Source organism: Saccharopolyspora sp. ID03-671 (genome assembly GCF_045278815.1).
GTDB classification, from domain to species: Bacteria; Actinomycetota; Actinomycetes; order Mycobacteriales; family Pseudonocardiaceae; genus Saccharopolyspora; species Saccharopolyspora ipomoeae.
The window spans coordinates 112,272-169,782 of record NZ_CP134054.1 but is presented as its reverse complement, the minus strand read 5'-3'; the positions used below and the strand labels follow the sequence as shown (position 1 = coordinate 169,782).

At 70.7% G+C, this 57,511-nt stretch carries 54 protein-coding genes (2 of these 54 only partly in view); 36 read left to right on the top strand and 18 right to left on the bottom strand.

Annotated elements, in window-relative coordinates; all coding sequences use genetic code 11:
- From REH65_RS00845 to REH65_RS00815, 7 genes are all read left to right on the top strand, one after another.
- Positions 1–587, top strand: the 3' portion of a protein-coding gene (locus REH65_RS00845; RefSeq protein ID WP_406690814.1) for an alpha-hydroxy acid oxidase. 700 nt of this gene lie to the left of the window's left edge; 587 of the gene's 1,287 nt are visible here — the last part of the coding sequence; its start codon lies beyond the left edge, outside the window; the stop codon is at positions 585–587.
- A gap of 118 nt (positions 588–705) precedes the next feature.
- A complete protein-coding gene (locus tag REH65_RS00840) occupies positions 706–1,476 on the top strand; it encodes a FadR/GntR family transcriptional regulator (protein WP_406690813.1) in 771 nt (256 codons plus the stop codon).
- A 334-nt stretch (positions 1,477–1,810) separates the two neighbouring features.
- Positions 1,811–3,205 (top strand): MFS transporter, encoded by a 1,395-nt coding sequence (locus tag REH65_RS00835; protein ID WP_406690812.1) that lies wholly within the window; start codon positions 1,811–1,813, stop codon positions 3,203–3,205.
- A 56-nt stretch (positions 3,206–3,261) separates the two neighbouring features.
- Positions 3,262–3,900 carry a TetR/AcrR family transcriptional regulator gene (locus tag REH65_RS00830; RefSeq protein ID WP_406690811.1) on the top strand — a complete coding sequence of 213 codons (639 nt, stop codon included), beginning with the start codon at positions 3,262–3,264 and terminating at the stop codon, positions 3,898–3,900.
- A gap of 10 nt (positions 3,901–3,910) precedes the next feature.
- Positions 3,911–5,605, top strand: coding sequence for an AMP-binding protein (locus REH65_RS00825; RefSeq protein WP_406690810.1), 1,695 nt, complete (start codon positions 3,911–3,913; stop codon positions 5,603–5,605).
- 28 nt (positions 5,606–5,633) lie between these two features.
- On the top strand, positions 5,634–6,797 hold the full coding sequence (locus tag REH65_RS00820; RefSeq protein WP_406690809.1) for a biotin carboxylase N-terminal domain-containing protein: 1,164 nt from the start codon (positions 5,634–5,636) through the stop codon (positions 6,795–6,797).
- Positions 6,794–8,866, top strand: a complete 2,073-nt coding sequence (locus REH65_RS00815) for a carboxyl transferase domain-containing protein (protein WP_406690808.1) — start codon at positions 6,794–6,796, stop codon at positions 8,864–8,866. The genes REH65_RS00820 and REH65_RS00815 overlap by 4 nt, the downstream gene beginning before the upstream one ends.
- Positions 8,867–9,176: 310 nt before the next feature.
- On the opposite strand, the gene REH65_RS00810 is transcribed toward REH65_RS00815, so the two are convergent.
- From REH65_RS00810 to REH65_RS00795, 4 genes are all read right to left on the bottom strand, one after another.
- Positions 9,177–10,115 carry a terpene synthase family protein gene (locus REH65_RS00810; RefSeq protein WP_406690807.1) on the bottom strand — a complete coding sequence of 313 codons (939 nt, stop codon included), beginning with the start codon at positions 10,113–10,115 and terminating at the stop codon, positions 9,177–9,179.
- Positions 10,112–11,134 (bottom strand): hypothetical protein, encoded by a 1,023-nt coding sequence (locus tag REH65_RS00805; RefSeq protein ID WP_406690806.1) that lies wholly within the window; start codon positions 11,132–11,134, stop codon positions 10,112–10,114. The genes REH65_RS00810 and REH65_RS00805 overlap by 4 nt, the downstream gene beginning before the upstream one ends.
- Positions 11,135–11,217: 83 nt before the next feature.
- Positions 11,218–11,673 (bottom strand): (2Fe-2S)-binding protein, encoded by a 456-nt coding sequence (locus REH65_RS00800; RefSeq protein ID WP_406690805.1) that lies wholly within the window; start codon positions 11,671–11,673, stop codon positions 11,218–11,220.
- Between the two features lie 15 nt (positions 11,674–11,688).
- Entirely contained in the window at positions 11,689–13,911 is a 2,223-nt protein-coding gene (locus REH65_RS00795) for a molybdopterin cofactor-binding domain-containing protein (RefSeq protein WP_406690804.1), read from the bottom strand.
- Positions 13,912–14,819: 908 nt separating this feature from the next.
- Here REH65_RS00795 and REH65_RS00790 point away from each other — a divergent pair.
- Positions 14,820–15,767, top strand: coding sequence for a polyprenyl synthetase family protein (locus tag REH65_RS00790; protein WP_406690803.1), 948 nt, complete (start codon positions 14,820–14,822; stop codon positions 15,765–15,767).
- Positions 15,768–15,771: 4 nt separating this feature from the next.
- On the opposite strand, the gene REH65_RS00785 is transcribed toward REH65_RS00790, so the two are convergent.
- The 3 genes from REH65_RS00785 to REH65_RS00775 form a co-directional block, all read right to left on the bottom strand.
- On the bottom strand, positions 15,772–16,281 hold the full coding sequence (locus REH65_RS00785) for a TetR/AcrR family transcriptional regulator (protein WP_406690802.1): 510 nt from the start codon (positions 16,279–16,281) through the stop codon (positions 15,772–15,774).
- On the bottom strand, positions 16,251–16,406 hold the full coding sequence (locus REH65_RS00780; protein ID WP_406690801.1) for a hypothetical protein: 156 nt from the start codon (positions 16,404–16,406) through the stop codon (positions 16,251–16,253). The genes REH65_RS00785 and REH65_RS00780 overlap by 31 nt, the downstream gene beginning before the upstream one ends.
- A gap of 73 nt (positions 16,407–16,479) precedes the next feature.
- Entirely contained in the window at positions 16,480–17,241 is a 762-nt protein-coding gene (locus REH65_RS00775; protein WP_406690800.1) for a 3-hydroxyacyl-CoA dehydrogenase, read from the bottom strand.
- Positions 17,242–17,362: 121 nt separating this feature from the next.
- Between REH65_RS00775 and REH65_RS00770 the strand changes: the two genes are divergently transcribed.
- Together REH65_RS00770 and REH65_RS00765 are read left to right on the top strand one after the other, a co-directional pair.
- Positions 17,363–18,553 (top strand): thiolase family protein, encoded by a 1,191-nt coding sequence (locus REH65_RS00770; protein WP_406690799.1) that lies wholly within the window; start codon positions 17,363–17,365, stop codon positions 18,551–18,553.
- A gap of 49 nt (positions 18,554–18,602) precedes the next feature.
- Positions 18,603–19,391 (top strand): enoyl-CoA hydratase, encoded by a 789-nt coding sequence (locus tag REH65_RS00765; protein ID WP_406690798.1) that lies wholly within the window; start codon positions 18,603–18,605, stop codon positions 19,389–19,391.
- Between the two features lie 223 nt (positions 19,392–19,614).
- Here REH65_RS00765 and REH65_RS00760 read toward each other — a convergent pair whose 3' ends face one another.
- The gene (locus tag REH65_RS00760) at positions 19,615–20,259 is read right to left on the bottom strand and encodes a TetR/AcrR family transcriptional regulator (protein ID WP_406690797.1); all 645 of its coding nucleotides are present in this window, start codon (positions 20,257–20,259) and stop codon (positions 19,615–19,617) included.
- Positions 20,260–20,362: 103 nt separating this feature from the next.
- On the opposite strand from REH65_RS00760, the gene REH65_RS00755 reads away from it, so the two are divergent.
- On the top strand, positions 20,363–21,253 hold the full coding sequence (locus tag REH65_RS00755; protein ID WP_406690796.1) for an oxygenase MpaB family protein: 891 nt from the start codon (positions 20,363–20,365) through the stop codon (positions 21,251–21,253).
- 265 nt (positions 21,254–21,518) lie between these two features.
- Positions 21,519–23,669 (top strand): acyl-CoA dehydrogenase, encoded by a 2,151-nt coding sequence (locus REH65_RS00750; RefSeq protein WP_406690795.1) that lies wholly within the window; start codon positions 21,519–21,521, stop codon positions 23,667–23,669.
- 461 nt (positions 23,670–24,130) lie between these two features.
- Here the strand turns inward: REH65_RS00750 and REH65_RS00745 are convergent, their stop codons facing one another.
- The 3 genes from REH65_RS00745 to add are packed head-to-tail and all read right to left on the bottom strand — an operon-like array spanning position 24,131 to position 27,110.
- A complete protein-coding gene (locus REH65_RS00745; RefSeq protein WP_406690794.1) occupies positions 24,131–25,273 on the bottom strand; it encodes a thiolase family protein in 1,143 nt (380 codons plus the stop codon).
- Between the two features lie 13 nt (positions 25,274–25,286).
- On the bottom strand, positions 25,287–26,051 hold the full coding sequence (locus REH65_RS00740; protein ID WP_281454095.1) for a crotonase/enoyl-CoA hydratase family protein: 765 nt from the start codon (positions 26,049–26,051) through the stop codon (positions 25,287–25,289).
- Between the two features lie 39 nt (positions 26,052–26,090).
- Positions 26,091–27,110 carry an adenosine deaminase gene (gene add / locus REH65_RS00735; RefSeq protein ID WP_406690793.1) on the bottom strand — a complete coding sequence of 340 codons (1,020 nt, stop codon included), beginning with the start codon at positions 27,108–27,110 and terminating at the stop codon, positions 26,091–26,093.
- 219 nt (positions 27,111–27,329) lie between these two features.
- Here add and REH65_RS00730 point away from each other — a divergent pair, with 219 nt between their 5' ends.
- The gene (locus REH65_RS00730) at positions 27,330–27,707 is read left to right on the top strand and encodes a pyridoxamine 5'-phosphate oxidase family protein (protein WP_406693295.1); all 378 of its coding nucleotides are present in this window, start codon (positions 27,330–27,332) and stop codon (positions 27,705–27,707) included.
- A 78-nt stretch (positions 27,708–27,785) separates the two neighbouring features.
- Here REH65_RS00730 and REH65_RS00725 read toward each other — a convergent pair whose 3' ends face one another.
- On the bottom strand, positions 27,786–28,667 hold the full coding sequence (locus REH65_RS00725) for a LysR family transcriptional regulator (RefSeq protein ID WP_406690792.1): 882 nt from the start codon (positions 28,665–28,667) through the stop codon (positions 27,786–27,788).
- 120 nt (positions 28,668–28,787) lie between these two features.
- Here REH65_RS00725 and REH65_RS00720 point away from each other — a divergent pair, with 120 nt between their 5' ends.
- The 4 genes from REH65_RS00720 (at position 28,788) to REH65_RS00705 (ending at position 33,401) form a co-directional block, all read left to right on the top strand.
- Positions 28,788–30,221, top strand: coding sequence for an NAD-dependent succinate-semialdehyde dehydrogenase (locus REH65_RS00720; RefSeq protein ID WP_406690791.1), 1,434 nt, complete (start codon positions 28,788–28,790; stop codon positions 30,219–30,221).
- A 257-nt stretch (positions 30,222–30,478) separates the two neighbouring features.
- A complete protein-coding gene (locus tag REH65_RS00715; RefSeq protein WP_406690790.1) occupies positions 30,479–30,889 on the top strand; it encodes a hypothetical protein in 411 nt (136 codons plus the stop codon).
- A gap of 30 nt (positions 30,890–30,919) precedes the next feature.
- Positions 30,920–31,555 (top strand): GAP family protein, encoded by a 636-nt coding sequence (locus tag REH65_RS00710; protein ID WP_406690789.1) that lies wholly within the window; start codon positions 30,920–30,922, stop codon positions 31,553–31,555.
- 301 nt (positions 31,556–31,856) lie between these two features.
- Positions 31,857–33,401 (top strand): BCCT family transporter, encoded by a 1,545-nt coding sequence (locus REH65_RS00705; RefSeq protein WP_406690788.1) that lies wholly within the window; start codon positions 31,857–31,859, stop codon positions 33,399–33,401.
- A 39-nt stretch (positions 33,402–33,440) separates the two neighbouring features.
- Here the strand turns inward: REH65_RS00705 and REH65_RS00700 are convergent, their stop codons facing one another.
- From REH65_RS00700 to REH65_RS00680, 5 genes are all read right to left on the bottom strand, one after another.
- Positions 33,441–34,733 carry a CitMHS family transporter gene (locus REH65_RS00700; RefSeq protein ID WP_406690787.1) on the bottom strand — a complete coding sequence of 431 codons (1,293 nt, stop codon included), beginning with the start codon at positions 34,731–34,733 and terminating at the stop codon, positions 33,441–33,443.
- Between the two features lie 100 nt (positions 34,734–34,833).
- A complete protein-coding gene (otnC, locus tag REH65_RS00695; RefSeq protein WP_406690786.1) occupies positions 34,834–35,442 on the bottom strand; it encodes a 3-oxo-tetronate 4-phosphate decarboxylase in 609 nt (202 codons plus the stop codon).
- Positions 35,439–36,644 (bottom strand): 3-oxo-tetronate kinase, encoded by a 1,206-nt coding sequence (gene otnK, locus REH65_RS00690; RefSeq protein WP_406690785.1) that lies wholly within the window; start codon positions 36,642–36,644, stop codon positions 35,439–35,441. The genes otnC and otnK overlap by 4 nt, the downstream gene beginning before the upstream one ends.
- Positions 36,641–37,282, bottom strand: coding sequence for an aspartate/glutamate racemase family protein (locus REH65_RS00685; protein ID WP_406690784.1), 642 nt, complete (start codon positions 37,280–37,282; stop codon positions 36,641–36,643). The genes otnK and REH65_RS00685 overlap by 4 nt, the downstream gene beginning before the upstream one ends.
- Positions 37,279–38,364: an isocitrate/isopropylmalate dehydrogenase family protein gene (locus tag REH65_RS00680; protein ID WP_406690783.1), complete on the bottom strand. Its 1,086-nt coding sequence runs from the start codon at positions 38,362–38,364 to the stop codon at positions 37,279–37,281. The genes REH65_RS00685 and REH65_RS00680 overlap by 4 nt, the downstream gene beginning before the upstream one ends.
- A gap of 219 nt (positions 38,365–38,583) precedes the next feature.
- Here REH65_RS00680 and REH65_RS00675 point away from each other — a divergent pair, with 219 nt between their 5' ends.
- The 18 genes from REH65_RS00675 (at position 38,584) to REH65_RS00590 (ending at position 56,598) form a co-directional block, all read left to right on the top strand.
- Positions 38,584–39,249 carry a GntR family transcriptional regulator gene (locus tag REH65_RS00675; RefSeq protein WP_406690782.1) on the top strand — a complete coding sequence of 222 codons (666 nt, stop codon included), beginning with the start codon at positions 38,584–38,586 and terminating at the stop codon, positions 39,247–39,249.
- A complete protein-coding gene (locus REH65_RS00670) occupies positions 39,246–40,409 on the top strand; it encodes an MFS transporter (protein WP_406690781.1) in 1,164 nt (387 codons plus the stop codon). Before REH65_RS00675 ends, REH65_RS00670 begins: the two co-directional genes overlap by 4 nt.
- A 96-nt stretch (positions 40,410–40,505) precedes the next feature.
- Positions 40,506–41,579, top strand: coding sequence for an isocitrate/isopropylmalate dehydrogenase family protein (locus REH65_RS00665; RefSeq protein WP_406690780.1), 1,074 nt, complete (start codon positions 40,506–40,508; stop codon positions 41,577–41,579).
- Positions 41,579–42,943 carry an NAD-dependent succinate-semialdehyde dehydrogenase gene (locus REH65_RS00660; protein WP_406693294.1) on the top strand — a complete coding sequence of 455 codons (1,365 nt, stop codon included), beginning with the start codon at positions 41,579–41,581 and terminating at the stop codon, positions 42,941–42,943. Before REH65_RS00665 ends, REH65_RS00660 begins: the two co-directional genes overlap by 1 nt.
- Positions 42,943–43,377 carry a cupin domain-containing protein gene (locus REH65_RS00655; RefSeq protein ID WP_406690779.1) on the top strand — a complete coding sequence of 145 codons (435 nt, stop codon included), beginning with the start codon at positions 42,943–42,945 and terminating at the stop codon, positions 43,375–43,377. Before REH65_RS00660 ends, REH65_RS00655 begins: the two co-directional genes overlap by 1 nt.
- A gap of 196 nt (positions 43,378–43,573) precedes the next feature.
- On the top strand, positions 43,574–44,866 hold the full coding sequence (locus REH65_RS00650) for a CitMHS family transporter (RefSeq protein ID WP_406690778.1): 1,293 nt from the start codon (positions 43,574–43,576) through the stop codon (positions 44,864–44,866).
- Positions 44,867–44,879: 13 nt separating this feature from the next.
- Positions 44,880–45,173 (top strand): antibiotic biosynthesis monooxygenase family protein, encoded by a 294-nt coding sequence (locus REH65_RS00645; RefSeq protein ID WP_406690777.1) that lies wholly within the window; start codon positions 44,880–44,882, stop codon positions 45,171–45,173.
- A gap of 57 nt (positions 45,174–45,230) precedes the next feature.
- Positions 45,231–46,100, top strand: coding sequence for a GntR family transcriptional regulator (locus REH65_RS00640; RefSeq protein ID WP_406690776.1), 870 nt, complete (start codon positions 45,231–45,233; stop codon positions 46,098–46,100).
- 317 nt (positions 46,101–46,417) lie between these two features.
- Entirely contained in the window at positions 46,418–47,203 is a 786-nt protein-coding gene (locus tag REH65_RS00635) for an MHYT domain-containing protein (protein WP_406690775.1), read from the top strand.
- A 104-nt stretch (positions 47,204–47,307) separates the two neighbouring features.
- Positions 47,308–49,668, top strand: a complete 2,361-nt coding sequence (locus tag REH65_RS00630; protein WP_406690774.1) for a nitrate- and nitrite sensing domain-containing protein — start codon at positions 47,308–47,310, stop codon at positions 49,666–49,668.
- Positions 49,669–49,683: 15 nt separating this feature from the next.
- Complete coding sequence (locus REH65_RS00625) at positions 49,684–50,088, top strand: roadblock/LC7 domain-containing protein (protein ID WP_406690773.1); 405 nt, start codon at positions 49,684–49,686, stop codon at positions 50,086–50,088.
- 15 nt (positions 50,089–50,103) lie between these two features.
- Positions 50,104–50,475, top strand: coding sequence for a DUF742 domain-containing protein (locus REH65_RS00620; protein WP_281454072.1), 372 nt, complete (start codon positions 50,104–50,106; stop codon positions 50,473–50,475).
- Positions 50,456–51,067 carry a GTP-binding protein gene (locus REH65_RS00615; protein WP_406690772.1) on the top strand — a complete coding sequence of 204 codons (612 nt, stop codon included), beginning with the start codon at positions 50,456–50,458 and terminating at the stop codon, positions 51,065–51,067. The genes REH65_RS00620 and REH65_RS00615 overlap by 20 nt, the downstream gene beginning before the upstream one ends.
- 149 nt (positions 51,068–51,216) lie before the next feature.
- Complete coding sequence (locus REH65_RS00610; RefSeq protein WP_406690771.1) at positions 51,217–52,911, top strand: hypothetical protein; 1,695 nt, start codon at positions 51,217–51,219, stop codon at positions 52,909–52,911.
- Positions 52,912–52,975: 64 nt separating this feature from the next.
- On the top strand, positions 52,976–53,662 hold the full coding sequence (locus REH65_RS00605) for a Crp/Fnr family transcriptional regulator (protein WP_281454069.1): 687 nt from the start codon (positions 52,976–52,978) through the stop codon (positions 53,660–53,662).
- A 28-nt stretch (positions 53,663–53,690) separates the two neighbouring features.
- On the top strand, positions 53,691–54,731 hold the full coding sequence (locus REH65_RS00600; RefSeq protein WP_406690770.1) for an AAA family ATPase: 1,041 nt from the start codon (positions 53,691–53,693) through the stop codon (positions 54,729–54,731).
- On the top strand, positions 54,731–55,672 hold the full coding sequence (locus REH65_RS00595) for a DUF58 domain-containing protein (protein ID WP_406690769.1): 942 nt from the start codon (positions 54,731–54,733) through the stop codon (positions 55,670–55,672). The genes REH65_RS00600 and REH65_RS00595 overlap by 1 nt, the downstream gene beginning before the upstream one ends.
- Positions 55,669–56,598, top strand: a complete 930-nt coding sequence (locus REH65_RS00590; protein WP_406690768.1) for a VWA domain-containing protein — start codon at positions 55,669–55,671, stop codon at positions 56,596–56,598. The genes REH65_RS00595 and REH65_RS00590 overlap by 4 nt, the downstream gene beginning before the upstream one ends.
- Before the next feature lie 12 nt (positions 56,599–56,610).
- Here the strand turns inward: REH65_RS00590 and REH65_RS00585 are convergent, their stop codons facing one another.
- Positions 56,611–56,919, bottom strand: a complete 309-nt coding sequence (locus REH65_RS00585; protein WP_406690767.1) for an anti-sigma factor family protein — start codon at positions 56,917–56,919, stop codon at positions 56,611–56,613.
- Positions 56,920–57,166: 247 nt separating this feature from the next.
- Here REH65_RS00585 and REH65_RS00580 point away from each other — a divergent pair, with 247 nt between their 5' ends.
- Positions 57,167–57,511, top strand: the 5' portion of a protein-coding gene (locus REH65_RS00580; protein ID WP_406690766.1) for an RNA polymerase sigma factor. The gene runs 216 nt beyond the window's last position; 345 of the gene's 561 nt are visible here — the first part of the coding sequence; its start codon is at positions 57,167–57,169; its stop codon lies off the right edge, out of view.

The window sequence follows — 57,511 nt, the reverse complement described above, 5'->3', positions numbered from 1 at the left end:
CGCGCACCCTGTTCGACATCGGCCGACACCCCTCGTGGTGGGCGAACCTGCTCACCACCGAGCCGTTGGTCTTCGCGACGATCCCGGCCGGTGAGCCGAAGGCGCACGCCCAGTTCATCGACAACGCTTTCGACCCGAGCGTGTCGTTCGACGACCTGGAGGTGCTGCGCGAGGCCTGGGACGGCCCGCTCATCGTCAAGGGGGTTCAGACGGTGACCGATGCGCGGAAGGCCGCCGAACAGGGTGCGGACGCAATCGTGCTCTCCGCCCACGGCGGTCGCCAGCTCGACCGCTGCCCGGTGCCGCTGGAAGTGCTGCCGGAGGTCGTCGCCGCGCTCGGCGACCGGCTCGACGTGCTGATCGATTCCGGTGTGCGGACCGGCGCCGACGTCGCCGCCGCGGTGGCGCTGGGCGCGAAGGCATGCCTGGTCGGGCGGCCGTACCTCTACGGACTCATGGCCGGAGGCGAAGCAGGGGTGGACAAGGCGATCGGGATCTTCACCGACGAGCTCCGCCGCACGTTGCACCTGCTCGGCGCGCCCAGCCTCGACGCCCTCGACCCGTCGATGGTCCGGCTGCGGCGCTGAGCGCGCGCCCCGGCACCGCGGCGCGCCCGAACGAGTGGGGCCCGGGCCTGCTGCAGGCGTTATCCTCGGACCCGATCGCGCGACGGAGGCGGATCGAGGTTTCTCGAAAGGCGCAGAGGTGGCCAGCCACACCAGCTCGACCAACGAACGGGTCTTCCAGCGGGTCATCGACTACGTGCAGAACGGTATCGCCGTCGGCGAGCTCAAACCCGGCGACCGGCTTCCGAGCGAGCGAGAGCTCGTCGACAAGTTCGGCATCGGCCGCGCGTCGATCCGCGAGGCCCTGCGGGTGCTGGAGAACATGGAGCTCATCCGCTCGCAGCCCCGCGACCCCCGCGGGCCCCTGATCCTGCCCATCTCGGTCGGGCCGATGCGGCGCTCGATCGCCATGCTCACCTCGACGGGCGGGCTCGGGCTCGCTGAACTGGTCCAGTTCCGGATGATCGCCGACGCCTCGGCCAACCTGCTCGCCGCTGCCCGGCGCACCGACGAGCAGCTCCTCGGCCTCGAGCGGAACATGGCCCGGATGCGGGAATGCATGAACCTGGGCTACGCGGAGTTCAGCCAAGCCGACATGGAGTTCCACGAGCTCATCGCCGAGGCCGGCGGGAACAAGCTCGTCCAGGTCTACGGCGACGTCACCCGCGAAGCGATCCTGACGCTGATCCAGCAGACCATCCTCGACGCCGACGACCAAACGGCGTTGATGCTGCAGTCCATCCGCCACCACCGCGCGGTGTTCGCCGCGATCAGCGACCAAGACGGGCTCCGCGCGTCACGGCTCGCCCGCGAGAGCCTCTACTCCTACTACGCCGACCACGTCTCACCCCCTGATCGCACGATCATGGCCGACCTGGTGCGGGAGTGCGGCGGCACCCTCCCCGAGTGAACAGCAGCGCTCGACCACTGCTCCAGGCCCCTGCCGACGGCGCGCTCGGCGCATGCCCCCTGGTACCGGACATCACGCGGCTGCCAGAGGTGACTCCGAGCTCCGCCCGCTAGTGCCGCCTGCGTCGACGCCGGTTCGACCGTTCAGAACGCCTGCCGGCAAGCGCCGTGCCCAGGTCCTGACCAGCTCCAGGACCGCCATCGGGGCTTCGTCCGCAATTCGGGTCGGAGCCGACCGCCTGGCGGAATTTCTGGGGTCGGGGTGTTGACGCCGACGTCAACGTCAATCACTGTGGTCCCCATCACGTGGCGCACGTCATTCCGAAGGGACCGCCATGACCCCCTCCACCTCAGGCCCGGCCGTCGCCGATGCCTCGGCGCGCCGGAGAGCGCACCGGAAGCTGCTCACCGCCGGGCTGATCGGCAGTTCGATCGAGTGGTACGACTTCTTCGTCTACGGCACCGCCGCCGCTCTCGTCTTCCCCACCGTCTTCTTCCCGCAGTCGAGCGCCTTCGCCGCGACGCTGCTCGCGTTCAGCACCTTCGCCGTCGGCTTCATCGCCCGCCCGCTGGGCGGCATCCTCGCCGGGCACTACGGCGACAAGATCGGGCGCAAGCCGATGGTGGTGATCTGCCTGCTGCTGATGGGCGTCGCGACCTTCGCGATCGGCTGCCTGCCCTCCGCGCACACCATCGGCGCGGCCGCCCCGATCCTGCTGGTGTCCCTGCGCTTCCTCCAAGGACTCTCCTGCGGCGGCCAGTGGGGCGGAATCGTCCTGCTGCTCACCGAATCCGCAGGACCGAAGAAGCGCGGCTTCGCGGGCACCTTCGGGCAGATGGGCGTGCCCCTGGGTCTGGTGCTGGGCAACCTGATGATGATCGCCGCGAGCACCGGAATGCCCGACGACGCCTTCGAGAGCTGGGGCTGGCGCGTCCCGTTCTGGTTCTCCATCGTCCTGTTCCCGGTCGTGCTCTACATCCACACCAAGGTCGAGGACTCCCCCGAGTTCAAGCAGCTGCAGAACGAGGTCGAGGCCAAGCGCGAGGACTCCGGGACCGTCGCGCAAGCACCGCTGGCCGAGGCCGTCCGCGGCCACTGGCGCCGCATCCTGCTGGGCGCCGGTCTGCTCGCCGCCACGAACTCGGCGTTCTACGTGGCCATCGCCGGCTTCGTCAGCTACGGCAGCCAACCCGCGGCCAAGGGCGGCCTGGGGATGGACCGCGACGTGATCCTGACCTGCATCATGGTCACCTCGGTCGTCATGCCGCTGGTGATCATGTGGGCGGGCAAGATGTCCGACCGGGTGGGCCGCCGCCCGCTGATCCTGGTCGGAGCCGGGGCGCTGATGGTCTGGGCGTTCCCGTTCTTCTGGCTGGCCGAGACGACCAACGGCCCGCTGCTGTGCGTGGCGATGATGGTGAGCAGCGTGGGCCAGGCCCTCACCTACGGACCGCTGGCCGCCTTCATGGGCGAGCTGTTCGAGCCGCGGGTCCGGTACTCGGCGGCCTCGCTGGCCTACCAGCTGGCGGCGGTCGTGGTCAGCGGCTTCACCCCGCTGATCATGACGGCGATCATCGCCGACACCCGGTCGACCTCCGGCGTTTCGCTCTTCCTGATCGTCATGGCCGCGATCACCCTGGCCAGCGCGTTCTTCCTCAGGGAGACCAACCCGCGAGAGGTGCGCGAGGACCCGGACGCGGTGCCCGGACGCCTCGCGGCGACGCGCTGATGGCCTCCACCCGGGTCCGGGCTGACCGTCAACACCGAGGTCCAGACAATGGACCGGTGACGACAAGTGATGCTCAGGAACGCGCGCGGGCCAACCGCCGGGAGACGTCCGGACCCCGGCGCGAGGAACTGCTCTCGGCGGCGGCCGCGTGCTTCGACGAACTCGGGTACACGGCCACCACCGTCGAGCTCATCGCAGCCCGGGCGCAGACCTCGCGACCCACCTTCTACGCCTACTTCCGCTCGAAGGACGAGGTGCTCCTCGCGGTCACCGAGCAGGTCTGCGCCGAACTCGAATCCACCCAGCAGCTCGAGGAGATCGAGTCCCTCCCACCGGTGACGGTGCTGCGGTCGACCACTCGTGCCTTCGCCGAGACGATCTTCGCCCACGGCTCGCTGGTCGCGCTGATCGACAGCCGGGCCGGGGTCGATCCCGACGTGGACGAGCTGTGGAGCACCCTGCGGCGTCGGCTGGAGCGGCGATTCACCCAGTACCTGTCCGGATTGGACCCGGCGACGATCGATCCCTGCGTGCAGCCCGAACGGCTCGTGTCGATGCTCAGCGATTCGATCGTCCGCGGTGCCGCCCGTCTCGGCCGCGCCACCGACGAGGTCCGCGAGCAGTTCATCAACGACCAGATCCGCTTGACCGAGCGCGCCATCGGCGTCACCGATGACGCGCTCCCCGAACCCTAGGAGGACCCGAATGCCGTCGTCCCGCCGAGACGTCGCGCTCGCCGAGATCCGCGATCTGCAGGCGGCCAACTGGCCGGACCAGGTGCCGCGCACCGTCGAGTACCCGGTCGACGTCCCCGCCCTGCCCGAGCACCTCCTGCACTGGGCCGCGACGCGACCGGACGCCGTCGCGATCTCGTTCTACGGCCGCGACATCAGCTACGCCGAGTACGACGAGCTCAGCGACCGGTTCGCCGGCTGGCTCGCCGAACGCGGTGTGGCGCCCGGAGATCGGGTCGGCGTGTTCCTGGGAAACTGCCCGCAGTTCCTCATCGCGATGGTCGGCATCCTCAAGGCGGGCGCGGTCCACGTGCCGATCAACCCCATGTTCCGCGGCCACGAGCTGCGCTACGAGCTGGCCGACGCCGGGGTGACGGTGCTGCTGGCGCAGGACTCGTTCGCCGACCTCGTGGAATCGGTGCGCGAGGACGCGGGCCTGCGGCACGTGGCCTGGACCGGGCTCGCGGACCTGCTCTCCGACGAGCCGGACGTGCCGGTGCCGTTCCAGCTCACCGCGCAGCGTTCGGACTGGGCCGAGATCGCCGCCTCGGCGCGCGCCGGAGCGCGGCCGAGCGATCCCGACGCGCTCGCGGCCCTGAACTACACCGGCGGCACCACCGGGATGCCGAAGGGCTGCGAGCACACCCAGCGGCACATGGTCTACACGGCCGCCACCGCCAGCGCCGCCGGAGGCTCGCAGATCGGCGACCCCGAGATCGTGTCGCTGAACTTCCTGCCGGTCTTCTGGATCGCCGGCGAGGACTTCGGCGTGCTCAAACCGCTGGTGAACGGCCAGCAGATCGTGCTGATGACGCGCTGGGACCCGGCCGCGGTCCTCGCCCTCGTCGAGCGGCACGGCGTGACCGACCTCGTCGCCACCGTCGACAACTACGTGGAGCTGATGGACCTGCCGGAGTTCGACGGCGCCCGGCTTTCCTCGCTGCGCAACGCGCTGGCGGTGTCGTTCGTGCTGAAGCTGACGCCGGAGGTCCGCCACCGGTGGCGGGAAGCGGTGGGCACCGTGCTGCGGGAGGCCTCCTACGGCATGACCGAGACGCACACGGCCGACACCTTCACGCTCGGGTTCCAGGACGACGACCGGGATCTGCACGCCGACCCCGTCTTCTGCGGTCTGCCGGTCCCGGGCACCGACGTGCTCATCGTCGACGACTCCGGCGAGCCCGTACCGGTCGGCACGCCCGGCGAGATCATCGTGCGGAGCCCGTCGATCCTGACCGGCTACTACCGCCGGCCCGAGGCGACCGCGGAGACGATCCGCGACGGGTGGCTGCACACCGGCGACGTGGGCCGGCTCGACGAGTGGGGCGCGCTGCACTACCTGGCGCGCGCCAAGGAGATGATCAAGACCAACGGGATGAGCGTGTTCCCGTCTGAGGTGGAGGCGCTGCTGCGGCTGCACCCGGCGATCGAATCGGTGTCGGTGGTGCCCCGGCCTGATCCCTCGAAAGGCCAAGTGGCGGTCGCCTTCGTGGTGGTGCGGGACGGCACCACGAGCGACGACCTGCGGAAGTGGTCGAACGAGAACATGGCCGGCTACAAGGTGCCCGATTTCGTCGTCGTCGACGGGCTGCCGATGACCGCCACGGGCAAGGTGCGCAAGGGCGAACTGCTCGACCGCGCCGCTGACCTACCCGCCGCCCGTTGACCGCGCGTAGCCGGAGGAACTCCCACAGATGAAGAAGCTGCTGATCGCCAACCGCGGTGAGATCGCGCTGCGCGTCGTGCGCACCGCCCGCGAGATGCGGGTGAGCACGGTCGCCCTGTACGCCGAGGACGACGCGGACACCCCGCACGTCCACGCCGCCGACGAGGCGTTGCCGCTGACCGGCGTCGGTCCGGCCGCCTACCTCGACCACGCCGCGGTGCTGGCCGCCGCCGCGCGCTCCGGCGCCGACGTCGTGCACCCCGGCTACGGATTCCTCTCGGAGAACGCGGAATTCGCCCGCGCCTGCGCGACGGCGGGCCTGGGGTTCGCCGGACCCGATCCGGCGGTGCTGGAAACCCTGGGGGACAAGGCATCCGCACGCGCGGCCGCGGTGGCGGTCGGCGTGCCCGTGCTGCCCGCGACCACCGGTGGCGCGACGGCCGACGAGGTGCGCGCGTTCTTCGCCGAGAACCCCGGCGGGATCATGATCAAGGCGCTGGCCGGAGGTGGCGGGCGCGGCATGCGGGTGGTCCGCGACCTCGCCGCGGTCGACGAGGCCCACCGGGCTTGCGCCGACGAGGCCGAGCTGGGCTTCGGGAACCGGGAAGTCTTCGCGGAGGCCCTGTTCGACGACGCCAGGCACGTCGAAGTCCAGGTGGTCGCCGACGGCGCGGCCGCGCTCGCGCTCGGCGACCGGGACTGCAGCGTGCAACGGCGGCACCAGAAGCTGCTCGAGATCGCGCCCGCCGAGCTGGCGCCCGACGTGCGTCGCGGGCTGCACGAGTCCGCGGCCCGGTTGTGCGCGAGCCTCGGCTACCGCGGGCTGGCCACGGTGGAATTCCTCGTGCGCGGGCAGGAGTTCGCGTTCCTCGAGGTCAACCCGCGGATCCAGGTCGAGCACACGATCACCGAGGAGGTCACCGGCGTGGACCTGGTGGCCGCACAGCTCGCCCTCGCCGACGGCTCCGCGCTGCGCGACCTCGCGCTGCCCGGCGGCGTGGTCGCCGAGGCGGGTGACGTCCGGGGAGAACCGGCCAGCACCGCGAGCACCGCGGTCCAGGCTCGGGTGAACCTGGAGACCATGACTCCCGACGGCGGTGCCGTGCCGACCGCGGGCACCCTCACGACCTTCACCCCGCCCACCGGGCCGGGCGTCCGCGTGGACACCTTCGGGCTGCCGGCCTGGTGGTGAGCCCGCGCTACGACTCCCTGCTGGCCAAGGTGATCGTGCGCGCGGGAACCCGCACCGCCGCCCTGGCCAAGCTGGAGACGTCACTGGGTGAGTTCGCGATCGAGGGCGCGGCCACGAACATCCCGTTCCTGCGCGCCCTGCTCGCCGACGACTCCCTGCGCGCGGGACCGGTGAGCACCGCGTTCCTGGCGGGCCGCGTGCAACGGCTGGTCGCCGAGGCGGGAGCGACCGCCCCCACGACGTCGTCGTCGGCCCCCGCGCTGGAGCTGCGGCAGGGCGAAGAGGTGGTGCGTGCCCAGATGGCGGGCACCGTCGTCGCGGTGGCCGCCGAGGGCGATGAGGTGCCGGCGGGCGGCCAGCTGATCGTGCTGGAAGCCATGAAGATGGAGCACGTCCTGGCCGTCGATCACGCGGCGCGCGTGGTGCGCGCGCTGGTCTCGCCGGGCCGCACGGTGGCGCCGGGAGATCCGCTGGTGGTGCACGCGCCGACCCGCGCGGTGGCGGCGGATTCCGCCTTCGAGCTCGACCTCGACGCGTCCCGGCCCGATCTCGACGAGCTGCGCGAGCGGCAGGCCCTCACCCGGGACTCCGCGCGTCCCGAGGCAGTGGCCAAGCGGCACCGGATCGGCCGCCGCACCGCGCGCGAGAACATCGCCGACCTCGTGGACCCCGGCAGCTTCGTCGAGTACGGGGCCTTGGCGATCGCGGCCCAGCGCAGGCGTCGGTCCGAACAGGACCTGATCACCAACACGCCCGCCGACGGCCTCGTCGGCGGCGTCGCGACCATCGGCGCCGACCGGTTCGGCCGAGGAGCGGCCGAAGTCGTGGTGATGTCCTACGACTACGCGGTGCTCGCCGGCACGCAGGGGATGCGCAACCACGCCAAGACCGACCGCATCCTCGGGGTGGCCCGGGATCGGAAGACCCCGGTGGTGCTGTTCGCCGAGGGCGGCGGCGGACGACCCGGCGACACCGACGTGGACGTCGTCGCGGGACTGGACGTCCCGACGTTCCGGCTGCTGGGTTCGCTGCGCGGTGGTGCGCCGACGGTGGCGATCGTCTCCGGGCGCTGCTTCGCGGGCAACGCCGCCCTGGCGGGTGCGTGCGACGTCGTGATCGCGACGCCCGATGCGAACATCGGCATGGGCGGACCGGCGATGATCTCCGGCGGCGGGCTGGGGGAATACCGTCCCGAGGAGATCGGCCCGATCGAGGTGCAGCGCCGCAACGGTGTCGTCGACCTCGTCGCCGCCGACGAGGAGCACGCCGTGGAGCTGGCGCGCCGCTACCTGTCGTACTTCCAGAGCCCGCTGACGCCGGGCGACGGGGTCGAGTGGGAAGCGCCGGACCCGCGCCTCGCCCGGCACGCGGTGCCCGAGAACCGGTTGCGCGCCTACGACATCCGCAGCGCGATCGACGCCATCGCCGACGTGGGCTCGGTGCTGGAGCTGCGCGCGGACCACGGCGTGGGCGTCGTGACCGCGCTGGTCCGCGTGGAGGGCGTCGCCTACGGCCTGGTGGCCAACAGCAGCCACCACCTCGGCGGCGCGATCGACGCCGAAGCAGCGGGAAAGCTCGGAGAATTCCTCGAGCTGTGCGACTCCGGCGGCTTGCCGATCGTCTCGCTGTGCGACACACCGGGTTTCATGGTCGGTCCGGATGCGGAGAAGGACGCGACGGTCAAGCGCTTCGGCGAGCTGTTCGTGATCGGCGCGCGCCTGAGCGTGCCGTTCGGCGCGGTGGTGCTCCGCAAGGGCTACGGCCTCGGGGCGATGGCGATGACAGGAGGGTCCTTCAAGGCGCCGCAGTTCACCGTCGCCTGGCCCACCGGAGAGATCGGCGGCATGGGGCTCGAAGGAGCGGTCCGCTTGGGCTACAGCAAGGAGCTCGCGGCCGCGCCCGACGAGGCAGCGCGCCGGCAGCTCTACGACCAGCTGGTCGCCGAGTCCTACGAGCGCGGCCGGGCGCTGAGCGCGGCCACCACCTTCGAACTCGACGACGTGATCGACCCGGCCGACACACGACGCTGGATCAGCACGTTGCGGCCCCGGCGGGACCCCGGTGCGTGATGTTTCGAAGACCGGGGAAGTTTTCATGAGAACTTCCCCGCCCGGGGACCCCCGATCGGAGGACTCCTCCTCCTCGGCGGATCCCCCCTGATCAGAAGCATCCCCCTGGTCAGAAGACTCCATCCCCGGGGACTCCCGGTCAGAAGATTCCTCCGGAACCGAGGACTCGTCCTGATCGGGTGACTACTGATCCGTGGCGGGGGTGGGGGAAGTTTTCATGAAAACTTCCCCGTCACCAGAAGACCCCTGCTCCGGGGAGTTCCACCCGTGCGGCCTCCCCTGCGCCGAGGAGGCCGCACGGGGGTTCCGCTCACCCGTCTTCGCGGTAGCGGGTCGAGGTGTCGAGCCAGGTGGCGTGGCCTCCCGGGATGTGGCTGATGACGGTGGTGAGGTGGCCCAGCCTGGGTTGCAGGAGGCGGGGTTGGTCGGTGATCTGGACCCGGACCTGCCTGGTGGCCTCGACCAGTTCCTTCTGGCGGTGCCGGATCCGGTCCTCGACCTCGGCCACGGCCTCCTGCTCGGAGCAGCCGTGGGCGTGGCGCAGGACCGCGACGTAGTTGGTGGGTTCCTCGTTGGCGGCCTCCTTGGCCAGCGACCGGATGTCGTTGCACCAGGCCGTGAGGTCGTTGGAGGCCTCGCAGAGCTCCTTCCACGCCTCCGAGCGGGCCATCTCGTCGGGGACCTCCGTGCCGCAGGCCGATTCGACGATGTCGAACATGAACATGCCGTTGGACTCGCGGCGCAGCACCGGGTACTCCTCCGGGGTCGGCAGCGTCCCGGCCGCGCGGTGGTCGATCTGGGCCAGGAACGCGTCCCGGTGCCGGTGCAGGTGGGCGAGGACGCGCTCGCGCCACCGGGTCGTCATGCCCGCCATCGTGCGCGGCCGCAGGTCCGTCAGCGCCGACATCAGCGGGGAGTCCACCAGCACCGGCCGACCCTGCACGAGCGCCGTGATCGCCGCGTAGAGCTCCGTGACCTGCTCCGGGGTGCGCTCGGCGTCGTCGTCCTGCTCGTCGTCGATGTGGAACAGCAGCGTGATCCACTGGGCGTAGAGCTCGACGGTGTCGGCCGAGTCGTCCGGCATGACCATCGCGCTGACCTCGTGGAACCCGGCGCCGCGCAGCCGCTGCTCGTCGGCGGCGGTGCTGATCAGCCCGACGCGGGCGGCCCACTGGCACAGCCGCGCGCCGATGTCGTCGGCGTCCGGGTGCACGCGGCCGAGGTCGAGGAGTCCGAGATCGTCGTTCACCGCACCTCCCGCAGGGCGCGCATCGCGAAGACCGTCGTCAGGTAGCGCGATCCGAAGTGGACGGCGAAGCGGCCCATCCGGTAGTAGGCGCCCGAGTCCCAGGACCCGTCGGAGTCCTGGGACTCGGCGAGCCTCGTGCGCCGCTCGTCCTGACCATCGCTCACGCCGAGGTTGTCGGCGGCCAGCGCGTGCAGCGCGATCTCCAGGGCGTTCTCGGCTTCGCCGAGCTCGGCCAGCGCCTTCCGGGCCGGGCCGAGCAGCGCGGCGGCCTCCTCGGGGTGGCGGGCGCAGACCCGCGAGAGCGCGTGCAGGAACGCCCTCGGCGACGGGTAGTAGCGGGTTCCCCCCAGCCAGCGGCCGGATTCGAGGTGGGCGACGAGGTAGCGGGTGGTGGCGTCGCGGACCGCGCGCTCCTCCATCCGCTCCGGGGTTCCCGCCAGGTGCAGGGTGTAGAGGGCGTTGGCGGACACCACCGGGTCGTGCTTGCGGCCGCGGCTGAGCGTGCCCGGCTCCGCGCCGTCCTCCCAGTACACCAGGTGGACCCACGGCCACAGGTCGTCGGAATCGGCCGGCTCGTGGGAGGCGGCGACGGTGAGTTCGCGGACCGCGGCCTGCAGGTCCGGGACCCGCAGCATGCCGAGCTCGTGCAGCGCGCCGGTGGCCATCGCCGTGCAGTCGGTGTCGGCGGGCAGCCCGCTCTCCGGCAGGAAGCGGTAGCGCCGCTTCCAGCGGCAGCGCTCCACCTGCTCGAACAGCGGCGCGATCAGCTCCCGATCGGGTCGCGCGTCGGTGGAGGCGAGCAGCATCAACGACACCATCGCCGAGAAGGCCTCGTCGGCGAGGGTGAAACCCGGGTCCGCGCCGAGCGTTTCGGTCAGCTTCTCGCGCGCCTCGCGGCCGGTGAAGCTCTCGCCGAAGGAGGGGTCGAACGACATCTCGACCGACGGCGCGCCGTCCGGCCCGATCTGCTTGCGCACGTAGTCCAGAGCGCGTTCGGCGGTCTGCTGGAACAGTGTCACGACTGGGGTGCTCCTGAAGGTTCGTGGAAGCGGTGGAACCGGCGAAAGCCCGCTTTCCGGGCGGGCTTTCGCCGCTGGAGGGATCAGGACCGCGCGGCCTGCTTGATGGCCTGGCGGATCCGGCCGTAGGTGCCGCAGCGGCAGACGTTCTCGATCCGATCGATGTCGGCGTCGGTGACGTCGTCGCCCTTCTCCTCGATGAGGGCGACCGCGGCCATGATCTGGCCGGGCTGGCAGAAACCGCACTGCGGCACGTCGCGGTCGACCCACGCCTGCTGCACCGGGTGCAGCTCGTCCCCGTCGGCCAGGCCCTCGATGGTGGTGACCTCGGCGCCGTCGGCGTCTTCGGCCTTGACCACGCAGGGCTGGATCTCCTCGTCGTCCATCAAGCAGGTGCACGCCCTGCAGACGCCGACGCCGCAGCCGTACTTGGGACCGGTGATGCGCAGCTCGTCGCGCAGCACCCACAGCAGGGGCATCTCCGCCGGGACGTCGACCTCGACGTCCTTCCCGTTGACGGTGATCGAGTACTTGGGCACGCGGGTACTCCCCTCTTAGCGGTTGTTGATCGGGAACTGGCGCGGGACGGTGCCGGTGGCCCGCCCGTAGGCGTTGGCGACCGCGGCGGCCGAGGCGGGCACGGAGATCTCGCCGACACCACCCGGCTCGCCGGTCGGCGGCATGATGAAGACCTTCGTCTCCAGCGGCGCCTGCGCCTGGCGGGCGACGCGGAAGTCGGCGAAGCTGCCCTCGCGGACCGCCCCGCCGTCGATGTGCAGGCCCGCGTAGAGGACGGTGTTGATGCCGTCCATCAGCCCGCCCTGCATCTGCGCCTCGACGCCGCGCGGGTTGATCGCCCGGCCCGGGTCGATGGCCACGAACGCCTTGGTGACGCGCGGCTCCTCCGGATCCGTCGCGTCGATCTCCACCAGGGTCGCGGTCATCGACTTGTACTCCTGGTGGATGCCGATGCCCTGCGCGTGCCCCTTCGGCATCGACCGGCCCCAGTCCCCTTCCTGGGCCACCTTGCGCAGCACCGCCTTGGTGCGGTCGTCCTTGAGCGCCTCCAGCCGGAAGTCCACCGGGTCCTCGCCCAGGTGCTTCGCGATCTGGTCGACGGTGATCTCCTCGGCGACCCGGTACGCCACCGAGTGCACCCCGCGCATCACGCCGGTGTTGGGCAGGTCCACATCGGTCTCGGTTCCCGACACCGTGGCCAGGCCGAACTCGTAGGGCACCGTCTGGGTCACGCCGATGACGACGTCGGCCACCGCCTCCTTGGCGGGCTTGCCCAGCTCCATCAGCGCGGTGAACACGATGTCGCCGAGACCGTGGGTGAGGTCGGTCCAGGCACCGGAGACGCGGTGGTGGAACGAGCGCACCTTGCCCGCCCGCACCGAGGCCTGCACCCGCTGGTGGGTGGCGGCGCGCATCCGGCCGTGCCGGGTGTCGTCGTTGCGGGTCCAGAACAGCTTGACGACCTTGCCGGTCGCCTTCGACACCTGCGCGGCCTCGATCGGGGCGTCCATGTGGCAGTTGCGGCCGAACGACCCGCCCGCGCGCTTGACGTGCACGGTCACGTCCGCCGTGGTCAGCCCGAGCTCGTTGGCGACGGCCTTCTGCACCTCGATCGGCACGTGGGAGGAGCACCACACCTCGGCCCTGCCGTCCTGCACGTCGGCGACGGCGAAGCCGGTCTCCATCGGAGCGTGGCTGGTGAAGGCGAAGTCGAAGCGCTCGTCGAACTCGCCGCCGTCCGGGCTGACGACGTCGCCGAGGCTGCCGGCCTTCTCCTTGAGCACCTGGGCGATGTCGGCGCCGGACCGCGACGCCGAAGCACCGCTCTCCCAGGTGACCTCGACCTTCTTCGCGGCCTCCATCGCCTGCCAGGTGTTCTCCGCGCACACCGCGATTCCGGTGGGGATCTGGGTGATCGCCACGACGCCGGGCATCCTCCGGGCCGCCGAGTCGTCGAAGGAGGCGACGGTGCCGCCGATCGTCGGTGGCCGCACTACCACCGCCACCACCGAGCCCGGGATCTTGGTGTCGGAGATGTAGGAGGCCTTGCCCGTGACGATGTCGCGCGAGTCCAAGCGGTTCAGCGGTTTGCCGACGATGTGGTAGCGCTCCGGCGGCTTCGGTTTCGCCGGCACCGCGGGGATCGCGACCTTCGCGGCGTCCTTGGACAGCTCGCCGAAGGTGAGCTTGCGCCCGTCCGGCGCGTACACGCACGTGTCCTTCGTGGACAGTCGGTTCGCCGGGATGTTCCACCGCTTCGACGCGGCGGTGACCAGCCGGGTGCGACCCGCCGCGGCCATCGACGCCAGCGGTTTGCGCAGCACGCGCACCGACGTCGAGAAGGCGGTGACCTGCGAGTACGACAGCTCCGGGCGTGCGTCGGAGTGCGTGATGGCGATGTCGTCCGGCTTGGCGTCGAACTCCTCGGCCAGGATCATCGCGACCGTGGTGTTGATGCCCTGGCCCACCTCGGTCTTGGGCAGCTCGAACCAGATCTCGTTGTTCTCGCTGATGCCCAGGCGCAGTTCCCCGAAGGTGGGGGTGGCCAGCAGGTTGATCGCGTCACCCATGTCGAAGAGGTCCGCGATCGGCGGGACCGGCAGCTGGCCGGGCGCAGCGGTGGCCGCGGCGGCCTCGCCCTCGGCCAGCACCTTGCCGACGACCGTCAGCGTCGGGGCCGCCGCCAGGTAGGTGAGGAAGCGCCGTCGGCGCAGGCCCGGCTTCTCCTCGTTGTCCGCCGCGGTGGCAGGGCTTTCCATCCCATGACTCCTCTCGAATCGGCACACCTCACCTGCGGCGGAAACCCCTGCACGCGGGCAGCATCGATCCACCCGGCCATGCGATGTCGTTCTCGGAGCGCGACGGACCGCGCGAACATCCGCACGCCGTTTCACAGCACGCGCGTGCCGAGGACATTCGCGGATGCGCTCCGCGTGGAGGAGTTACTTCGCCGTAGAGCTGAGGCCCTGTGCCAACTTCTTTCCGTGAAACCCGAAACTTCCCAGGCGCGAGGGAGTTTTCGCGAACTCCACCCGGCCTGTTGCTGCGCGGACCATACCGGTGTGAATTCCGGGCCATGAATCGCCCGGCCGACGGGAGCGGATTAGTCCGAACAGTGGCAGATCGATGCCACCCGAGCGCGGACGGATCGCAAAAGCGCTGATCGGGAACGATGCGGAACGAATGTGTCTGCAAATTCACCGAGAACCCGCGTCTACGAACCCGGCAGATCGAATGACATTGCGTCTTCACGGAGATTCGAACGAGTCCTGTTCGTGATGAACTGACGCGGTTAGTTTTCACCGTCAATAACTGGTATATGCCATTGCCAATCCTGCGACCTGCACCTACCGCCCGATCAGCGAGTCAGACTTTTATTTCAGCACGGCGCGATTCCGAAACTCGGACGTACCAAACAGCGCCTCTCGCTGAAAATCCCAAAATGCGCCATAACCAGCCCGTGCGAACGTAAGCGTTTGCTTGCTTTCGTGCGGGACAAATCGCACGTGCTCTCAATGTCGCAACCGCCATCGGTGTCCGGCGTAAAAATGCGCCGAATGAGTGGCCACCTGTTTCGGTGGTCGTGACGCCGCTGCCAAGATCATCTCGTGATGGCGACATCGGTAGTGGATCGTTGCAGTGGTCCCGCGACCTCTTCGAACCCGCGATGAGACAAGCGATTTCAGAACTCCCGCACGAGACCCGGCACGTGTGCGGGTACCACCTCGGCTACTGGGACGAGAACGGCGACGCCACCGGCGAGGCCGCCGGCAAAGCCGTGCGCCCGGCGTTGGTGCTGCTGTCAGCGGAGGTCGTCGGCGGCGCGGGCCCGGTGGCCGCGCCCGCGGCCGTCGCGGTCGAGCTGGTGCACAACTTCTCGCTGCTGCACGACGACGTCCTGGACCGCGACGCCGCACGGCGCGGACGGCCCACGGCCTGGGCCGCCTTCGGCGCCGGACCGGCGATCATGGCCGGGGACGCCCTGCTCTCACTGGCCTACCGGGTGATCGCGGGCTGCGGCGCCGAAGCGGTGCGGGTGCTGCACGAGGCCACCACCGCCCTCATCGAGGGCGAGACCGCCGACCTGGCCTTCGAGGACGCCACCGACATCTCCGTGGCGGAGGTCGAGACGATGGCGAGCGGCAAGACCGGCGCGCTCATCGGCGCCGCCTGCGAGCTCGGCGCCCTGCTCGGCGGAGCCACCACCGACCACCGCCGGGAGCTGCGCTCCTTCGGCGAGAAGCTGGGCCTGGCCTTCCAGCACGTCGACGACCTGCTGGGCATCTGGGGCGATCCGGAGGTCACCCGCAAGCCCGTGCACGCGGACCTGCGCGCCCGCAAGAAGAGCCTGCCGGTCGTGGCGGCGCTGCACTCCGGCACCGACGCCGGACGCGAGCTCGCCGAGGTCTACGCCTCCGAGGAGGACCTCCCCGCCGCCGAGATCGAGCGCCTGGCACTGCTGGTCGACAAGGCGGGCGGACGGGACTGGAGCCGGTCGGAGGCAGAGAGGCTGATGGCGGAGTCCCTCTCAGCCCTGCGCCGAACGGAGTTCCGCCCCGGCGCGGCAAACCGGCTCGAAGACCTGGCCGCGATGGTGGTCCACCGCGAGTTCTAGCCGATCAGCGCTGCAGCCGCGGGTGCGCGCCGACCGTCATCAGGGCGATGTCGACGTAGCGCTCGGCGAGTTCCTCGGGGCTCAGCGGCCCGTCCGGGTGGTACCAGCGGCCGACCGCCTGGCACATGCCCAGCAGCGCGCGGGAGGTCTCCACCGGGTCGGCGAGGGTGAAAACGCCCTTGTCGACGCCGCTTTCGATGACCGCGGTGAGGACGTTCTCGACGTCCTTGCGGCGGGCGCCGTAGCGGCGGCGGTTGCTCGGCGACAGGTAGCGCATCTCGCTGTCGAGCGCGGCCAGCCGGAAGCGGTAGGCCATGTGCAGCACGATCGCCTCGATGACGCTGACGAACTGCTCGCGGGGCGAGTCCGGGTGCTCGTCGGCGGCGCTGCGCACCCGCCAGGCCACCTCGCCGGTGCCGAGTTCGAGGAGGGCGACCAGCAGCCCCTCCTTGTTCTCGTGGTGGTAGTACAGCGCGGGCACGGTCATGCCGACCCGGCGCGCGATCTGACGCACCGTGCGCCGTGAAAACCGCTCTCGCGGAACTCGTCCAACGCCGCGTCGAGGATGGGCGTCAGGTCGAGCGGCCCGAACTCCCGCCACCCGGACTCGGTGCCCGGCTCCGCGCTCGCTTGCGCCATGACCTCTCTCCTTCTCCCCCGCTGCACGGGCACCTTACCGGCCGGCGGAAACCGCCGGCCGGTTCGGGCGGTGTCACCGGGGCGCCATCCGGATCGCGCCGTCGAGCCGGATCGTCTCGCCGTTGAGCATCGGGTTCTCCACGATGTGGCGGACCAGCGAGCCGTACTCGGTGGGGTCGCCGAGCCGCGACGGGTGCGGCACCTGCGCGCCCAGCGATGCGATGGCCTCCTCCGGCAGCGTCGAGAACAGCGGCGTGTGGAACAGGCCCGGGGCGATGGTCGACACCCGGATCTTCAGGTTCGCCAGGTCGCGGGCGATCGGCAACGTCATGCCGACGATGCCGCCCTTGGACGCCGAGTAGGCGGCCTGCCCGATCTGCCCGTCGAAGGCCGCCACCGAGGCGGTGTTGACGATGACGCCGCGCTCCTCACCCACCGGTTCGGTCGTCGACATCCGCTCGGCGGCCAGCCGCAGCACGTTGAACGTGCCGATGAGGTTGACGTTGATGACCTTGGTGAAGTCGGCCAGCGGGAAGGCGCCCTGCTTGCCGACCGTCTTGGCGGCGTTGCCGATCCCGGCGCAGTTGACCGCGATCCGCAGGTCACCCAGCCCTGCGGCGGCGTCGAGCGCCGCGGTGACCTGCTCCTCGTTCGTGACGTCCGCCGCGGCGAACACGACACCGTCGCCGAGCTCCTTGGCCACCGCCTCGCCCTGCGAGGACGGCAGGTCCACGATGACGATCTTGGCGCCCTGGCCGTGCAGCTCCTTGACCGTCGCCAGGCCCAGCCCGGACGCGCCACCGGTCACCAGCGCGACAGCACCCTTGATGTCCACTTCGACTCCTCACGTCTCGACCACGTTCCCCGCAGCATACTGAGCGAACGCTAAGTAACCAAGTCCTTGACAGCCCGAGCTCACCTAGCGATCGTTAAGTAGCCATCGAAGGAGGAGCGCCATGGACGCCTTCATCGTCGACGCGATCAGAACCCCGTCGGGCAAGGGAAAGCCTGGAGGCCAGCTCTCCGGCATCCACCCCGCCGAACTGCTCACCCGCACGCTGCGCGGACTCGTCGAGCGCACCGGCATCGACCCGGGCGAGATCGACGACGTCATCGGCGGCTGCGTCGGCCAGGCCGGTGAGCAGGCCCTCAACATCACCCGCAACGCCGTGCTCGGCGCCGGGTTCCCGGAATCCGTGCCCGCCACGACCATCGACCGGCAGTGCGGGTCGAGCCAGCAGGCCGCGCACTTCGCCGCCCAGGGCGTGCTGTCGGGCACCTACGACGTCGTCATCGCCTGCGGCGTGGAGTCGATGAGCCGGGTGCCGATGGGCACCACCCCGATGGGCACCAACCCCGGCGGGCCCTCGGTCGCCGCGCGCTACCCGGAAGGTCTTGTCAACCAGGGGGTTTCGGCGGAGCTCATCGCCGCGCGGTGGAAGTTCGGCCGCGACGAGCTCGACGAGTTCTCCGCCCGCTCGCACGCCCGCGCCGCGCTGGCCGCCTCCGGTGGCGCGTTCGACGACGAGATCCTGCCGATCACCGTCACCGGTGAGGACGGCGCCGAGCGCAGCGCGGGCGCCGACGAGACCGTGCGGGTGTCGACCACCGCCGAGGGCCTCGCCGGGCTGAAGCCGTCGTTCGCCAACGACGCCCTGTCCCAGCGGTTCCCGGAGATCGACTGGCGGATCACGCCCGGCAACTCCTCACCGCTGACCGACGGCGCCTCGGCGGTGCTCATCATGAGCGAGGCCAAGGCGAAGGCCCTCGGGTTGCGGCCGAAGGCGCGGTTCCACAGCTTCGCCGTCACCGGCAGCGACCCGCTGCTCATGCTCACCGGCGTCGTCCCGGCCACCCGCAAGCTCATCGAGCGCTCCGGGGTCTCGATCGACGACATCGACGCCTACGAGGTCAACGAGGCGTTCGCGCCGGTGCCGCTGCTGTGGCAGCGCGAGTTCGACGCCGACCCGGCGCGGCTCAACCCGCGCGGCGGCGCGATCGCGCTGGGCCACCCGCTCGGCGCTTCCGGCACCCGGATCCTGACCACGCTGGTCAACCACCTCCAGGCCACGGGTGGCCGCTACGGGCTGCAGACCATGTGCGAGGGCGGCGGGATGGCCAACGCGACCCTCATCGAACGTCTCTGATCCGAAGGCCCGGCCCTGAGAAAGGCCCAGCCCCACCGAAAGGCGAAGAGTGTCCACGAGTGCAACGCCGCGCGAGTTCTCAGTCGAGCGCGACGGAGGTGTGCTGCGCATCAGCTGGGACCGGCCGGAAGCGCTCAACGCGCTGACCGGGGAGATGGTGCTCGGCACCGCGGCGGCGATCGAGGCCGCGGCCGACGACCCGGCGGTGCGGGTGGTCGTCATCGCCGGTCGCGGCCCGGCCTTCAGCGCCGGGGCGGACCTGGAGGAGGTCAACCCCGACCAGCCGATCGGGGAGGCGACGCTGGACGCGGCCAACCGGCTGATCCGCGCGATCCGCGCGGTGCCCAAGCCGGTGGTGGCCGCCGTGCACGGTCCGGCGGCCGGCTTCGGCGCCTCGATCGCGCTGTCGGCCGACATCACCCTGGCCGCGTCCTCGGCGTACTTCCTGCTGGCCTTCGCCCACGTCGGCCTCATGCCCGACGGCGGGTCGACGGCCCTCGTCCCCGCCTCGATCGGGCGGGCGCGCGCCACCCGGATGGCGATGCTCGGTGAACGCGTCGACGCCGCAACGGCTTTCGACTGGGGACTGATCACCAAGGCGACCAGCGACGAGGACTTCCCGGCCGAGCTCGCCAACCTGACGGCCAAGCTCGAAGCCGGACCCACCGCCGCCTACGCCAGGATCAAGCAGGCCCTGGACACCACGGCGCTGTCCGCGCTGGAACCGGCGCTGGAGGTCGAGAAGGACGGCCAGCTCGCCCTGTTCGAGTCCCACGACTTCACCGAGGGAACCCGGGCGTTCCGGGAGAAGCGCAAACCCCGTTTCGTCGGCGCCTGAACCAGATCCGGCCGGCGGGGAGAACCTCAAGCCGACGTCGAGTCGGAGCCTCCACTCCTGCTACGCCGATCACGTCTCCCCCGCTGATCGCGAGATCACTCCGGACCCGTGATCGGATTCACGCCCGTGATCGGCTTCAGGCGATGTGGACCTGGATCTCGCCGGAGTCGTTGAGCCAGAGCACGCGCTGCTGCGCGGCATCGAGCGCGAACCGGCCTGAGGTTCACCGCGGCGCTTCGCGGTCGAGCGCGGCGGCGAGGTCGGTGTTGGTGAGCAGCAGGGCGACCAGGAAGTCGGCCAGGTGGTCGCGCGTGACGGGGAGGTCGTCGCGAATCCACATCGTGAACAGCTCGAACGCCCCTCCGACGAGCGTGAGCCCGAGGAGTTCGGCGTCGGGTTCGGGAGGCGCCTTCTCGCCGAGGAGTTCGCGGGTCTGATCGGCGGCGATGGTGGCGAGCATCCGGATCGTCGCCGCGCGCCGGTCCCGCAGCGCCTCCGTCGCCTGCGATTCCACCAGGAGCCTGCCGCGGCGCGGATCTCCTTCCAGGAACGCCATGCCGGCCTCGACGACCGCGCGCACCCGCAGCCGGAGGTCCTGCGGAGTGCCGTCGAGCGCGTCCACCACGACCTGGGTGCACTGGGCGGTGACGTCGTCGAGGACGGCCAGCAGGAGTTCGTCGCGGTCGCGGAAGCTCTCGTGGAAGTAGCGGTCGTTGAGCCTGGCCTTGGCGCACACGCTGCGCACCGTGACGCGTTCCCAGCCTTCGGCGGTGAGCAGGTCGAGAGCGGCGTCGAGCAGCGCGGCGCGGCGCTGAGCCCGGCGCTGCTCCGGGGACTCGCCGCGGTAGTAGCGGGGCGTGGTCGTCACGCCGCGATCCTCTCACCATTGACCTCGGACGCAATCTGATGGACAGTCGCACCAGATTTTGTGGTGACGCCATCCACCAGAATCACCTCCGAGGAGCAGCGCCATGAGCCAGACGGTCGACACGATCCCGCGACGCCGCCCCTTCGGCCCCGGTTCCTACCTGTGGGAGCACGCGGGGCTGATCACGTTCTCGCTGACCACCGGCGCGGGTTTCGCGCTGCAGCTGATGCACCCGTCGGTCGGGGCGGTGGTCGACGAGCACTCGGTGTTCCGCACCGACGCGGTGGGCCGGGCTTCGCGCAGCATCGCCTCGGTGCAGACCTGGGTCTACGGCGGCGAGGAGGCCCTGGCCGAGGGCGATCGGCTGCGCGCCATGCACGCCCCGCTGAAGTCCACCGACGCCGACGGCGTCACCCACCACGCGCTGGCCTCGGGCCCGTGGGCGTGGATCATCCTGACCTCGCCGTACGCCTTCACCACCGGCGCCCGCTACTTCTCCCGCCGACCGCTCTCCGCGGCCGAGCGCGAGTCGGTCTACGCCGAGATCAAGCAGCTGATGCGCAACCTGCACGTGGTGGAGAAGGAGATCCCGCCGACCTACGACGACTACCTCGCCCGCTTCGACGAGATCCTCGACCACACCCTCGTCGCGCACCCGGCGGTCCACGACTTCCTCGCCACCTCCCGCACGATCCCGCCACCCCCGAAGCTCCCCCGCCCGCTCCGCCCCCTCTGGCGAGCGGCGGCGTTCCTGCCGGGCAAGCTCCAGCACTTCGTCACCGTCGGCACCCTCCCGGAAACCGCCCGAGCCAAGCTCGGCCTCACCTGGACCGACTCCGACGAGCGAAAACTCCGCCGCCTCGGCCGAGTCATCGCCACGATCGTCCCACTGCTCCCCGAACGCCTCCGCTACTTCCCCATCGCCCGCGAAGCCCGAAAAGCCCACCGCGCCAACCAAGCCCTCACCCGCACCCTCGCCACCCGACCGCTCTAACCCCACCTCCAGCCACCTCCAGCCCTTACCCGTTGCCACCGCGCGTCACCAGGGGACGGTTTTTCCTCGAATCACCCATGATCAATGTCCGTTATGCCCGGTCAATTCGAGGAAAAACCGTCCCCTGCCCCGCACCTCCCACCGAGCCGGACAGCAGGAGGCACGTTGCACCGAGCGCGGGGTCCGGTGTTGTGCGGGGGCGAACTGGTGGTACGGGATTCGTTCGCGGGTATCTTCTGGTGGTTCGGGAACTTAGGCTCCGGGTATGTCGATCGCGATCAATGAAGATCACCGGCTCTTGAGCGAAACCGTGTCCGATCTGCTGGTGCGGCGTGAGGCGCGGGGCGCCGGTCGTGCGCTGCTGGAGGCCGAGACCGAGGAGCTGCCCGCGTTCTGGCGGGAGTCAGCCGAGCTGGGCTGGTTGGGGCTGCACCTGCCCGAGGAGTTCGGCGGCGCCGGGTTCGGGCTGGAGGAAACCGCGGTGGTCGCCGAGCAGATGGGGCGAGCGGTGGCCCCCGGTCCGTTCGCGCCGACGGTCATCGCGTCCGCGGTGATCGAGCGGGCCGGCGACGACGCGGCGAAGCGCTTCCTGCCCGGGTTGGCCGACGGTTCGATCCCGGCCGGGGTCGCGCTGAACGCCGAGGTCGAGGTCTCCGGCGGGACCGCGTCCGGCTCGGCGCCCGCGGTGCTGGGTGGCGGCCTGGCGCGGCTGCTGGTGCTGCCCGCCGGTGAGGACGTCGTGGTCGTCGAGGTCGGCGACGGGGTCGGCGTCGAGGTGCCCGCGAACCTGGATCCGTCGCGCCGCTCCGCGCGCGTGTCGCTGTCCTCGGCACCCGCCGTCGTGCTGACCGGGGCGCGCCGGGCGCTGGTCGACCTGGCGCGCGTGGTCCTGTCGGCCGAGGCGGCCGGTGTCGCACGAGAGTGCACCGAGATCGCCGCCGCCTACGCCAAGGAACGCGAGCAGTTCGGCCGGGTGATCGGCACGTACCAGGCCGTCAAGCACCACTGCGCCAACATGGCCGTCGCCACCGAACTCGCCACCAGCGCAGCCTGGGACGCCGCGCGCGCCGCGCAGACCGGTGGTGACCAGCTGTCGTTCGCCGCAGCGGCCGCCGCCGCGCTCGCCGCACCGGCGGCGGACCTGTGCGCCAACCTCAACACGCAGGTGCACGGCGGCATCGCCATCACCTGGGAGCACGACGCCCACCTGTACATGCGGCGGGCCACGGCGCTGCTGGCGCTGCTGCCCGCCGACGACGCCGCCACCGAGGTCACCGACCTCACGCGCCGCGGCGTCACCCGGGCTCGCACCGTCGAGCTGCCGCCCGAGGCCGAGGACCTCCGCACCCGGATCCGCGCCGTCGCCGACGAGATCGCCGCGCTGCCCGAGGACCAGCAGAAGGAACGGCTCATCGAGACCGGCTACGTCATGCCGCACTGGCCCGAGCCCTACGGCCGGGCGGCCGGTGCCGTCGAACAGCTCGTGGTGGAGCAGGAATTCGCCGCGGCCGGGGTGAAGCGCCCCGCCTACGGCATCACGGGCTGGGTGATCCTCACCCTCGTCCAGCACGGCACCGAGCAGCAGGTGGCGCGCTGGGTCGGGCCCGCGCTGCGCCAGGACGTCATCTGGTGCCAGCTGTTCAGCGAACCCGCCGCCGGTTCCGACGCGGCCGGCATCCGCGCCCGCGCCACCCGCGTCGAGGGCGGTTGGCGGATCAACGGGCAGAAGGTGTGGACCAGCGGCGCGCACAAGGCGGGCATGGGGTTCGCGACCGTGCGCACCGATCCGGACGTGCCCAAGCACCAGGGCATCACGATGATGGTCATCGACATGCACGCCGAGGGCGTCGAGGTGCGGCCGATCAAGATGCCCTCGGGCGCCTCGGAGTTCAACGAGGTGTTCTTCGAGGACGTGTTCGTGCCGGACGAGGACGTCGTGGGCCCGATCGACGGCGGGTGGGCGGTCGCGCGCGCCACGCTCGGCAACGAGAGCGTCAGCATCGGCGGCGGTCAGGGCACCATGTCCACCCCGGCCTCGGCGATGGTCCCGCACCTCGACGCGCACCCGGAGCGGCTCACCGGCGGCGCGGTGCGCATCGGCCGCTACGCGGCCGAGCACCACGCGATGGAGATGCTCAACATGCGCTCCGCCCACCGCGCCGTCGCCGGCGGCGAACCGGGCCCGGAAGGGGCGATCACCAAGCTCGTCCTCTCCGAACTCGGCCACGACGCAGCGGCGATCATGGGAGCCCTGAGCGGCCCGGACTCGGTCTACCTGGACGGACCCGGCGCCTTCAGCGGCGCCCTCGCCCTCCTCCACCGCGGGCTGTCCATCGCAGGCGGCACCAGCGAGATCAAGCGGAACCAGATCGGAGAGCGAATCCTCGGCCTCCCCCGAGATCCGCTGATCAAGTGACCCTCCCGGGGTGCAGCTCTCCGCGGAAACCTCCACCCCGGACGTCACCCCGTGAGTGGGGAGGTTTTCATGAAAACCTCCCCACCACCCGTCACATCACGACCTGGAGGAGAACGAAGTTTTCATGAAAACTTCCCCCTTCCCCACATCTCCGAGTCCTCAATCGTGGGGACAGTTCTCATGAAAACCTCACCGTTACCCCAGGTCACGTGGTGATGATGGGACGGTTTTCATGAAAACTTCGAGATCGACCCCACCACCGAGTCGTTTCTGTGGGTGGGGGAAGTTTTCATGAAAACTGTCCCCACCCACAGACCTCAGGTGAGCGATTGAGCGCTTCGGGAGGTCGTCGTGGGGTGGCGGGTTGGGGTCGGGTGCTGATGGAGGAGCTGCCCCGCTCCCGGAGTTTCTCGTCCGGATCGATGCTCTGGCCCTCACGGCCGCAGAGCACCCGGGACGAGTCAGAGGCTTTCGATGATCGTGGCGTTGGCCGTGCCGCCTCCTTCGCACATGGTCTGCAGGCCGTAGCGCAGGCCCTTCTCGCGCATCCGGGCGAGCAGGCGGGTCATGAGGATCGCGCCCGAACCGCCCAGCGGGTGGCCGACGGCGATGGCGCCGCCGAGCGGGTTGAGCCGCTCCGGATCGGCTCCGAGGTCGTCCAGCCAGGCCAGCGGGACCGGGGCGAACGCCTCGTTGACCTCGTAGGTTCCGATGTCCTCGATGGACAGTCCGGAGCGCTGCAGCACCTTGCGGGTGGCCGGGATCGGGCCGGTGAGCATCGTGATCGGGTCGGCGCCGCTGACCGCACCGCTGTGGTAGCGGGCGATCGGCGTCAGTCCGAGCTCGCGGGCGCGCTCTGCGGTGGTGATCAGCAGCGCGGCGGCGCCGTCGGAGATCTGCGAGGAGTTGCCGGCGTGGATGACGCCGTCCTCCTTGAACGCGGTCTTGAGCCCGCCCAGCTTCTCGGCGGTGGTGCCGCGCCGCAGCCCCTCGTCGGCGGTGAACTTCGTGCCCTCGACGTCGATCGGGATGATGTGGTCGTCGAACAGCCCCCGGTCGATCGCCTCGGCGGCCCGGGCGTGCGAGGCCGCCGAGTACTCGTCGAGCCGCTGCCGCGACAGGCCCCAGCGCTCGGCGATGAGTTCAGCACCGATGCCCTGGTTGAAGGCGAACCCGTCGTAGCGGTCGGTCACGGCCGGGCCGTAGGGCTGACCGGTCTGGCGGGCCGACCCGAGGGGAACGCGGCTCATCGACTCCACGCCGCCCGCGACCACGACGTCGTACTGCCCGGCCATGACGGCGTGCGCGGCCGAGTCGACGGCCTGCTGGCTGGAGCCGCAGGCCCGGTTGATCGTCTGGCCCGGCACGTGCTCGGGCCACCCGGCGGCCAGGGCGGCGAACCGCCCGATGTTGCTGGACTGGTCCCCTACCTGCGACACGCAACCCCACACCACGTCGTCCACGGTGGAGGGATCGACTCCGGTGCGCTCCACCAGCGCGGTCAGCACGCGCGCCGAGAGGTCCTGCGGATGGACCCCGGACAGCGTCCCGTTGCGCTTGCCGATGGGCGTGCGGACGGCGTCGACGATGACGGCATCCCTCATGGCCGGACTCCTCTCACTCACCGCGCCAGACGGGCTTGCGCTTCTCCGCGAAGGCGATCGCGCCTTCCTGGGCGTCGGCGGAGGTGAACACCGGAGCGGCGATCTCCGACTGCCGCGCGAAGGCCTCCTCGTCGGTCCAGGTCACGGCACCGGCGACGATCTGCTTGGTGGCGCGCACCGCCAGCGGCCCGTTGGCGGCGATGCGGGCCGCCAGCGCCCGCGCCTCGGCGAGCGCGTCGCCCGGCTCGGTGAGCTTGTTGACCAGGCCGTGCTGGTGGGCGACCTCGGCGGTGATCGGGTCGCCGGTCAGCGCGATCTCCATCGCCAGCTGGTACGGCAGGGTCTTGGGCAACCGAAGCAGGCCGCCGGCCGCGGCGACGAGGCTGCGCTTGACCTCGGGCAGCCCGAACTTCGACTCCCGCGAGGCGACGATGAGGTCGGCGGACAGCGCCAGTTCGCAGCCGCCCGCCAGCGCCCAGCCCTCGACGGCGGCGATCAGCGGCTTCGTCGGGGGCTTCTCGGTGAGCCCGCCGAACCCGCGGCCGGGCAGCGAGGGCCGCTCACCTCGGGTGAAGGCCTTGAGGTCCATGCCCGCGCAGAAGGTGCCCCCGGCGCCGGTGAGCACGGCCGCGGTCAGGTCGCCGCGGGATTCGAACTCGTCGATCGCGGCCGCGATGCCCTCGGCGACCGAGCGGTCGACGGCGTTGCGGGCCTCGGGGCGGTTGATGGTGATCTGCGCGATCCCATCCGCGAACTCGGTCAGAACACTGTCACTCATCGGCGATCTCCTGTGATCGGCTCGGCGGCTCCGCTCAGCTTAACGGTCGCTAGCTTGGGAATCGACTGCCAGCGCGGCATCGATCTCGGCGAGCAGCCGCGTCTTGAGCTCCGGTTCGGCGAAGCTCGCTTCCACGGCGTTGCGCGCCAGGCCCGCGAGCGCGGCGTCGTCGAGCCCCATGCGGCGCGCTGCGTGGTACTCGCCGGTCAGGTCGGTGCCGAACATCGGCGGGTCGTCGGAGTTGAGGGTGACCAGCAGCCCGGCGTCGAGCATCCGGGGCAGCGGGTGCTCGTCGAGCCCGGCCACCACCCGCGTGCACAGGTTCGAGGTGGGCGAGACGTCCAGCGGGATCCGGTGTTCGCGCAGGTGAGCGACCAGTTCGGGGTCGCGGACGCTGGCGATGCCGTGGCCGATGCGGTCGGCGCCGAGGTCGCGCAGCGCCGTCCACACGCTGTCCGGGCCACCGGTCTCCCCGGCGTGCGGGAAGCTGCGCAGCCCGGCGTCGCGGACCCGGGCGAAGATCCGGGCGAACGGCGCCCGGTCGACCTCGATGCCGCCGACGCTGAACCCGAGCACGCTGCCCGGACCGTGGCGCAGCGCCGCCTCCAGGGTCTCGGCCCCGGCCTCGACGCCGAAGTCACCGGAGAAGTCCGGGATCCAGCGGACCGCGATGTCGTGCTCCGCCTCGACCTGCAGCCGCCCGCGCTCCAGACCCGCGAAGACCAGCTCAGCGGGGATGCCGCGCTTGAGGTGGTTGGACAGGCTGAAGTTCATCTCCGCGTACCGGACGTTCTGCGCGGCCAGGGAGCGGAGGGTCTCGGCGGCCAGCAGCGCGAAGTCGTCCTCGTCGCACAGCACCCGCACGGCGTTGCGGTAGACGTCGATGAAGTGCGCGAAGTCGCGGAAGCCGTACCAGGCGCGCACTTCCTCCAGGGTGCCGGGCAGGTCGGCGATGCCGTGCTTGCGGGCGAGCGCCAGCAGGGTCGCCGGCTGCATCGAGCCCTCCAGGTGCACGTGGAGCTCGACCTTGGGCAGGGAGTCGATGAAGGTGCTGCGCATACCTCGATCCTGCTGCCTCGATCACCTCCTGTCGAACCCGTGACAACCCGCGACCCCGGCCTCTACGGTCGGGATCGCTCGACGACGAGAAGGGACATCGATGGCCAAGCAGCGCACGCAGGTTCAGATGACGCCGGAGGAGATCGAGGCGTTCATGGCCACCCGTCGCACGGCGCGCTGTCCACGCTGGGCCCGTCCGGGCACCCGCACGCGGTGGCGATGTGGTTCGCGCTGCTCGACGGCGTCGTCTGGTTCGAGACCAAGGCGAAGGCGCAGAAGGCCGTCAACATCGGGCGGGACCCGCGCGTGACGGTGCTGATCGAGGACGGGCTCACCTACGAGACGCTGCGCGGCGTGTCCCTGGAGGGGCGTGCCGAGATCGTCGACGACCCGGACGCGCTGTGGGCGGTCGGCGTCAACATCTGGGAGCGCTACCACGGCCCCTACACCGACGAGGTCAAGCCGCTGGTGGAGCACATGCTGCACAAGCGGGTCGCCGTCCGGGTCGACGTCGATCGCACGCGCTCGTGGGACCACCGCAAGCTCGGGCTCGACCCCACTCCCCTGGGCGGCACCACGGCGCCGTTCTACTCGTGATGTCCTCAGTGGACCGTTCCAGCGGTCATCGCTGAGAACTACTTCGCCGCAACGGACCCCGGCTTCTGCCGAGCGGGCTCACGACTGCGGGTAGCGCGCGTGGCAGAAGGTCCTGAGCCGATCCGCCACGTCGCTCAGCGCGACGGCCGCGTGGTGCGCGGGGTTCCAGACCGCGTGCAGGGTGATCGAGAGGTCGTCGTGCCCGGGCCTGGCGATGCGCAGGGGATGCAGGTCGAAGCGCGGGTCGTCGGAGACGACGGCGACGCCTCGGCCCGCGGCGGTGAGCGCTTGGGCGACCTGGGCGTTGCCGCACTCGACGAGCTCCGCCGGGGCCAGCCGCCGGTCGGCCAGCGCCTGGTCGAGGAGCCGGCGGGGGCGGAACGTGGGGTCGAGGACGACGAGGGGCTGCTCGGCCAGTTCGTCGAGGGAGACCGAATCCCGCGCGGCCCAGGGGTGTTCGGGCGGGACGTAGGCCCACAGCGGCAGGACCGCGAGCGTCCGCGAGCTCCACGAGTCAGGCGGTCGCTGGGTGATCACGGCCAGGTCGGCGCCGCGTTCGAGCCGGTCCAGGGCCGCCTGCCCGCCCGCTTCCTGCACGGTCGGCATCGGGTCGTCCGGGCCGAAGGTGGCCAGGAACGGGGCGACGACGTCGGTGAGCGTCGTCGGGCTGGCGGCGATCGCCAGGTTCACCAGCCGCCCCGCGGCCAGCGACTCGGCCGCCGCCCTGGCGGCATCGGCGCGTTGCAGCACGTCGCGGACGACGGGCAGGAACTCGCGGCCGGCCGCGCTGAGCTCCAGCCGCCCGTCGCGGCGGTCGAACAGCGTCAGCCGCAGCTCGCGCTCCCACGCCCGCAGCTGCCGGGACAGCGCGGGCTGGGTCACGTGCACCCGCCGGGCGGCCTCGCTCACGCTCCCGGCCTCGGCGACGGCCACGAAGTACCTCATGATGCGCAGTTCCACACCTGCGAGTATGCCTCGCAGTACTGGATCCTGTGCGAAATCGGCATTCGACTGCATGGCCGCGCGTGACGAGGATGGGCGGCGGCCTGCTCCACCGAGGTCTCCCGAGAGGACGAACCCGTGCACCACCTCGAATCCGACCGCGGCCTCCACATCGGCGGCCAGTGGCTCCCCGGCCGCGGCGGGCTCTTCGACGTCGTCGACCCCGCCACCGCCACGCCCATCGCCACCGTCTCCGACGGTTCCCCCGACGACGCCACCGCCGCGGTCGACGCGGCGGCGCGGGCGGCCGCGGCCTGGGCCGCGACCCCGCCCCGCGAGCGCTCCGACGTGCTGCGCCGCACCTACGAGCTCATGCACCGCGACCACGAGGACCTGGCCCGGCTGATCACGGCCGAGAACGGCAAGTCGCTGTCCGACGCACGGGCCGAGGTCGGCTACGCCGCCGAGTTCTTCCGCTGGTACTCCGAGGAAGCGGTCCGCACCGAGGGCCGCTACTCCCCCGCGCCCGCCGGTGGCGCCCGCACGCTGGTGACCTACCGGCCCGTCGGGGTGGCCGCGCTGGTGACGCCGTGGAACTTCCCCGCCGCGATGGCCACCCGCAAGATCGGCCCCGCGCTCGCCGCCGGGTGCACCGTCGTGCTCAAGCCCGCCGCCGAGACGCCGCTGACCGCGCTGGCGATCACCCGGCTGCTCGCCGAGGCGGGCGCCCCGGACGGGGTCGTCAACGTGGTGCCGACCACCGACGCCGCGGGTGTGGTGAGCGCGTGGCTGGCCGACTCGCGGGTCCGCGCGCTCTCGTTCACCGGGTCCACGCAGGTCGGGCGGTTGCTGCTGCGGCAGGCCGCGGACCGGGTCGTGACGACGTCGATGGAGCTCGGCGGCAACGCGCCGTTCATCGTCACCGCCGACGCCGACCTCGACGCGGCGGTCGCCGGGGCGATGATCGCGAAGTTCCGCGGTGGCGGTCAGGCGTGCGTGTCGGCCAACCGGTTCTACGTCCACGCCGACGTCGCCGAGGAGTTCACCGAGCGGCTGGGCAAGGCCGTCGCGGCGCTGCGCGTCGGCACCGGCGACGGCGCCGAGGTCGGGCCGCTGATCAGCGAGAAGGCCGTCACAGGCATCACGGCTCTGATCGACGACGCGCTCGCGCGCGGAGCCCGCGTCGCCGCCCGCGCCGAGGGCCCCGGCGGCCCCGGGTACTTCCTGGCCCCGACGGTGCTCACCGACGTGCCCGCCGACGCGCGGGTGGTGCGCGAGGAGATCTTCGGACCCGTCGCCCCCATCGTCACCTGGCGCGACGAGGACGAGATGCTGCGCGCGGTGAACGACACCGAGATGGGCCTGGCCGCCTACGTCTTCGCCGGGGAGCTCCAGCGCGCCGTCGATCTCGCCGAGCACGTCGACGCCGGCATGGTCGGCATCAACCGGGGCGCGATCTCCGACCCGTCGGCCCCCTTCGGCGGCACCAAGCAGAGCGGCCTGGGCCGCGAAGGCGGCCACGAGGGCCTCCACGAGTTCACCGAAACCCAATACCTCAGCCTCGACTGGTGACCCCGACCGCACCCCACCCCGGAGGAGGCGATCCCTCCACCCCACCGATCAGAACGTGCGGCATTCACCCGGTCGAAAACCGCGGTTTTCGTCGGTCGAAAACCGCTGTTTTCGTCTTGAGGGGCACGATCGGTTGGTTTTCGTGGGTGGGGGGTGGGGCTTTGGTCCCTGGTTGGGCGGGTGGGGTGGTCTCACGGTGGGTGGGGCCGGGGTGAGGGCCTCGGTTGTCGTGTTTCCCACGGTGTGAGGAGTTGGTCATGGCTACGCATGGAGCTCACCCCGCACGGACCGGGTGGGTCGGGTGGATCTACTTCGGGGCGATCGTGCTGGTGGTTGGTGGGATCGTGCAGTTCGTGAACGGGTTGATCGCGCTGGCCCAGTCGGGGTCGACGTACCTGCTGCCGTCCGGGATGGCCGTGCAGGTCGGGTTCGGGAGCGTGGCGATCAGCTTCATGATCATGGGCGTCGTGCTGGCGGCCGCCGGGATCGGTGTGATGAGCGGCCGGACCTGGGCTCGGGTGCTGGCGATCGCGCTGGCAGTGCTGAGCGTGCTGGCCAACATCGCGTTCTTCCCCGCCTACCCGGTGTGGTCCGGGGTCGTGATCGTGCTCGACGTCCTGGTGATCTACGCACTGCTCGCGCACGGGCGGGAGCTGCGGCACCGTTGAGCGAGACGCACTGGGGGAAGGGAGCGGCTCGTGGGCCTGCAAGTGCTGCCGCTGGCGATCACGATGATGGCCGGACCGCAGATCATGTCCGCAATCGTGCTCGTGACCAGCCCCAGGCCGGTCCGCGTGTCGCTCGCCTTCCTCTCCGGCGTGCTGCTCGCCCTCGTCGTCGGGGTCGGCGTGGCGCGCGGGCTCGCCGCGCTGCTCGGCACCGCGCTGCCGACCAGCGCCGGCCACCACCCCTCGGCCGTCGGCAAGTGGGTCCAGATCGGACTCGTCTGCCTGCTGATCCTGTTCGCGCTCAAGAACTTCCTCGGGCGCAAGACCGCCCAGCCACCGAAGTGGCTGACGACGCTGCTGTCGGCCACGCCCATCACCGCGTTGCGGACCGGGCTGCTGGTCATCTTCACGATGCCCTCCGACGTCATCATCATGCTCACCGTCGGGGCGAACCTCGAACACCACCAAGCCGGTTTCGGCTCCGCGCTGCCGTTCATCGGAGCCACGCTCCTGATCGCCGCGCTCCCCTTGCTGCTCTACCTCGTGCTGCACAAGCAGGCGCTGACCGCCATGCCCCGGGTGCGGGACTGGATGAACACCCACAGCTGGCTGGTCAACATCATCGTCTGCGTCGTCTTCATCACCCTCATCGCCACCGGCCCGTGAGCCCGGTAGGCGAGACCGGGTAGACTCGTTTTCCGCTCCGGCGAGCTCGACCAGCGTGAACGCCGTCGTCGTCCCGTCGTGGCGACGATGACGGCCCCAGAACCGCAGCGCACGCGTCCGCCGGTGATCCCCGCGCAGCGGCCCTACCCCGTCCACCACGCCGCCGACAGAGTCACGGAGACCCCTTCCGAAGCACGAGCCGTCCTGTCGGCCCCGGGCGTCACGGTCCTCACCGCGACGGCCGCGCGCGCCTGCGCCAGGACGCCGCCACCGTCTTTCCCCCAGCTCACGGAGTCAACGCTTGTCTGATCCCTCCACCGCGTCGCCGGAACACAGGCGACCCGGTCCGGTCCTGTACGTCTCGCTCGCCCTGGCGGCGGCGATCGCCGTGTGGGGCACCGCCGCCGGCGACTCGCTGTCCCGCGTCGGCTCGGCCGCGCTCGACGGCATCACCCGCAGCTTCGGCTGGGCCTACCTGCTGGTCTCGCTCGGATTCCTGATCTTCCTCGTCTACCTCGCCTGCAGCCGCTACGGCCGACTGCGGCTCGGCGGCGACGACGAGCGGCCCGCTTTCCGCAGGCTCACCTGGTACGCGATGATCCTGTCGGCCGTGATGGGCATCGGCCTGATCTCCTACGGGGTCGCCGAACCGATCTCCCACCTCGCCGAACCCCCGCACGGCCTGGCCGCGCCGATGACCCCGAACGCGGCGGTGACCGCGATGCAGTTCTCCTTCTTCGACTGGGGCCTGCACGCCTGGGGCATCTTCGCCGTCGTCGGCCTGGCGATGTCCTGGTCGATGTTCCGCCGCGGACGCCCCGGCCTGGTCAGCGCCCTGTTCCGGCCGCTGCTGGGCGAGCGCACCGAGGGACCGGTGGGCGGGGCCATCGACGTGTTCGCCGTGCTGGCGACGCTGTTCGGCACCACCACCTCGCTCGGGCTGGGAGCGATGCAGATCAACGGCGGGTTCACCGCCCTGTTCGGCATCCCCGATTCCAAGCCGGTGCAGTTCGCGATCATCGGCGTCATCACCCTGCTGTTCACGGCCTCGGCGCTGACCGGGGTCTCGCGCGGCATCCGCTACCTGTCGGAGACCAGCATGGGGCTGGGCGCGCTGCTGTTCGTGTTCGTGCTCGTCGTCGGCCCCACGCTGTACCTGGTGGACCTGTACGTGCAGACCATCGGCCGCTACCTCAGCGAGCTGGTGTCGACGAGCCTGATCACCCCGGCCAACGGCGATCTCGGGTTCATGCAGGACTGGACCTACTTCATGCTCGCCTGGTGGCTGTCATGGGCGGCGTTCGTGGGCGTGTTCCTGGCGCGCATCTCGCGCGGGCGCACGATCCGCGAGTTCGTCACCGGCGTGCTCGTGGTGCCCAGCGCGGTGTTCTCGGTGTGGTTCACCGCCTTCGGCGGCACCGCCATCCACAGCGACCTCGCCGGCACCACCCGCATCGCCGCCTCGGCCGCGGCGGACGCGAACTCGGCGTTCTTCGCGACGCTGCAGTCGCTGCCGATGCCCACGCTCACCTCGGTCCTGACGATCGTGCTGGTCGTGCTGTTCTTCGTCTCCGGAGCCGATGCCAACACCTTCGTGCTCGGCATGCTCACCAGCCGCGGCACGGAGCAGCCGCCGCAGCGGATCCTCGCGCTGTGGGGCGTGCTCACCGGTGCCGCCGCGATCGCCCTGCTCGCCGCGGGCGGGCTGGAGTCGCTGCAGCAGATGGTGATCGTCAGCTCCGCGCCGTTCCTGATCATCCTGGTCGGCGTCGCCGTGGCCTTCTGGAAGGACCTCACCACCGAGTTCGTCCCGCACCAGGTCGAGGAGCCGCTGGCGGTCAAGTGAGGAAGCGGGCGGCCCCGGCGCGGGGCCGCCCGCTTCTCGTCAGCCGACGCTGATCGCGCCGGTGAGCACCGCGAACAGGATGTAGGCGACCGAGCAGCCCAGCACCCACAGCAGGGCGAAGCGCTGGAACTCGCCGAGATCGCGCTTGATCAGCCCCAGCAGCACCCACAGCGGAGCCGAGGCCGGGCCGATCGAGTGCATCATCTGACCGATCGCCCCGGCACGGGCGATCTCGGTGGCGTGGATCCCGTAGTGCGACGCCGATTCGGCCAGCACCGGCAACACTCCGAAGAAGTACGCGTCGTTGGACATGAAGAAGCTCAGCGGCAGCCCGATCACGGCCGTGAACAGCGGGATCAGGTTGCCCAGCGAGTCCGGCACGACCGCCAGCATGGCGTTGGCCATCGCGTCGGTCATGCCCGTGTCGGTCATGATGCCGGTGAAGATCCCGGCCGCCAGCACCAGGATCACCACCGGGACCGCGTTCGAGGCGTGCTTGCGGATGACCTCGCCCTGCTCGGTGAGCTTCGGGTGGTTGACCAGCAGCGCGATGACGAAGGCGACCATGAACAGGTTGACCAGTTCGGCCACGCCCAGCACCAGCAGGACCAGCAGCAGCGCCGTCAGACCCGCGTTGAACCACAGCTTCCAGTTGCGGCCCGCGGTGTCGCGTTCCTGAGCGGCGATCTCGGCGGCGAACTCGGCGATGGTGTCCGGGTCGATCTTCTTGCGCTCCCGCCGACCCAACAGGTACGCGATGCCGACGATGAACCCGGAGGTCAGCACCATCGGCGCGATCATGTGCACGAAGTAGTCGGTCGCGTCCAGGTGCAGCACGCTGATGCCGCGCGTGGCCGCACCGCCCCACGGGGTCGTGCCCGAGATCGCGCCCAGCGCCATCGTCGCGATGGTGGCGACGACCAGCGGGTTGATGCCGAGGCGGCGGTAGATCGGCAGGAACGCCGAGCAGATGATCATGTAGGTCGTGGTGCCGTCGCCGTCGAGGGACACCAGCAGCGCGAGCACGGCGGTGCCGACACAGATCCGGACCGGGTCCCCTTTGGACAGTCGGATGATCCCCTGCGAGAGGGGGTCGAAGAGACCCGCGTCCATCATGACGCCGAAGTACAGCACCGCGAACAGCAGCAGCACCGCCGTCGGCGCCACTGTTTCCAGACCCGAGGTCATCATCGAGTCCAGGTCGGCGCCGAAGCCGGCGACGACCGCGAAGGCGATCGGCGTCATCATGATGGCCACGAACGCCGTCAGGTACTTGCGCAGGACCAGCGCCATGAAGACGCCTAAGGTCGAAAATCCCAGAACTGCGAGCATCGTTGCTTCTCCGGTTCGAACCTCGCCGCGGACGTGCACGCGCGGCGGAACAGCAAGGGAGTCCGGCCCGTTCGAACGAGGACCGGACCGGTCGGCCGCGTCAGGCCCGCAGCGCCGCCACCTGATCCGGGGTCAGCGGCGCGGTTTCGGTGTTGCGCAGCAGCAGGAAGATCCGGGCGGTCTCCTCGATCTCCTCCACCGCGTCCGCCGCGGCGGCGAGATCGCCGCCCGCCGCGATCGGACCGTGGTTGGCCAGCAGCAGCGCGTGGTGCTCGCGGGCCTCCTCCTCGGCGAGCGCGCCCAGCGAGGTGTCGCCGGGCGCGTGGTACGGGAGCAGCGGCAGCGAGCCCACGCGCATCGCGTAGTACGCGGTCAGCGGGGGCAGCGCGTTGCTCCGGTCGAGCCCGGCCAGGCACGACACCGCCGCCGAGTGGGTGCTGTGGGTGTGCACCACCGCCGAGGCCTGCGGCCGGGCCCGGTAGAGGGCCAGGTGCAGGAAGGCCTCCTTGGTGGGCGGGGGTCCGCCGAGGTGACGACCGCCGGTGTCGAGCACCGACAGCTCGGCCAGCGCGCCCAGCGACACCCCGGTCGGGGTGAGCAGAACGCGATCGCCGTCGCGGACGCTGATGTTGCCGGTGCGGCCGGCGGTGAGCCCTCGTGCGAACAGCGAAGCGCCCAGGTCGACGACCTGCCGGGCGAGGTCGGTCATCGCAGGCCCCCTCTCGCCGCGCGGCTGAGCAGGTCCCGCCCGCCGAAGTTGCCGGACTTGAGCAGCAGCGCGATCCGGGGCTCGCCGGTGCTCACGCACCACGGCACGCCGCGGTCCGCCTCGGCGGTGACCTCCACCGATTCCACGCCCAGCGCCTTGACCACCGCGCCGGAGGTCTCGCCCCCGGCGACGACCAGGCGCCGGTAGCCGAGTTCGACGGCGCGGCGTCCGAGGGCGGCCAGGGCGTGCTCGAAGGCCTCCGCTTCGCCCGGCCCTCCGCGTTCCTCCGGGGGCGCCGAGGCGTAGATCATCACGGTCTGCCGGGCGTGGTCGGCGAGCCAGGTCATGGCCTCGTCCTCGTTGCCGAGGCGCAGCCGGAGCGACGGCATCTCCTCGCGGGCCCCGGCGACCTGGGTGAGCGTGGTCGTCGAGCAGCTGCCCGCCAGGACGATCCCGGGGCCGCCCGGCAGGTCCGCTCCCTCCGCGTGCGCACCGGTTCCGCCGCCGAGCGCTCCGGCGAGACCGGCGCCGCCGGTGAGCAGCCGCCGGTCGGGGCAGGCGCGAGCCAGCGCGGTCAGGTCCTCGTCGATCACCGCGTCGGCGACGACGTGGCGGATGCCGTTGGCGCGCAACCGGTCCAGCTCCAGCCGCACGGCCTCCGCTCCCCCGCGCACGACCGCCAGCGGCAGGTTCGCGACCGGCCGTGCGGTCTGCCTGCCCAGCACGCGGACCAGGTCGGGGTCGGTCATCGGGGTCAGCGGGTGGTGCCGCATCGAGGACTCCGACAGCAGCCGGTCGCCGACGAACAGGTGCCCCTGGTAGACGGTGCGCCCGTGCTCCGGCGAAGCCGGGCACACGATCGTCAGCGCCTCGCCGGTGGCATCGGCCAGCGCGTCGGCGACGACGCCGATGTTGCCCTCGTCGGTGGAGTCGAACGTCGAGCAGTACTTGAAGTACAGCCTGCTCGCGCCGCGCTCGGCGAGCAGGCGCTGCGCTCGAAGCGACTGCTCGACCGCCCGATCCGGTTCGGTGGTCCGGGTTTTCAACGCGATGACCAGCGCGTCGCACTCCGGAGCGGCCCAGCGCTCGTCGGGCAGCCCGAAGTGGAGGACCACGCGGAGGCCGCCGCGGCGCAGGGCCGCGGCGACGTCGGTGCCGCCGGTGTAGTCGTCGGCGATGACGCCGAGCACGCCCCCGCTCATGCCAGCACCTCCCGCAGTTCGGCCGCCGCCAGCTGCGGCGGGCTCAGCACCGGGGTCGACACCGCGGCCTCCAACCGGCGCCATTGCGGTGTCAGCGAGTACTGGCCGAGCACGAACACGTCGACGCCGTGGTCGCGCGCGGCGTTCTCCAGCGCCACGAACAGCGCTTCGGAGTCGCCGCTCGCGGCGGCCTCGGCCGCCCCGGTGGCCGTGATCGGCACGATCTCGGTGGAGGGCAGCAGGTCGCCGAGGCGGTGGCTCGTGTCGGCCACGGCCGAGGCCAGCGAGCCGATCACGCCCACCCGGCCGGGCCGGGAGAACGCGAGCTCGCGCAGCATCGCCCCGTCCGAGCCGCGCACCGGCACGTCCCAGAGCTGCCCGGCGAGCTCGGCCACCGGCCCGTACATCGAGCAGGTCAGCTGCACCGCCTGGGCGCCGTGCTCCACGGCGTGGCCGATGAGGGTGAGCATGCGCTTGCGCAGCGGGGCGCTCAGCCCGCCCGCGGCGTCGGCGTCGGCGGCCAGCCGGTCGTCGAGCAGGTTCCACAGCTCGGCCTCGCCGAAGGACTCGGCGAAGGCCGCGCGGGCCGGGCCGATGGCCGCGGGCGTGGCGTGGATCAGGGCGACGAACGGGCTCATGCCGAGGCCCGGATCGTCGCGGCGACCGCCTCGGCGAAGGCCGCGGTGCCCGCGGTGCCGCCGAGGTCGGTGGTGGCGGTTCCGCCGCGCACGGTGGCGTTGACCGCGTCCTCGACGGTCCGGGCCGCGCGGCGCAGCGACTCGTCCTCGTGGCGGTCGGCCAGCCAGTCCAGCAGCATCGCGCTGGAGAGGATCATCGCGACCGGGTTGGCGAGGTCGCGTCCGGCGATGTCGGGGGCGGAGCCGTGTGCGGCCTGGGCCATCGCGACCTCGTCGGAGGCGTTGACCGAGGGCGCGATGCCCAGCGATCCGGCGATCTCACCGGTGAGGTCGGAGAGGATGTCGCCGAACATGTTCTCGGTGACCAGCACGTCGAACTCGTTCGCGCGGCGCAGCAGGTGCACGGTCATCGCGTCGATGTGGAAGTCGTCGACGGCGACGTCCGGGTACTGCTCGGCGATCTCCCGGCAGACGTCGCGGAACAGGCCGGTGGTCAGCCGCAGCACGTTGGCCTTGTGCACGATGGTGAGCTTCTGCCTGCGGCCGCGGGCCAGCCGGAACGCGGTGTGCGCGATGCGCTCGCAGGCCTGCCGGGTGATGATGCCGTGCGCGATCGCCACGTCCGGGGTGGGCATGAACTCGCCGGTGCCGGCGTGGGTGTTGCGGTCGGCGTAGAAGCCCTCGGTGTTCTCCCGCACGATGACCAGGTCGGTGCCGGGCACCACGGACCTGGTGCCCTCGAAGGACTTCGCGGGCCGGATGTTGGCGTAGAGGCCGAAGTGCTTGCGCAGCGTGCCGCTCGGGTTCAGCGTCGAGCGGTGCGGTTCCGGGTAGGCGGCGCTGTCGTGCGGCCCGAGCAGCCATCCGTCCAGTTCGGACAGCGTCTCGAGGGTCTGCTGCGGGACCGCCGAGCCGAACTCGTCGATCGCCGAGCGCCCCAGCGGCAGCCGGGTCCAGTCCACCCGCACTCCGGATGCCTCGAAGGCGGCGTCGAGGACCTGCACCGAGGCCGGGACGATCTCGGGGCCGATGCCGTCGCCTTCCAGGATGCCCAGGCGGTAGCGACTCGTGGGGGTCTGCATTCTCAGCGTTGTCCTTCCGGGTGCAGGGGTTGCGCGGCGAGCGCCAGCACATCGTGAAGGTTATAACCTCTGTCGGTCAAGGCCGGATTCAGCCCATCCGGAATCCGCGCTGACCCGGCGATTCACCGCTGTTCACGCTTATGAAACGCCCGAAATGCCTGGTCACTCAGGGGCGAGGAGTGGTGTTGTAGGCTATAAGCAAGCGAGGAGGTCAGTGCGATGACAGAGCCAGCGACGCCGTTGATGACCAAGAGCGACGTGGCCTACGACAAGGTGCGGGAGAAGATCCTCTCCGGCGAGTTCCCACCCGGGTCGGTGATCAACCAGGCCACCCTCGCCCGCACCATCGGCATCAGCACCACGCCGCTGCGCGAGGCGCTGCGCCGGCTGAAGGCCGAGGGACTCGTCGAGCTCGGCGCGCACCGCGACGCCAAGGTCACCGAGCTCAAGGCCGAGGAGAACCGCGACCTGCTGGAGATGCGCCGCTCCCTCGATCCGCTGGCCGCCTCGCTGGCCGCGCAGCGCCGGACCAAGGACGACATCGCCGAGATCCGCGCGTCCCTGGAGGGGTTGTGGGCCATGCCCGGTGATCCCGACTACGAGCACCTGCTGCACCACCGGCGCTACCACCGCGCGATCTACCGGGCATCGCACAACGAGCTGCTCATCGAAACCCTGGAAGGCCTGTGGGACAAGGCCGATCGCTACCGCCGGTTCGCCCTGGAGGTCGACCGGGGGCCGGAGGCCAGGGCCAAGAAGGACGAGGAGCACCGGACGCTCGCCGACGCCATCATCGCCGGCGACTCCGAGGGCGCGGCCGCGGTGATGACCGAGCACATCAACACCAGCCTCGCCGCCCAGGCCACCCGCCGGCTCCGCTCGTGAGCATCGGGAACCGCCAGGTCTGGGCGCTGCTCGGGCACGCCGCGCTCACCCAGCTGATCACCTTCGTGCTGCGTCCGGCCACCACCTACCGGGCCCTCGAACTCGGCGTCCCGGCGTCGTGGCTCGGTGTGCTCTCCGGCAGCTTCGCGCTGGTCCCGCTCGTGCTGGCGCTGCCCGCCGGGCACATCGTCGACCGGCTCGGCGAGCGGCGCGTGATGTTCGCCGGGAGCCTGCTGATGTGCGCGGCGGGGACGCTGCTGCTCGCGCTCGGGCACACCGTGCCCGGGCTCATCGCGGGCAGCGTCGTGCTCGGCACCGCGCACCTGGGCGCGATCGTCGGGCAGCAGGCCCTGGTGGCCAACAGCGCGACCTCGGGGCGGATGGATTCGGCGTTCGGCTACTACACCTTCGCCGCCTCGATCGGCCAGGCCGCCGGACCGCTGATGATCGTCGCCTTCGGCGGCACGCAGGCGATTCCGGACACCACGCCGATCTTCGCGGGCAGCATCGCGATCGCCGCGGCGCTTTTCGCCATCACCTTCGCCGTCCGGAGCACCAGCACCGAGCGCGGTCCGGCCGCCACCGAGAACATCGGCGTGCGCCGGCTGCTGCGGATTCCCGGGCTCGCGGGCGCGCTGCTCACCGCCTGCACCGTGCTGGCCGCGGTCGACATCTCGCTGGTGTACCTGCCCGCGCTCGGCGCCGAACGCGGGATCGCCTCGTCGCTGATCGGCACGCTGCTGGTGCTGCGCGCGGCCTCCTCGATGGCCTCGCGGTTCTTCCTCGGCCGCCTCTCGGAGGTGCTCGGACGGCGTCGCCTGCTGATCCTGAGCATCGTCGCCGCCTCGATCGGGCTCGCCGTGGCGGCAGCGCCGGTCCCGGTGTGGCTGCTGCTCATCGCCGTCACCGTCGCCGGTTTCGGGCTCGGCGTCGGGCAACCGGTCACCATGTCCTGGCTGGCCGAGTCGGCCCCGCCGGGCGCTCGCGGACGCGCGATGTCGTTGCGGCTCACCGGGAATCGCGCGGGACAGGTCGTCATCCCCGGCGCGATCGGTCTCGTCGCCGCGGGCCTGGGCTCGGCCGGGGTCCTCTGGGTCACCGCGGGCGGTCTCGCCCTCACCGGTCTGCTGGCCCGAAACCTCCCGGTCAACCGCACTTGATCGGTCCGTTGGTACTTCTTCGTTGCAAAAAACCAACAGCGGTTCTAGGGTTCTCCTCGCGGCCGACTTGGCCGGTTTGGAAAGGAACCCGACACCGTGCAACTGCTCGTCCTGCCCGGGGACGGCATCGGACCCGAGATCACCGATGCCACCCTCCGGGTCCTCACCGCCACCGATCGCCTGATGGGGCTCGGCCTGAAATGCGAAACCCACGACATCGGCCTGACCTCGCTCGCCGCTGAGGGCACCACGCTGCCGCAGCGCGTCATGGAGCGGATCCCGCAGGTCGACGGCGTCGTGCTGGGCCCGGTGCAGCACTACGACTACCCGTCGCGCGCCGAAGGCGGCATCAACCCCTCGGCGGAGCTGCGGACCGCCTTCGAGCTGTTCGCCAACGTGCGGCCGTGCCGCTCGCACCCCGACCTGTCGATCCTGCGGCACCCGATGGACCTGGTGATCGTCCGGGAGAACACCGAAGGCTTCTACTCCGACCGCAACATGGTCGCCGGGACCGGCGAGTTCATGCCCGACGAGGACCTCGCCCTGTCGGTCCGCAAGATCTCGGCGAAGGCCTCCGAGCGCGTGGCGCGCGCCGCGTTCGAGCTGGCCCGCACCCGGCGCAAGAAGGTGACCGCGGTGCACAAGGCCAACGTCGTCAAGCTCTCCGACGGCCTGTTCCTGCGCGAGGTCCGCAAGGTCGCCGCCGACTACCCCGACGTGGAGCTCGAAGAGCTCATCGTCGACGCCGCCGCGGCGCTGCTGATCCGCCGACCGCACACCTTCGACGTGCTGGTGACCACCAACATGTTCGGCGACATCCTCTCCGACGAGGCCTCCGAACTGTCCGGCAGCCTCGGCCTCGGCGGCTCCATCAACGCCGGTCACGACATCTGCGTCGGCCAGGCCCAGCACGGCTCCGCACCGGACATCGCCGGTCAGGGCATCGCCAACCCGACTTCGCTGATCCTGTCCGCGGCGATGCTGCTCGACTGGCTGGGCACCAAGCACACCACACCAGCGCTGAACCAGGCCGCCGCGCGCATCGAGTCCGCCGTCGAGGTCGCGCTGTCGAATCCCACCACCCGCACCCGCGACATCGGCGGCTCGCTGGACACCGAGGCGTTCACCGACGCCGTGGTCGCCGCGCTGGAAGAGAAGGGCACCCAGTGATGATCGTGTCCACCAACCCGGCCACCGAGGCCGAACTCGCCCGCTTCGAGGCGCACACCGGCGCCGACGTCGACGCCGCGCTCGATGATGCCGTCGCCGCGCAGCGGGACTGGCGCACCCGGCCGATCGCCGAGCGCGTCGAGCTGCTGCGCTCGATCGCGGCCGTGCTGCGCGCCGGCCGGTCCGGCTACGCCCGGTTGATCACCGCGGAGATGGGCAAGCCCATCGCCGAGGCCGAGGCCGAGATCGACAAGTGCGCGCTGACCTGCGAGCACTACGCCGAGCACGCCGCCGACTACCTCGCCGGACGGCCCGTGGAGTCCAACGCCGCCGAGTCCACCGTGGTCTACGACCCGCTGGGCGTGGTCCTGGCGATCATGCCGTGGAACTACCCGTTCTGGCAGTACTTCCGCTTCGCCGCCCCCGCCCTGGCCGCCGGAAACGGCGCGATCCTCAAGCACGCCAACAACGTTCCGCAGTGCGCGCTCGCGGTCGAGGAGGTCGTCCGCGAGGCGGGCGCTCCGGAGGGACTGTGCCGCAGCCTGCTGCTGCCCGTGCCCGCGGTCGCCGACGTCATCGCCGACGACCGGATCGCGGCGGTCACGCTCACCGGCTCCACCGAGGTCGGTGCGATCGTGGCCGCCCAGGCCGCCTCGCACCTCAAGAAGCAGGTCCTCGAACTCGGCGGCTCCGATCCGTTCATCGTGCTGGCCGACGCCGACATCGCCGCGGCCGCCGAGACCGCGGTCAAGGCGCGGTTCATCAACGTCGGGCAGAGCTGCGTCAACGCCAAGCGCTTCCTCGTCGAGGAACCGGTGGCCGACGAGTTCGTCGCCGCCTTCACCGAAGCCGCCGAGGCACTGCCGGTCGGTGATCCCACCGATCCCGCGACCCGGATCGGGCCGATGGCCCGGGCGAACCTGCGCGACGCGCTGCACGACCAGGTCCGGCGCACCGCCGAGGCGGGCGCCACGGTGCTCACCGGCGGGAAACCGCTGGACGGGCCGGGGCACTTCTACCCACCGACCGTGCTCGACCACGTCTCCCCCGGCATGGCGGCGTTCACCGAGGAGACCTTCGGTCCCGTCGCGGCCATCACCCGCGTCGCCGACGCCGAGGAAGCCCTGAAGCTGGCCAACCAGACCGAGTTCGGGCTGGGAGCCGCGCTGTGGACCCGGGACCTCGACCGCGCCCGCGACTTCGCCCGCCGCATCGACGCCGGTGCGGTGTTCGTCAACGGTCTCGTCGCGTCAGACCCGCGCCTGCCCTTCGGGGGCATCAAGAAGTCCGGCTACGGCCGCGAACTCGGTGCCGAGGGCATCCGCGAATTCGTCAACGTCAAAACCCTCTGGATCGGTGCCTGATGACCGCTGACAACGACCCCTGCTGCGCGGACTTCCCCGCCTCCGTCCTGCGCCCCGCCGAGCTGGAGGCCTTCTCCCGGGGCGGCGGCGCGAGCACCATCCCGCTGGTCAACCGCGCCCGGGGCGCCCAGGTGTTCCTCAACGGCCAGACGCTGTTCGAAGGCGGCGCCGGAATCCCGCTGCACACCCACAACTGCCCGGAGAGCGTGGTGATCCTCGAAGGCGACGCCATCGTCGAGATCGACGGCGAGGAGCACGAACTCACCACCTTCGACACCACCTACGTCGCCGCCGGAGTCCCCCACCGCTTCCGCAACGCCTCCGACACCGCACCCATGCGCATCCTCTGGACCTACGCCTCCGTCGACGCCACCCGCACCCTCGTCGACACCGGCGTGACCACCCGCGTCGACGCCGAACACACCCGAACCTGACCCCACCCGGTCAGAACACCCAGTTCTCCACAGGTCGAGAACCGCGGTGCTCGTCGCGACGAACGCCTCGGTTCTCGACCGGCTGAATACCGGAGTTCTCGTGCTCCGGGGCGCGTTGGGCGCCTCGGAGGCGAGAACTCCTGCGCGGAAAACCGCCTCCCACCCGGAAAACCTGAGCCTCCTTGGAGCGGCAACGATGCTCGCCACCCTTGGCTTCCTCACCCTCGGCACCTTCATGGTGCTGGTCATGCGCAAGTACGCGACCGCGTTCGTCGCGATCATCGCCGCGCCCGTGCTCTTCGCGATCATCGCGGGCCGCGGGGCGGATCTCGGTGACATGGCGATGGAGGGGATCGAGACCGTCGCGCCGACGGCGGTCCTGCTGCTGTTCGCGGTGCTGTACTTCGGCGTCATGATGGACGCGCGGCTGTTCGACCCGATCAGCGGCGGGATCATCCGCCTGTCGAAGGGAGATCCGGTCCGGATCTGCGTCGGCACCGCCGTGCTCGCGCTGCTGGTCGCCCTCGACGGCGACGGCACCACCAGCTACATGATCATCTGCTCGGCGTTCCTGCCGATCTACCGCCGCCTCGGCATCAACGCGCTGGTCATCGCCACCATCGCGACGATGGCGCTGGGCCTGATCTCCGGCTCCACCCCGTGGGGCGGGGCCGCCACCCGGGCCATCTCGGTGCTGCACCTCGACGCCGCGACCTACTTCTCACCCCTCATCCCGAGCCTGCTGCTGACCTCGGGACTCATCGTCGTCGTCGCCTACCTCCTCGGGCGCGGCCAGCGCAAGCACGTCGACGACGCGGTGCTGGCCGAGGTCGCGCGTGAACTGCGCGAGCAGCGCACCGAGGACGAGGCCCGCGGCTGGCGCCTGTGGTTCAACGCCGGACTGACCCTCGTGCTGCTGGTCCTGCTGGTGGCAGGCGTGGCCGAACCGGCCGTGCTGTTCATGGCCGGGCTGGTGATCGCACTGCTGGTCAACCACCCGAAACTGACCGTGCAGGGCGAGGTCGTGCGCAAGCACGCCTCCAACGCCGTGCCGGTCGTCATGCTGGTGCTCGCCGCAGGCATCTTCACCGGAATCCTGTCGGAGACGGGCATGGTCGACGCGATGGCCACCAGCCTGCTGTCGATCGTCCCGAACTCGCTGGGCGGGCTCATCCCGCTGTTCACCGCGCTGATCGGGCTCCCGCTGAGCTTCTTCATGTCCAACGACGCCTACTTCTTCGGCATCCTGCCGGTGCTCGCCGAATCCGCGAGCCACCACGGCATCGAGGCCTACGAGATCGCCCGCGCCGGGGTGACCGGGCAGATGCTGCACTCCATCGGCCCGGCCTCGGCCCCGCTGTGGGTGCTGCTCGGGCTCATCGGCAAGGACCTGGGCGAGTTCCAGCGCTTCGCGCTGCTGCGGGTCGTCCTCGTCTCGCTCGGCATGGTGGGATTCACCGTGCTCACCGGGGCCATCACCCTGATCTGAGGAGGGAAACAACGTGATCACCGAAATCGCTCACATCCGCATCACCGGGCAGGACGAGGCGTTCGAGGCCGCGGTGGCCGAGGCCGTGCCGCTGTTCCTGGCCGCCGACGGGTGTCACGGGGTCCGGTTGGTGCGGAGCGCGGAGGATCCGCTGCTGTACCGGTTGCTGGTGGAGTGGGAGACCGTGGAGCACCACACCGTGACGTTCCGGTCTTCGGATGCCTACGCGCGGTGGCGCGAGCTGGCGAGCCCGCACTTCGCCGAACCGCCCGCGGTGGAGCACGTGCGCGACGTCCTACCGCGGTGAGCCGGGGCGGGGAACTAGCCTTGACCCGGACTTGATCGTGAGGATGGGACCCCGACCTTGGCACCGACTCCGCTGACGCGTCAGACCGCTGCTCGCATCGTCGAGCACATCCGCGAGCAGGGGCTGCCCGCGGGCAGCAAGCTCGTCGAGCGGGCGCTCGCCGAGCACCTGCGGGTGTCCCGGTCGCCCGTGCGCAACGCGCTGCGGTTGCTCGCCGACGACGGTGTCGTCGGTCTCGCCGAACGCGGCGGCTACACCGTCCTGGTGCCCGCCGCCGAACTCCCCGCTGCGGAGTCCGAGACCGACGACACCGAGCAGCTGTACCTGCGCATCGCCGCGGACCGGCTCGACGGGAAGCTCCCCGACCGGGTCACCGAGACCGGACTGGCGCGCGACTACGGGCTCACCTCGGCCCAGCTGACCCGGCTGCTGCGCCGGATCAGCAACGAGGGCTGGATCGAGCGGCTTCCCGGCTACGGCTGGGAGTTCCAGCCGATGCTCACCGAGCTGCGCTCCTACCAGGACAGCTACCGGTTGCGGCTGACCATCGAACCCGCCGCGATCCTGGAACCCACCTTCACCCTCGACCGCACCGCGATCGAGCGGGTGCGCGCGCAGCAGCAGCGGCTCGTCGACGGCGACATCTGGTCGGTCGGCAACGCCGAGCTGTTCGACCTCAACAGCGGTTTCCACGAGGCGATCATGGAGTGCAGCCGCAACACCTTCTTCATCGACGCGCTCACCCGCGTCGACCGGCTGCGCCGGCTCATCGAGTACCGCCGCTCGCTGTCGCGGGAACGCGCGATCGTGCGCTGCCGCGAGCACGTCGAGATCGCCGACCTCCTGCTGGCCGGGCGCACCGCCGAGGCCGCCGAGGCGATGCGCAGCCACCTCGACACCGTCGGCGCCGAGAAGTCCGAATCATGATCTTGCGCTGATCTCCCGATCACAGCGAGATAACCGAGCGCCACTTTCCGCAATTCCCACCAGGCCGCAGGACGCCGTGGTGAGTTCATCGCACGCACTCCGCCAGGCGTTACGAATTCGCCGAAAAACGCCCTGGAACTGCGGAGATCACTGCGAGTCGGCATTCGCTCACAGTTTCCAACCTACTCCGGAGTACGGTTGTCCGCTTGAAATTCCGTGTGTATGGTCGCTGCCGTTGTGAACGGCCAGTCGGGGCTACGTGGGCCGGTCCTTTTCGAACGAGTGCCGCCTACACAATTTAGGGAATCATGGGTCCATTGGGATCGACGACCGAGTTCGGTTTCGGCTGGTTGACACCGGTGCTGTCGTTCGTCATGGCGTGCGTCGGCGCCGGGCTCGGATTGCGCTGCATGGTCCGGGCTCTGGGGACCACCGGTCGTGCGCGGCGCAGCTGGCTGGTCAACGGTGCCTTCGCCATCGGCACCGGGATCTGGACGATGCACTTCATCGCGATGCTGGGCTTCAGCGTCACCGGCACCGACATCCGCTACGACGTGCCGCTGACGGTGTTGAGCCTGGTCGTGGCCATCGTCGTGGTCGGCATCGGCGTGTTCGTCGTGAGCTACAGCCGCAGCAAAGCGCCCGCCGTCCTCGGTGGCGGCGTGATCACCGGCATCGGCGTCGCGGTCATGCACTACGTCGGCATGGCGGCGATGCGCATGTCCGGTTCGGTCAGCTACGCGCCGCTGACGGTGGCGCTGTCGGTGCTGATCGCGGTCGTGGCGGCCACCGCCGCGCTGTGGGCGACGCTGACCGTGACCGGGCCCGTGGCCGCCTTCGGCGCCTCGGTCGTCATGGGCATCGCGGTGAGCCTCATGCACTACACCGGAATGGCAGCGGTGAGCGTCGAACTGCATTCGGGCGCGCACTCCATGCATTCAGAACTGCCCGGGGCGACCCCGATGGCGTTCATCTTCCCGCTGACCGTGCTGCTGGGCACCTACTTGTTCCTGTCCTCGGCGTTCGTGGCGATCTCGCCGAACGTCCGATCCCGGAAAACGCCCGGCACCGAACCCGAAGAACACCGGAGAGTCTCCGGATGACAATCATTTCGCGCTTTCCCCGCACCTCGAATTCGCTGGTCGCGGGCTGAATCCCCACATCTCATCCCCGGATTCTCCATTTCGGGATGGAGGACTGAACACCCATGTCTGCGAAACCGGCCGAACCCAAGCCGGACCGTTCCCGCGCGACGCTGCGCACCCCCTCCGCGCTGCTGCCCAGGTTCCTGCGGCCCAAGACGGTGCGGGCCAAGACCGTCGCGCTGCTGGCCGTTCCCGTCGTCTCGCTGATGGCGCTGTGGTCGCTGACCACCGTGACCGCCGTGCAGGACGCCTGGTCGCTGCACCAGGCCGAGCAGCTCGACCGCACCCTGTCCGCGCCGCTGCACCAGGTCGTGCGCACCCTGCAGGACGAGCGCGCGGCCGCGGCCCGCCACCTGTCCACCCCCGGCTCCACCACCGAGCTCGAAGCCCTGCACCAGCGCTCCTCGGCGGCCGCCGAGGAACTGCGCACCGGAGTGCAGCGCTCCAGCGCGACGATCGCCAACCTCGCGCCGCAGATGCGCGACCGCGTCACGACGTTCAACACCGACCTGGACGCGCTGGCCGACCGGCACCAGTCGATCCTCAACGCCAACACCGACTGGGACAGCACCTACCGCGCCTACAACGCGGTGATCGACGACGTCTTCTCGCTGCAGGAGCAGGTCGTCACCGCGCAGCAGGACGAAGCCGCCGACGGCGCCCGGCTGGCGCTGGGCATCGGCCGCGTCGAGGAGATGCTGGAACGCCAGAACACCGCCGCCACCTCGGCTTTCGCCGGAGCGCGGATGACCGGCGAGCAGCACGAGGCCTTCGCCGAGGCGCTCGGCGGGCAACGCGTGCTCACCGACGACCTCATGCCCGACCTCGCCGCAGGCGAACGCGACGCCTACCGGCAGCTCACCGAGACCGACGGATACCGCACCCTGGCCGACATGCAGTCGCGGCTGCTCGGAACCGATCCGGCCGCGCTCGGCTCGGTCCCGCCGAAGCTCTGGGGCGAATCGGTCGGCCAGGTCTCCCAGGCGATGGAAGCCGGGCGCGACCGGGCCGAGAAGGCGGGCGCGAACGCGGCCGCGGCGGCCAGCGCGGCGGTGCTCGACCGCGCGATCTGGACGGTGGCGCTGGGTCTGGTCGCGGTGCTGCTGGCGCTGGCGATCTCGGTGCGCATCGGCCGCGGCATGGTCATCGAGCTGGTCGGGTTGCGGAACTCGGCGATGGAGCTCGCCGACGAGCAGCTGCCCGCCGCGATGCGGCGGCTGCGGGCCGGTGAGCAGATCGACGTCTCCACCGCCGTCCCGGTGATCACCCCCGGCGAGGGCGAGGTCGGCCAGGTCGGGGCGGCGATCAACGCCGTGCAGCACTCGGCGCTGCAGGCCGCCGCCGAACGCGCCGAGCTGCTCACCGGCGTCTCCGGCGTGTTCGTCAACCTGGCGCGGCGCAACCAGTCCCTGGTGCACCGGCAGCTGGGGCTGCTGGACTCGATGGAGCGCCGCACCGAGAGCGAGGCCGACCTGGAAGACCTCTTCCGGATCGACCACCTCGCCACCCGCATGCGCCGCCACGCCGAGAGCCTGATCATCATGTCCGGCGCGACCCCGGGCCGCGCCTGGCGCACCCCGGTGGCGCTGATGGACGTGATCCGCTCCGCGGTCTCGGAGGTCGAGGACTACACGCGGGTCAAGATCCGCCGCCTGCCGCAGGAGCTTTCGGTGCTGGGCTCGGCGGTGTCGGACGTGACGCACCTGTTCTCCGAGCTGGTGGAGAACGCCACGAACTTCTCCCCGCCGGATGCCACGGTGCTGGTGCACGGCGAGGCCGTCGGGTCCGGGTTCGTCATCGAGATCGAGGACCGCGGCCTGGGCATGGCGCCGGAGCGGATGGCCGACGCCAACCAGCGCGTCAAGGAGGCGCACCGGCTGGAGCTGTTCGACAGCGGTCAGCTCGGCCTGTTCGTGGTCAGCCGCCTGGCGCACCGCCAGGGCATCCAGGTCTCGCTGCGCCGCTCCCCCTACGGCGGTACCACCGCCGTGGTGCTGATCCCCTCGACGATCCTGGTCAACCCGGTGCGCGACGCCGAATCCACGATGGACGCGCTGCAGCCGGTCGAGCCGCCCGCCGAGGAATTCCCCGAGCGGGAACCGGTGCCGGCGGTGGCCACGAGGCTGCCCGACGACCACCCGGAACCGGCCTGGACGGCGCCGGAGGTGGTCGACGCCGCACCGGCCGAGATCCCCCCGGCCCGCATCGAGGGCAGCCTCGACGACGAGGAGGAGATCGCCGGGCTCCCCCGCCGCAAGCGCCAGGAGAACCTGGCGCCCGGGCTCAAGGCGATGGACACCCGCGGCGGCGACCAGGACGGACCGGCGCCGTTCGGCGAGCGGGTGTCGCCGGAGACGGCGCGCTCGATGATGTCGGCGCTGCAAGAGGGTTTCGCCCGCGGCCGCGGCGACCGCGACGACTGACACGAGGAGAGACCGATGCATGCGACCGAGCAGACCCGGGAGCTGAGCTGGCTCCTGGACGACCTGGCCACCAAGGTGCCGATGGTGCGGGTCGCGCTGCTGCTGTCCAACGACGGCCTGGCGATGGCCTCGTCGGCGTCGATCAGCAGCGAGGAGTCCGAGCACCTGGCGGCGGTGGCCTCCGCCCTGCAGAGCCTGGCCAAGGGCACCAGCAGGCACTTCGAGGCCGGGTCGGTGCGCCAGACCATGATCGAGATGGACGGCGGCTACCTGTTCGTGGTGGCCGCCGGGGGCGGCACGTGCCTGACGGTGTTCGCCGACGCCGGTGCCGACATCGGCTTCATCGCCTACGAGATGGCGCGGCTGATCAACCAGGTCGGCGAGCACATGTTCACCGCCGAGCGCGTGCGCGATGCGTGAGGCGGGAGCCGCATCGTGAACGCACCGGATCACTGGTTCGACGACGAGGCGGGCCCGATGGTGCGGCTGTTCGCGCTCACCCAGGGTCGCGCGAAACCCCAGCACACCAGCCTGGACGTCATCGCCCTCGTCGCCGCCCGCACCACACCCGAGCACGACTTGACGCTCACCCCCGAGCAGGCCGGGATCCTCGACCTGTGCCGGGGGCACCCGACGCCGGTCGCCGAGATCTCGGCCCGCTCGGACCTCCCGCTGAGCGTCGTCCGCGTCCTGCTCGCCGACCTCGTCGAAGCCGGGCACATCCGGGTCGAGCGCCCGACCCCGGCTCGCGAGCTGCCGAGCGAGAACATCCTCCAGGAGGTAATCGATGGTCTCCGCGCGCTCTGACGGCCCGATGGCGCTCAAGATCCTCATCGCGGGCGGTTTCGGAGTCGGCAAGACCACGATGGTCGGCACCGTCAGCGAGATCCAGCCGCTGCGCACCGAGGAACGGCTCACCGAGGCCGGGGCCCAGGTGGACCGCACCGACGGGGTGGAGCAGAAAACCACCACCACGGTGGCGATGGACTTCGGCAAGATCACACTGCGAGACCGCTTCGCGCTCTACCTGTTCGGGACTCCCGGCCAGGACCGGTTCTGGTTCTTCTGGGACGACATCGCCCAAGGTGCGCTCGGCGCCGTGGTTCTCGCCGACACCCGCCGGTTGCGCGACTGCTTCGCCGCCGTCGACTACTTCGAGCGGCGCGAGATCCCGTTCATCGTGGCGGTCAACCACTTCGACGGCTCGCGCCACTACGACGTCAGCACCGTGGCGAACGCCCTCGACCTGGATCCGGGAATTCCCGTCGTGCTCTGCGACGTTCGGGAAAAGAATTCAGCCAAGGAAGTGCTGATCACCCTCGTCGAGCACGCGAGCCGGACCTACGCTCAGCGCCGCCCCGAACCCGCCACCTACGTCGGACCGGCGGGAATGCGCTGAGTTTCCCGGGGTGGGGGAAGTTTTCATGAAAACCTCCCCCACCCCAAAACCCTCGCCACTTGGTCTGATTGCGGACAATTCGAAAGGTTCTCCTGCCGGTCGGCGTTCCCCCGTGTACGGATTCGCATGACATGCGGGAGGAGACCGTGATGTCCAACAACAACCGAGCGCGCAGTGAGAGAACGCGCCGCACGGCCGCGATCATCGCCGCCGCGGGCGCGAGCGGCGTGCTGATCGCGATGGGTGGCACCGGAGTACTCGCTCAGGGCCCGCCTCCACCGCCTCCGGCTCCGCCCGCTCCCCCGAGCCCCGCTCCCCCGAGCCCGCCGCCGCTCGAAGAGCAACCACCCGGCGGCCAGGCACCCGGCCAGAACGAGGGCAGGGGCGACCAGATGCAGGGCGGCATCGACACCGGGATGACCGTGGACAACGTGCAGGTTGTCAGCGAGAACCTCGATGACAACGCACCCGAGCAGGTCAGGTACACCTTCTCCAAGCCGGTTACCGACGTCGGCAACGCTTCGTCGTTCCAGCTGTCCGGGTTCTCCACCGGTGCCACAGCCAAGGCGCAGACCGCCAAGATCGTCGAGGGCGACACCAACGCCGTGCTCACCGAGTACGCACCCGGTACCGATGTTCGTGCGTTCACCGTGGCGATCACGGACTCGCAAGCGGTGCAGAACGAGACCGGACGCACCAACCTGCCCAACACCAACGAGCTCCAGGGCGGCGGCGCTCGCGTCAACGGCACCGACGCGCCACGACTGGAGAGCGCAAGTGCCAACCCGACTCTCGATCAGGTGACGTACACGTTCGACCGGAGCCTCAAGGACGGCGGGGCAAACGCCTCGAACCTGGGTCTGTACACGCTGGACGGTCGAGAGATCGACGGTAAGTCCATCGTCACCACCGACTCCGAGGACCGGACCGTCACCGTCCAGTTCGACTCCCAGGTCGAGGACGGTGTGAAGCACTTCGCCAAGGCGGATGCCGTCACCGACACCAGAGGCGTGCAGAACGCGCCCAGCTCGGTCGGCGACCCCACCACCGCGCCCGACCTCTCATCGGTCAGCGGGCTCATCGGACGCACCCAGTTCGACTACACCTTCGATCAGCCGGTGACGGTCAACTCGCCGCAGGGCTTCGTGGCCTACACCGCCGATGGCAAGGCGATCGAGGGCAGCAGCGTCGTCCAGCCGTCGGCCAACGTCGTTCGGGTCGCCTACCCGGAGATCCAGAACTACGGCGACCAGATCAGCCTGGCCGCGGTCAACCAGGACGCCGTCAAGTCCTCCGACGGTTCGGCCACCCCGAACGTGGTGGGCGACGAGTCCATCGGCGGATCCAAGTCCGGCAGCCTCACCTCCGGGCCCGACCTCACGGGCGCTTCGCTCGACTCCGGAACCGGCCAGATCCGGCTGGACTTCGACGAGCCGATCGATGACAACAAGGAGTACGACAAGAGCGGGTTCCAGCTCGTCACCCAGGCCGGCGACCGCATCGACGCTACCAGCGTCGTCGAGGTCGACGAGAGCAGCCTCCTGGTCAACTTCAACCGGGCCGCCGCCGACGCCGCCGAGTCGGTCACCGTCAAGGCCAACGCCGTCCAGGACGAGCAGGGCAACGGCAACCTGCTGGCCAACAAGGCGCTGGGAGGGGGCAACGGCCAGCCCAGCGGCCAGCTCAACGACCAGAACCAGTCGAACCTCAACGACAACCGGTCGGATCTCAACAACAACAACGACAACAACCGGTCGGATCTCAACGACAACCAGTCCGACAACAACAACCAGGACCGCCAGGGCGACCTCGACAACGGCAGCTCCAACAACGGTCCCAACTGAGTACCCACCCGGTGCGCCTCGCCCCACGGCGAGGCGCACCGCTTCCAGCGGAGGAGGTGCACCGATGCCGGAGACACCGTCGCGCGCCGCGGGTGACCCACTGACCGGGACGCGCTCGTTCATCGACCAGCAGCTGCGCACCTCGCTCCGCGTGCTCGCACCCCACCTGCCGCGCCACAGCCTCGCTCCCGGCGACCGGATCTTCGCCGTGGGGACGCAGGTGCGAGCCGTATCCCTCATCGAGCGCGGTCTCATCGCACTGCGCAGCCCGGGCTCGGCGACGCTGATGCTGCTGCGCGACAGCGGGATCGTCGGCGACGTCGAGGTGATGACCGAGACCCGCGCCGAGAAGGACGCCACCGCGCTGCTGCACACCGACATCATCCGCGTGCCCGGCGACGAGTTCCGCTGGCTGATCCAGCGCTACCCCGAGTTCGCCCTGCGGTGGACCGACGCGATGGCGTGCCGGACGGCCTCCTACGAGCGCCGGCTGCTGGACCTGCTGGCCGGTGACCTGCGGGCGCAGATCTCGTCGCTGCTGCTGCACGAGTTCGCCGATAGCGACGTCACCCGGCTGACCCACCAGATGATCGCCGAGCTGCTCGGCGTGCAGCGCAGCAGCGTCAGCCGCGTCGTCGGCCAACTCGCCCAGCACGACATCGTCGACAACGGCTACGCGCACATGCAACTGCTCGACCGCGCCGCGCTGGCCCGCGCCGCGCTCGGCTACTCCACCGGGCACCACACCTGATCGCCCCAAACAGGCGGGAGTTCGACCCATGAACGACAACACGGCGTGGAACCTGGGTGAGGAGTCGGAAATCCTCCGCCACCGCGAGGGGGAGGTGATGCGCGGCCTGCTCTGGGAGCTCAAGAAGGTCATCGTCGGTCACGAGCAGGAGACCGAGGAGATCGTGGTGTGCCTGCTCGCCGGTGGGCACTGCCTGCTCGAAGGGCTGCCCGGCGTCGCCAAGACGCTGACCATCAAGACTCTCGCGGCCGCGGTCGACGTGAACTTCACGCGCATCCAGTTCACCCCCGACCTCGTCCCGTCCGACATCGTCGGCACCCGCATCTACCGGGCCTCCCGCGAGGATTTCGACATCGAGCTCGGTCCGGTGTTCACCAACTTCGTGCTCGCCGACGAGATCAACCGGGCACCGGCGAAGGTGCAGTCGGCGATGCTGGAGGTGATGGCCGAGCGCCAGGTCAGCATCGGCGGGCAGACATGGGCGATGCCGCGCCCGTTCCTGGTGATGGCCACCCAGAACCCCATCGAGACCGAGGGCGTGTACCCGCTGCCCGAGGCGCAGCGGGACCGGTTCCTGGTCAAGATCCTCATCAACTACCCGCAGGCCGGGGACGAGCTGGAGATCGTGCGGCGGATGAGCGCCGGCGCGCCGAAACCGCAGCAGGTCCTCGACGCCGAGCGCCTGGCCGCCCTGCAGGACTCCGCCGCCCAGGTCTACGTCGACCCGCTGGTGATGGAGTACGCGGTGGCGCTGGTGATGTCGACCCGCACACCCGGTGAGCTCGGATTCTCCGACGTGGCACCGTATCTCGCGGTCGGCGCGAGCCCGCGCGCGAGCCTCGGGCTCATCGCCGCGGCGCGGGCGTTCGCCCTCATCCACGGCCGGGGCTACGCCGTGCCCGAGGACGTCCACCACGTCGCTCCGGCAGTGCTGCGGCACCGGCTGGTGCTGACCTACGAGGCCCTGGCCGACGGCGTCACCGCCGACGACATCGTCGGCAAGGTGCTCGATCGCGTGCACCAGCCGCGACCGGCCAAGGCCCGCTCCGCGCTGCGGGGGCGGTCCTGATGCGCGCCCACCACGAGCAGCCGGCGACCCGACGGGTCCTGGCGCAGCTGGAGCTCCTGGTCAACCAGCGGTTGGCCGGTGCCGTGCACGGCGACTACCAGGGCTTGTTCCCCGGACCGGGCAACGAGGCCGGTGAGGGGCGGTTGTACGTGCCGGGCGACGACGTCCGGTTGATCGACTGGAACCTCACCGCCCGCACCACCCACACCCACGTGCGCGACCCGATCCGGGACCACGAGCTCGACGTGTGGCTGGTCGTCGACCTGTCGGCGAGCCAGTCGTTCGGCACCCGGGGCGGGGAGAAGCGCGAGCTCGCGCTGTTCGGCGCCGCGGCGTTCGGGTTCGCCGCCGCGTGGCTCGCCAACCGGATCGGCGCGGTGCTCGTCGTCGACGACGGCACCGAGGTGTGGCCGCTGCGGTCGGGCAAGATCCACCTGCAGGCGGCGCTGCACCGCATCGCGCAGCTCAACACCCGCGACGCCCGGCCCGATCCGCCGGCCGGGCGCACGGATCTGCGGCCCGCCCTGACCCAGGTCGCGACGGTGGCGCCGCGGCGCGGTTTCATCGCGGTCCTCTCCGACTTCCTCGTCGAACCCGGCTGGTACAACGAGCTGCACCGGCTCTGCCAGCGGCACACGGTGGTGGCGGTGGAGCTCGTCGACCCGCTGGAGATGCGCCTGCCCGCGGTGGGATCGCTGGTGGTCGAAGACCCGGAGACGGGTGAGCGGCTGACCGTCGACACCCTCGACCGGGGGCTGCGCGAGCGGTACGAGGAGGCGGCCCGGCAGCAGCGCGAGGGCATCGCCCGAGTCCTGCGCAACGCCGGTGCCGAACACCTGCGGCTGCGCACCGACGAGGACTGGATCGGCCAGCTGGTGCGGTTCTTCCAGCTCCGGCGGCACCGGCAATTCGGCTATCGGCGGTCATCATGGGTGGCTTGAGCTTCGCGACACCGGCCTGGTTGTGGCTGCTCGTGCTCGTCGCGGCGCTGGCGGCGGGCTACGTCCTGGCCCAGCGCAGGCGGATGCGCTACACCGTCACGCTGACCAACCTGGACCTGCTGAACTCGGTGATGCCGCGTCGTCCGGCCTGGCGCAGGCACCTCCCGCCCGCGCTGCTGCTGCTCGCCGCGCTGATCATGGTGCTGGGGCTGTCAGGGCCGACCGTGCGGATGCCCGACCCCTCCCGCAGCAGCGTGGTCGTGCTGGCGGTGGACGTCTCGCCGTCGATGATGGCCCGCGACGTGCCGCCGAGCAGGACCGACGCGATGAAGACCGCCGTGCGCGACTTCCTGGACTCGGTCCCGTCCGACACCCAGGTCGGGCTGGTCAGCTTCGCGGCCTCCGCCAACGTCGACGTGCCGCCCACCGAGAACCACCAGGCGGTGACCGACGCGCTCAACGGGCTGCGGTTCCAGTCCAACACCTCGCTCAGCCAGGCGGTGCTGACCTCGCTCAACACGCTGCGCGCCACGGGCGGCAGCGCCGCGGGGATCATCGTGCTCTCCGACGGCCTGAGCAACACCGGCCCGCCGCCGGAGGCCGCGATCGACGCCGCCCGCGCGGCCCACGTCCCGATCTCGACGATCGCCGTCGGCACCCCGACGGGCAGCGTCCAGCTCGCCCAAGGACAGGTGAACGTGCCGCTGGACACCCGCGAGCTGGAGCGCCTGGCCCGCGACACCGGCGGGCTCACCTTCACCGCCGCCACCGAGCAGGACCTGCAGGCCATCTACAGCAACATCGGCGAGAACGTGTCGCGGCCGATCGTGCCGGTGGACATCAGCGACTGGTTCTTCCTGTCCGCGCTCGTGGCCCTGGTCGCGGCCGGCGCGCTGTCGGTGCTGTGGTTCGCCAGAATGCCGTGATGTCGGGAATTTTCAGTAGCGGTGGTGCAGTCCGGCGACGAACTGCCGCAGCCGCGACACCGCCGCGCGGTCGGGTGCGCTCCTGCGATCGGCGAGCGTGCCCTTGATGTCGCGGTAGACCTGCAGTTCCAGGCCGCACGCCCGGCACGCGTCGAGGTGGAGCTCGAACACCTCGGCCTCGTCGGGTTCGAGGCTCCCGTCGAGGTAGGGCTGCAGCAGGGAAAGCGCCTCGGAGCACTGCCTCCTGCGCTCGTGCTCGGCGCGCTGCGCCCACTTCTGGGACCGCTGGTTGCGTCGCAGGGGCTCGAACCACGTTCTCACCGCACACCACCTCTCGGGCAGGCCACCGCACGTGGGTGCAGACCCTCCCAGTCTACACGGGGTTTCACCACGCGCTCCGGGTTTCGCGCACCGGCACCCCCTCCGACTTTCCGGGGCATGACTTTCTGCCCTGTGCCCTTCGCCGGATACCCGCGATGCTGCTTGGTGAACCGGATCGCAACCCAGAAGAACACGACCGGCACCGGGCGGAAGCCCGCTCTTCCGCGCAGAAGGGGGTGTCGAGACCGTGGACAAGGCCGACACTTTCTCCGTGGTCGAGAAGCAGCAGCGGTTCGATCACTACATCGTCCCGGAGATCCCGCTGCTGCTGCGGGTGGCGCGGTCGCTCACCGACCAGCCCGCCGATGCCGAGGACCTCGCGCAGGAGACCCTCCTGCGGGCCTACCGGGGCATCACCGACTTCGACGGCTACTTCCCGCGCGCGTGGCTGCTGCGCATCCTGCACAACACGCACATCAGCAGGATTCGCCGCCGCACCCCGCTGCTCATGTTCGCCTCCGCGGAGCGCGACGACGACCTCCGCGATCTCGACCCGCACGGGTCACCGGAGAACGTCGTGGTCGACGACGCC

Bases quoted from the DNA above. Each gene is read 5' to 3' on its own strand.
- REH65_RS00835 (WP_406690812.1), top strand. From the start codon at position 1,811: ATGACCCCCTCCACCTCAGGCCCGGCCGTCGCCGATGCCTCGGCGCGC.
- REH65_RS00825 (WP_406690810.1), top strand. From the start codon at position 3,911: ATGCCGTCGTCCCGCCGAGACGTCGCGCTCGCCGAGATCCGCGATCTG.
- REH65_RS00820 (WP_406690809.1), top strand. From the start codon at position 5,634: ATGAAGAAGCTGCTGATCGCCAACCGCGGTGAGATCGCGCTGCGCGTC.
- REH65_RS00795 (WP_406690804.1), bottom strand. From the start codon at position 13,911: ATGGAAAGCCCTGCCACCGCGGCGGACAACGAGGAGAAGCCGGGCCTG.
- REH65_RS00790 (WP_406690803.1), top strand. From the start codon at position 14,820: ATGAGACAAGCGATTTCAGAACTCCCGCACGAGACCCGGCACGTGTGC.
- REH65_RS00780 (WP_406690801.1), bottom strand. From the start codon at position 16,406: ATGGCGCAAGCGAGCGCGGAGCCGGGCACCGAGTCCGGGTGGCGGGAG.
- REH65_RS00770 (WP_406690799.1), top strand. From the start codon at position 17,363: ATGGACGCCTTCATCGTCGACGCGATCAGAACCCCGTCGGGCAAGGGA.
- REH65_RS00755 (WP_406690796.1), top strand. From the start codon at position 20,363: ATGAGCCAGACGGTCGACACGATCCCGCGACGCCGCCCCTTCGGCCCC.
- REH65_RS00750 (WP_406690795.1), top strand. From the start codon at position 21,519: ATGTCGATCGCGATCAATGAAGATCACCGGCTCTTGAGCGAAACCGTG.
- REH65_RS00745 (WP_406690794.1), bottom strand. From the start codon at position 25,273: ATGAGGGATGCCGTCATCGTCGACGCCGTCCGCACGCCCATCGGCAAG.
- REH65_RS00740 (WP_281454095.1), bottom strand. From the start codon at position 26,051: ATGAGTGACAGTGTTCTGACCGAGTTCGCGGATGGGATCGCGCAGATC.
- add (WP_406690793.1), bottom strand. From the start codon at position 27,110: ATGCGCAGCACCTTCATCGACTCCCTGCCCAAGGTCGAGCTCCACGTG.
- REH65_RS00730 (WP_406693295.1), top strand. From the start codon at position 27,330: ATGTGGTTCGCGCTGCTCGACGGCGTCGTCTGGTTCGAGACCAAGGCG.
- REH65_RS00715 (WP_406690790.1), top strand. From the start codon at position 30,479: ATGGCTACGCATGGAGCTCACCCCGCACGGACCGGGTGGGTCGGGTGG.
- REH65_RS00700 (WP_406690787.1), bottom strand. From the start codon at position 34,733: ATGCTCGCAGTTCTGGGATTTTCGACCTTAGGCGTCTTCATGGCGCTG.
- otnC (WP_406690786.1), bottom strand. From the start codon at position 35,442: ATGACCGACCTCGCCCGGCAGGTCGTCGACCTGGGCGCTTCGCTGTTC.
- otnK (WP_406690785.1), bottom strand. From the start codon at position 36,644: ATGAGCGGGGGCGTGCTCGGCGTCATCGCCGACGACTACACCGGCGGC.
- REH65_RS00685 (WP_406690784.1), bottom strand. From the start codon at position 37,282: ATGAGCCCGTTCGTCGCCCTGATCCACGCCACGCCCGCGGCCATCGGC.
- REH65_RS00680 (WP_406690783.1), bottom strand. From the start codon at position 38,364: ATGCAGACCCCCACGAGTCGCTACCGCCTGGGCATCCTGGAAGGCGAC.
- REH65_RS00675 (WP_406690782.1), top strand. From the start codon at position 38,584: ATGACAGAGCCAGCGACGCCGTTGATGACCAAGAGCGACGTGGCCTAC.
- REH65_RS00660 (WP_406693294.1), top strand. From the start codon at position 41,579: ATGATCGTGTCCACCAACCCGGCCACCGAGGCCGAACTCGCCCGCTTC.
- REH65_RS00655 (WP_406690779.1), top strand. From the start codon at position 42,943: ATGACCGCTGACAACGACCCCTGCTGCGCGGACTTCCCCGCCTCCGTC.
- REH65_RS00650 (WP_406690778.1), top strand. From the start codon at position 43,574: ATGCTCGCCACCCTTGGCTTCCTCACCCTCGGCACCTTCATGGTGCTG.
- REH65_RS00630 (WP_406690774.1), top strand. From the start codon at position 47,308: ATGTCTGCGAAACCGGCCGAACCCAAGCCGGACCGTTCCCGCGCGACG.
- REH65_RS00625 (WP_406690773.1), top strand. From the start codon at position 49,684: ATGCATGCGACCGAGCAGACCCGGGAGCTGAGCTGGCTCCTGGACGAC.
- REH65_RS00615 (WP_406690772.1), top strand. From the start codon at position 50,456: ATGGTCTCCGCGCGCTCTGACGGCCCGATGGCGCTCAAGATCCTCATC.
- REH65_RS00610 (WP_406690771.1), top strand. From the start codon at position 51,217: ATGTCCAACAACAACCGAGCGCGCAGTGAGAGAACGCGCCGCACGGCC.
- REH65_RS00605 (WP_281454069.1), top strand. From the start codon at position 52,976: ATGCCGGAGACACCGTCGCGCGCCGCGGGTGACCCACTGACCGGGACG.
- REH65_RS00600 (WP_406690770.1), top strand. From the start codon at position 53,691: ATGAACGACAACACGGCGTGGAACCTGGGTGAGGAGTCGGAAATCCTC.
- REH65_RS00595 (WP_406690769.1), top strand. From the start codon at position 54,731: ATGCGCGCCCACCACGAGCAGCCGGCGACCCGACGGGTCCTGGCGCAG.